Source organism: Natrononativus sp. DTA114 (assembly GCF_059736515.1).
Map to the genome: position 1 here is coordinate 702,880 of NZ_JCASSN010000003.1, position 54,363 is coordinate 757,242.

Annotated in this window: 55 protein-coding genes (2 of these 55 cut by a window edge); 32 read left to right on the forward strand and 23 right to left on the reverse strand. The window is 65.4% G+C overall.

Annotated elements, in window-relative coordinates; translation table 11 throughout:
- The 4 genes from AC6I6S_RS13745 to metG form a co-directional block, all read left to right on the forward strand.
- Nucleotides 1-216: the 3' portion of a DUF7315 family membrane protein gene (locus AC6I6S_RS13745; protein WP_497950877.1), read on the forward strand. 114 nt of this gene lie to the left of the window's left edge; the window shows 216 of its 330 coding nt (coding positions 115-330); the start codon falls outside the window, past its left edge; the stop codon is at nt 214-216.
- The gene (locus tag AC6I6S_RS13750; RefSeq protein ID WP_497950878.1) at nt 209-478 is read left to right on the forward strand and encodes a DUF7314 family protein; all 270 of its coding nucleotides are present in this window, start codon (nt 209-211) and stop codon (nt 476-478) included. Before AC6I6S_RS13745 ends, AC6I6S_RS13750 begins: the two co-directional genes overlap by 8 nt.
- Nucleotides 479-801: 323 nt before the next feature.
- Nucleotides 802-2,103: a succinylglutamate desuccinylase/aspartoacylase family protein gene (locus AC6I6S_RS13755; protein ID WP_497950879.1), complete on the forward strand. Its 1,302-nt coding sequence runs from the start codon at nt 802-804 to the stop codon at nt 2,101-2,103.
- Nucleotides 2,104-2,381: 278 nt separating this feature from the next.
- Nucleotides 2,382-4,469, forward strand: a complete 2,088-nt coding sequence (gene metG / locus AC6I6S_RS13760; protein WP_497950880.1) for a methionine--tRNA ligase — start codon at nt 2,382-2,384, stop codon at nt 4,467-4,469.
- A 39-nt stretch (nt 4,470-4,508) separates the two neighbouring features.
- On the opposite strand, the gene AC6I6S_RS13765 is transcribed toward metG, so the two are convergent.
- Together AC6I6S_RS13765 and AC6I6S_RS13770 are read right to left on the reverse strand one after the other, a co-directional pair.
- On the reverse strand, nt 4,509-4,733 hold the full coding sequence (locus AC6I6S_RS13765; RefSeq protein ID WP_497950882.1) for a hypothetical protein: 225 nt from the start codon (nt 4,731-4,733) through the stop codon (nt 4,509-4,511).
- A 280-nt stretch (nt 4,734-5,013) separates the two neighbouring features.
- Nucleotides 5,014-5,298 carry a GYD domain-containing protein gene (locus AC6I6S_RS13770; RefSeq protein WP_497950883.1) on the reverse strand — a complete coding sequence of 95 codons (285 nt, stop codon included), beginning with the start codon at nt 5,296-5,298 and terminating at the stop codon, nt 5,014-5,016.
- Between the two features lie 120 nt (nt 5,299-5,418).
- Here AC6I6S_RS13770 and pyk point away from each other — a divergent pair, with 120 nt between their 5' ends.
- From pyk to AC6I6S_RS13795, 5 genes are all read left to right on the forward strand, one after another.
- On the forward strand, nt 5,419-7,170 hold the full coding sequence (pyk, locus tag AC6I6S_RS13775) for a pyruvate kinase (protein WP_497950884.1): 1,752 nt from the start codon (nt 5,419-5,421) through the stop codon (nt 7,168-7,170).
- Nucleotides 7,171-7,215: 45 nt separating this feature from the next.
- On the forward strand, nt 7,216-7,557 hold the full coding sequence (locus AC6I6S_RS13780) for a DUF7312 domain-containing protein (protein ID WP_497950885.1): 342 nt from the start codon (nt 7,216-7,218) through the stop codon (nt 7,555-7,557).
- A 59-nt stretch (nt 7,558-7,616) separates the two neighbouring features.
- Complete coding sequence (locus AC6I6S_RS13785; protein WP_497950887.1) at nt 7,617-8,189, forward strand: NfeD family protein; 573 nt, start codon at nt 7,617-7,619, stop codon at nt 8,187-8,189.
- Between the two features lie 65 nt (nt 8,190-8,254).
- Nucleotides 8,255-9,397, forward strand: coding sequence for an SPFH domain-containing protein (locus tag AC6I6S_RS13790; protein ID WP_497950889.1), 1,143 nt, complete (start codon nt 8,255-8,257; stop codon nt 9,395-9,397).
- Between the two features lie 115 nt (nt 9,398-9,512).
- Nucleotides 9,513-10,130: a winged helix-turn-helix transcriptional regulator gene (locus AC6I6S_RS13795; RefSeq protein WP_497950891.1), complete on the forward strand. Its 618-nt coding sequence runs from the start codon at nt 9,513-9,515 to the stop codon at nt 10,128-10,130.
- A 41-nt stretch (nt 10,131-10,171) separates the two neighbouring features.
- Here the strand turns inward: AC6I6S_RS13795 and AC6I6S_RS13800 are convergent, their stop codons facing one another.
- Both AC6I6S_RS13800 and AC6I6S_RS13805 read right to left on the reverse strand, forming a co-directional pair.
- Nucleotides 10,172-10,393: a DUF7123 family protein gene (locus AC6I6S_RS13800; protein WP_497951484.1), complete on the reverse strand. Its 222-nt coding sequence runs from the start codon at nt 10,391-10,393 to the stop codon at nt 10,172-10,174.
- A 170-nt stretch (nt 10,394-10,563) separates the two neighbouring features.
- Nucleotides 10,564-11,097 carry a DUF84 family protein gene (locus AC6I6S_RS13805; RefSeq protein WP_497950893.1) on the reverse strand — a complete coding sequence of 178 codons (534 nt, stop codon included), beginning with the start codon at nt 11,095-11,097 and terminating at the stop codon, nt 10,564-10,566.
- A 213-nt stretch (nt 11,098-11,310) separates the two neighbouring features.
- Between AC6I6S_RS13805 and AC6I6S_RS13810 the strand changes: the two genes are divergently transcribed.
- A complete protein-coding gene (locus AC6I6S_RS13810) occupies nt 11,311-12,291 on the forward strand; it encodes a transcription initiation factor IIB (RefSeq protein WP_497950895.1) in 981 nt (326 codons plus the stop codon).
- Nucleotides 12,292-12,339: 48 nt separating this feature from the next.
- Nucleotides 12,340-13,017: a type I 3-dehydroquinate dehydratase gene (locus AC6I6S_RS13815; RefSeq protein ID WP_497950897.1), complete on the forward strand. Its 678-nt coding sequence runs from the start codon at nt 12,340-12,342 to the stop codon at nt 13,015-13,017.
- 149 nt (nt 13,018-13,166) lie between these two features.
- On the opposite strand, the gene AC6I6S_RS13820 is transcribed toward AC6I6S_RS13815, so the two are convergent.
- The 3 genes from AC6I6S_RS13820 to AC6I6S_RS13830 form a co-directional block, all read right to left on the reverse strand.
- On the reverse strand, nt 13,167-13,814 hold the full coding sequence (locus tag AC6I6S_RS13820; RefSeq protein WP_497950899.1) for a hypothetical protein: 648 nt from the start codon (nt 13,812-13,814) through the stop codon (nt 13,167-13,169).
- Nucleotides 13,815-14,279: 465 nt separating this feature from the next.
- Nucleotides 14,280-15,350 carry a DUF5305 family protein gene (locus tag AC6I6S_RS13825; protein ID WP_497950901.1) on the reverse strand — a complete coding sequence of 357 codons (1,071 nt, stop codon included), beginning with the start codon at nt 15,348-15,350 and terminating at the stop codon, nt 14,280-14,282.
- Nucleotides 15,351-15,399: 49 nt separating this feature from the next.
- The gene (locus AC6I6S_RS13830; protein WP_497950903.1) at nt 15,400-16,563 is read right to left on the reverse strand and encodes a signal peptidase I; all 1,164 of its coding nucleotides are present in this window, start codon (nt 16,561-16,563) and stop codon (nt 15,400-15,402) included.
- A gap of 381 nt (nt 16,564-16,944) precedes the next feature.
- Between AC6I6S_RS13830 and AC6I6S_RS13835 the strand changes: the two genes are divergently transcribed.
- The 3 genes from AC6I6S_RS13835 to AC6I6S_RS13845 are packed head-to-tail and all read left to right on the forward strand — an operon-like array spanning nt 16,945 to nt 18,409.
- Nucleotides 16,945-17,511: a DUF7344 domain-containing protein gene (locus tag AC6I6S_RS13835; protein WP_497950905.1), complete on the forward strand. Its 567-nt coding sequence runs from the start codon at nt 16,945-16,947 to the stop codon at nt 17,509-17,511.
- A complete protein-coding gene (locus tag AC6I6S_RS13840) occupies nt 17,508-17,948 on the forward strand; it encodes a hypothetical protein (protein WP_497950906.1) in 441 nt (146 codons plus the stop codon). The genes AC6I6S_RS13835 and AC6I6S_RS13840 overlap by 4 nt, the downstream gene beginning before the upstream one ends.
- Before the next feature lie 50 nt (nt 17,949-17,998).
- Nucleotides 17,999-18,409, forward strand: coding sequence for a DUF7575 domain-containing protein (locus AC6I6S_RS13845; RefSeq protein WP_497950908.1), 411 nt, complete (start codon nt 17,999-18,001; stop codon nt 18,407-18,409).
- A 33-nt stretch (nt 18,410-18,442) separates the two neighbouring features.
- Here AC6I6S_RS13845 and AC6I6S_RS13850 read toward each other — a convergent pair whose 3' ends face one another.
- Nucleotides 18,443-19,621 (reverse strand): 3-dehydroquinate synthase II, encoded by a 1,179-nt coding sequence (locus AC6I6S_RS13850; RefSeq protein WP_497950910.1) that lies wholly within the window; start codon nt 19,619-19,621, stop codon nt 18,443-18,445.
- Nucleotides 19,622-19,747: 126 nt separating this feature from the next.
- Between AC6I6S_RS13850 and AC6I6S_RS13855 the strand changes: the two genes are divergently transcribed.
- The 3 genes from AC6I6S_RS13855 (at nt 19,748) to AC6I6S_RS13865 (ending at nt 21,850) form a co-directional block, all read left to right on the forward strand.
- Nucleotides 19,748-20,038 carry a transcriptional regulator gene (locus AC6I6S_RS13855; protein ID WP_497950911.1) on the forward strand — a complete coding sequence of 97 codons (291 nt, stop codon included), beginning with the start codon at nt 19,748-19,750 and terminating at the stop codon, nt 20,036-20,038.
- Nucleotides 20,039-20,249: 211 nt separating this feature from the next.
- Nucleotides 20,250-20,612: a DUF7344 domain-containing protein gene (locus AC6I6S_RS13860; protein ID WP_497950912.1), complete on the forward strand. Its 363-nt coding sequence runs from the start codon at nt 20,250-20,252 to the stop codon at nt 20,610-20,612.
- Nucleotides 20,613-20,827: 215 nt separating this feature from the next.
- Entirely contained in the window at nt 20,828-21,850 is a 1,023-nt protein-coding gene (locus tag AC6I6S_RS13865) for a sensor histidine kinase (protein WP_497950913.1), read from the forward strand.
- 30 nt (nt 21,851-21,880) lie between these two features.
- On the opposite strand, the gene AC6I6S_RS13870 is transcribed toward AC6I6S_RS13865, so the two are convergent.
- Together AC6I6S_RS13870 and AC6I6S_RS13875 are read right to left on the reverse strand one after the other, a co-directional pair.
- Entirely contained in the window at nt 21,881-24,367 is a 2,487-nt protein-coding gene (locus tag AC6I6S_RS13870) for a DNA topoisomerase I (protein ID WP_497950915.1), read from the reverse strand.
- Between the two features lie 190 nt (nt 24,368-24,557).
- The gene (locus AC6I6S_RS13875; protein ID WP_497950916.1) at nt 24,558-25,922 is read right to left on the reverse strand and encodes a serine hydrolase; all 1,365 of its coding nucleotides are present in this window, start codon (nt 25,920-25,922) and stop codon (nt 24,558-24,560) included.
- 175 nt (nt 25,923-26,097) lie between these two features.
- Here AC6I6S_RS13875 and AC6I6S_RS13880 point away from each other — a divergent pair, with 175 nt between their 5' ends.
- A complete protein-coding gene (locus tag AC6I6S_RS13880; protein ID WP_497951485.1) occupies nt 26,098-27,549 on the forward strand; it encodes an MATE family efflux transporter in 1,452 nt (483 codons plus the stop codon).
- 24 nt (nt 27,550-27,573) lie between these two features.
- Here the strand turns inward: AC6I6S_RS13880 and AC6I6S_RS13885 are convergent, their stop codons facing one another.
- The 3 genes from AC6I6S_RS13885 to AC6I6S_RS13895 are packed head-to-tail and all read right to left on the reverse strand — an operon-like array spanning nt 27,574 to nt 28,783.
- Nucleotides 27,574-27,744 carry a hypothetical protein gene (locus AC6I6S_RS13885; RefSeq protein ID WP_497950917.1) on the reverse strand — a complete coding sequence of 57 codons (171 nt, stop codon included), beginning with the start codon at nt 27,742-27,744 and terminating at the stop codon, nt 27,574-27,576.
- On the reverse strand, nt 27,741-28,070 hold the full coding sequence (locus tag AC6I6S_RS13890; RefSeq protein WP_497950919.1) for a HalOD1 output domain-containing protein: 330 nt from the start codon (nt 28,068-28,070) through the stop codon (nt 27,741-27,743). The genes AC6I6S_RS13885 and AC6I6S_RS13890 overlap by 4 nt, the downstream gene beginning before the upstream one ends.
- Before the next feature lie 53 nt (nt 28,071-28,123).
- Complete coding sequence (locus AC6I6S_RS13895; protein WP_497950920.1) at nt 28,124-28,783, reverse strand: helix-turn-helix domain-containing protein; 660 nt, start codon at nt 28,781-28,783, stop codon at nt 28,124-28,126.
- A gap of 262 nt (nt 28,784-29,045) precedes the next feature.
- Between AC6I6S_RS13895 and AC6I6S_RS13900 the strand changes: the two genes are divergently transcribed.
- Together AC6I6S_RS13900 and AC6I6S_RS13905 are read left to right on the forward strand one after the other, a co-directional pair.
- Nucleotides 29,046-30,362: a helix-turn-helix domain-containing protein gene (locus AC6I6S_RS13900; RefSeq protein WP_497950922.1), complete on the forward strand. Its 1,317-nt coding sequence runs from the start codon at nt 29,046-29,048 to the stop codon at nt 30,360-30,362.
- A 68-nt stretch (nt 30,363-30,430) separates the two neighbouring features.
- Nucleotides 30,431-30,748 carry a HalOD1 output domain-containing protein gene (locus tag AC6I6S_RS13905; protein WP_497950923.1) on the forward strand — a complete coding sequence of 106 codons (318 nt, stop codon included), beginning with the start codon at nt 30,431-30,433 and terminating at the stop codon, nt 30,746-30,748.
- Between the two features lie 8 nt (nt 30,749-30,756).
- Here AC6I6S_RS13905 and gatB read toward each other — a convergent pair whose 3' ends face one another.
- The 3 genes from gatB to AC6I6S_RS13920 form a co-directional block, all read right to left on the reverse strand.
- A complete protein-coding gene (gene gatB, locus AC6I6S_RS13910) occupies nt 30,757-32,241 on the reverse strand; it encodes an Asp-tRNA(Asn)/Glu-tRNA(Gln) amidotransferase subunit GatB (RefSeq protein ID WP_497950924.1) in 1,485 nt (494 codons plus the stop codon).
- 106 nt (nt 32,242-32,347) lie between these two features.
- Nucleotides 32,348-32,944: a metal-dependent hydrolase gene (locus AC6I6S_RS13915; RefSeq protein WP_497950925.1), complete on the reverse strand. Its 597-nt coding sequence runs from the start codon at nt 32,942-32,944 to the stop codon at nt 32,348-32,350.
- Between the two features lie 108 nt (nt 32,945-33,052).
- Complete coding sequence (locus AC6I6S_RS13920) at nt 33,053-33,913, reverse strand: SDR family oxidoreductase (protein ID WP_497950927.1); 861 nt, start codon at nt 33,911-33,913, stop codon at nt 33,053-33,055.
- 151 nt (nt 33,914-34,064) lie between these two features.
- Here AC6I6S_RS13920 and AC6I6S_RS13925 point away from each other — a divergent pair, with 151 nt between their 5' ends.
- The 4 genes from AC6I6S_RS13925 to AC6I6S_RS13940 are packed head-to-tail and all read left to right on the forward strand — an operon-like array spanning nt 34,065 to nt 39,535.
- On the forward strand, nt 34,065-34,355 hold the full coding sequence (locus tag AC6I6S_RS13925) for a DUF7518 family protein (protein WP_497950928.1): 291 nt from the start codon (nt 34,065-34,067) through the stop codon (nt 34,353-34,355).
- A 41-nt stretch (nt 34,356-34,396) separates the two neighbouring features.
- Nucleotides 34,397-37,972 carry a chromosome segregation protein SMC gene (gene smc / locus AC6I6S_RS13930; protein WP_497950929.1) on the forward strand — a complete coding sequence of 1,192 codons (3,576 nt, stop codon included), beginning with the start codon at nt 34,397-34,399 and terminating at the stop codon, nt 37,970-37,972.
- Entirely contained in the window at nt 37,965-38,999 is a 1,035-nt protein-coding gene (locus AC6I6S_RS13935; RefSeq protein ID WP_497950930.1) for a segregation/condensation protein A, read from the forward strand. Before smc ends, AC6I6S_RS13935 begins: the two co-directional genes overlap by 8 nt.
- A 38-nt stretch (nt 39,000-39,037) precedes the next feature.
- Nucleotides 39,038-39,535 carry a DUF8108 domain-containing protein gene (locus AC6I6S_RS13940; protein WP_497950932.1) on the forward strand — a complete coding sequence of 166 codons (498 nt, stop codon included), beginning with the start codon at nt 39,038-39,040 and terminating at the stop codon, nt 39,533-39,535.
- A gap of 13 nt (nt 39,536-39,548) precedes the next feature.
- On the opposite strand, the gene AC6I6S_RS13945 is transcribed toward AC6I6S_RS13940, so the two are convergent.
- Both AC6I6S_RS13945 and mtnP read right to left on the reverse strand, forming a co-directional pair.
- Nucleotides 39,549-39,965: a DUF7344 domain-containing protein gene (locus tag AC6I6S_RS13945; RefSeq protein WP_497950933.1), complete on the reverse strand. Its 417-nt coding sequence runs from the start codon at nt 39,963-39,965 to the stop codon at nt 39,549-39,551.
- 159 nt (nt 39,966-40,124) lie between these two features.
- Nucleotides 40,125-41,027: an S-methyl-5'-thioadenosine phosphorylase gene (mtnP, locus tag AC6I6S_RS13950; protein ID WP_497950934.1), complete on the reverse strand. Its 903-nt coding sequence runs from the start codon at nt 41,025-41,027 to the stop codon at nt 40,125-40,127.
- Between the two features lie 151 nt (nt 41,028-41,178).
- Between mtnP and AC6I6S_RS13955 the strand changes: the two genes are divergently transcribed.
- Nucleotides 41,179-42,642, forward strand: coding sequence for an MATE family efflux transporter (locus AC6I6S_RS13955; protein WP_497950935.1), 1,464 nt, complete (start codon nt 41,179-41,181; stop codon nt 42,640-42,642).
- Nucleotides 42,643-42,761: 119 nt separating this feature from the next.
- Here the strand turns inward: AC6I6S_RS13955 and AC6I6S_RS13960 are convergent, their stop codons facing one another.
- Nucleotides 42,762-43,457: a phosphoribosyltransferase gene (locus AC6I6S_RS13960; protein WP_497950936.1), complete on the reverse strand. Its 696-nt coding sequence runs from the start codon at nt 43,455-43,457 to the stop codon at nt 42,762-42,764.
- Between the two features lie 144 nt (nt 43,458-43,601).
- Here AC6I6S_RS13960 and AC6I6S_RS13965 point away from each other — a divergent pair, with 144 nt between their 5' ends.
- On the forward strand, nt 43,602-44,978 hold the full coding sequence (locus tag AC6I6S_RS13965; protein WP_497950938.1) for a hypothetical protein: 1,377 nt from the start codon (nt 43,602-43,604) through the stop codon (nt 44,976-44,978).
- Nucleotides 44,979-44,986: 8 nt separating this feature from the next.
- On the opposite strand, the gene AC6I6S_RS13970 is transcribed toward AC6I6S_RS13965, so the two are convergent.
- Nucleotides 44,987-45,226 carry a hypothetical protein gene (locus tag AC6I6S_RS13970; protein WP_497950939.1) on the reverse strand — a complete coding sequence of 80 codons (240 nt, stop codon included), beginning with the start codon at nt 45,224-45,226 and terminating at the stop codon, nt 44,987-44,989.
- Between the two features lie 122 nt (nt 45,227-45,348).
- Between AC6I6S_RS13970 and AC6I6S_RS13975 the strand changes: the two genes are divergently transcribed.
- From AC6I6S_RS13975 to AC6I6S_RS13995, 5 genes are all read left to right on the forward strand, one after another.
- Nucleotides 45,349-46,245, forward strand: a complete 897-nt coding sequence (locus AC6I6S_RS13975; protein WP_497950940.1) for a PhzF family phenazine biosynthesis protein — start codon at nt 45,349-45,351, stop codon at nt 46,243-46,245.
- Between the two features lie 177 nt (nt 46,246-46,422).
- Complete coding sequence (ppsA, locus tag AC6I6S_RS13980; RefSeq protein ID WP_497950941.1) at nt 46,423-48,756, forward strand: phosphoenolpyruvate synthase; 2,334 nt, start codon at nt 46,423-46,425, stop codon at nt 48,754-48,756.
- Between the two features lie 121 nt (nt 48,757-48,877).
- Entirely contained in the window at nt 48,878-49,741 is an 864-nt protein-coding gene (locus tag AC6I6S_RS13985) for a lipase family protein (protein WP_497950943.1), read from the forward strand.
- Nucleotides 49,742-49,804: 63 nt separating this feature from the next.
- Nucleotides 49,805-50,902 (forward strand): tyrosine decarboxylase MfnA, encoded by a 1,098-nt coding sequence (gene mfnA / locus AC6I6S_RS13990; RefSeq protein WP_497950944.1) that lies wholly within the window; start codon nt 49,805-49,807, stop codon nt 50,900-50,902.
- A gap of 42 nt (nt 50,903-50,944) precedes the next feature.
- Complete coding sequence (locus tag AC6I6S_RS13995) at nt 50,945-51,271, forward strand: hypothetical protein (protein WP_497950945.1); 327 nt, start codon at nt 50,945-50,947, stop codon at nt 51,269-51,271.
- A 45-nt stretch (nt 51,272-51,316) separates the two neighbouring features.
- Here AC6I6S_RS13995 and AC6I6S_RS14000 read toward each other — a convergent pair whose 3' ends face one another.
- The 3 genes from AC6I6S_RS14000 to AC6I6S_RS14010 form a co-directional block, all read right to left on the reverse strand.
- Nucleotides 51,317-51,772, reverse strand: coding sequence for a DUF7313 family protein (locus AC6I6S_RS14000; protein WP_497950946.1), 456 nt, complete (start codon nt 51,770-51,772; stop codon nt 51,317-51,319).
- A 67-nt stretch (nt 51,773-51,839) separates the two neighbouring features.
- Nucleotides 51,840-52,610 (reverse strand): NAD(+)/NADH kinase, encoded by a 771-nt coding sequence (locus AC6I6S_RS14005; RefSeq protein WP_497950948.1) that lies wholly within the window; start codon nt 52,608-52,610, stop codon nt 51,840-51,842.
- Nucleotides 52,611-52,690: 80 nt separating this feature from the next.
- The gene (locus AC6I6S_RS14010) at nt 52,691-54,001 is read right to left on the reverse strand and encodes a M28 family peptidase (RefSeq protein ID WP_497950949.1); all 1,311 of its coding nucleotides are present in this window, start codon (nt 53,999-54,001) and stop codon (nt 52,691-52,693) included.
- Nucleotides 54,002-54,207: 206 nt separating this feature from the next.
- On the opposite strand from AC6I6S_RS14010, the gene pdhA reads away from it, so the two are divergent.
- Nucleotides 54,208-54,363 carry the start of a pyruvate dehydrogenase (acetyl-transferring) E1 component subunit alpha gene (gene pdhA / locus AC6I6S_RS14015; protein ID WP_497950951.1) on the forward strand. 909 nt of this gene lie beyond the right edge of the window, so only the first 156 of its 1,065 coding nucleotides appear in the window; the start codon lies at nt 54,208-54,210; its stop codon lies off the right edge, out of view.

The window sequence follows — 54,363 nt, forward strand, 5'->3', positions numbered from 1 at the left end:
ATCGCGATCGTCGGCGTTCTCGGCGGGTTCGTGTTGCTCGACGTCGCGACGAACCGGACGCAAGCCGAACTTTCGGAAGTCAACGTCCTCGTCGCCGTTCTCGGCGTGGCGATGATCGCCTTCGGGGCCGTGACGTACGCCTTCTCGACCCGGTTTCGAACCGCAGAAATGGGAAACGCTAAAGACGACACCGACGAAGGATCCAACAATGGCTGACGAATTCATGAAAGGGTTCGCCATCCTCACCGGTGGCCTGCTGGTGTGGATGACGTTCGCCGGGTGGTACAATACGCCTGACTTCTACGAGGCCCAGCTCATCGGGCCGAACCCGGAAGACCCTGGAACGTACACCGCGATCGCGCTCGTGCTCAAAGACGCCGCGCTCTACTTTGCGATCTTCGGCGCGCTCACCTTCTGGGTGATCCTTCCGGCGAGCCGCCGCGCACGCGCTCACTACGCGAACAGCTCGAACAACTGATCGACCGGACGCCTCGAGAGCCCTCCGTTTTCACCGGTGTCTGCGACCCGATTCGTGAGACGATGTTCACGGATCGAGCACGTTCAATGTACACGGAAAGTCATTGTTCATAAAGAGTACAGTAGTAAATACTGTATGTTATCCTGAAAGGGTGATAGCAACAAAACGTAATGGAGACCCCAACACCAGACCGACGCACGGTTCTTGCGGCGACGGGCGGGCTTGCTCTGCTCGGGGCGGCGAGTACCGGTTCGGTCAGCGCATCGAGTTCGGCCACGCAGCAACGAGCAGACGCCCTTCCCTCCCCCTACGACTATCCGGTAATGGGGACAAATTCGCGTAACCCGACGGTTACTCTCTACGGAAACTTCGCCTCCTCGGGCAGCCAGCGATTCGCGCAGAACGGGCTTCACGACGTTATCGAGCAGTTGGTCCTCCCCGGCGACCTCAACCTCGAGTTCCGCCACCTCTCTGCCGTTCCCGGGAGTTCTGATCCGGGGCTGATGTGGACGAACGTCGAGGACGAACAGTACATGACGGAGGTCGTCCAGACGATCTGGCACTACGAACCCGAGAACTTCTGGTCGTTCTTCCAGTACATGATGGAGAACCCACCGAACGGTTCGTTCTCCAACGGCGACGCTCGAGCAGCCCTCGAGGCAGCGGGTCTTCGAAACACCGCCCGGATCCCCAACGAGGCGGAGCGAGGGTGGTTCACCCACCACGTCGATCGCATCACCGCGACCGCGGACGCGGACGACGTTTCCGAGATACCCCAGTTGGTGGTCAACGGCGAGAGTCGACTCGGAAACGATGGGAACCTCCTCTCGTGGCTCGAGAGCCACGCCTCCGCCTGGAGCGAGCCGGCGCATACGTCGGCATCGGTCGGCGGCTCGAGCGGCGGCTCCACCCCATCGGAGCCGTCCGAACCCGAACCGCAGCTCACACGCGAGGAGTGGAAGATCATGACCGGCACGAAGTACGAGACGCCGGTGTACGAGATCGACAGCGGCGAACCGGGTCCGGTCGGCTTCGTCGTCGGCGGCCAGCACGGGATCGAGCCCGCCGGCTGGGAGGCGGCACACAACCTGCGACGGATGACGCCCGAGAGCGGGAAACTCGTCGTGGTCCCCGAGGCCGATCGAACGGCGATCAGGGCCAACACGTACAGCGGCGACGGTGGCAACCTGAACCGCCACTGGCCGTCCGGTTCGCGACCGAGTTCGCAGATCGCCCGCGAGATCTGGGCTGAGATCGAGGCCGCGGACCCCGACGTGATCCTCGACCTGCACAGCTCTCGAGGCATCTACGGCGGCTCGCCCTCCGGTGTCGGGCAGGCGATTTTCCCGACGCCGAACGCCCGCAGCGGGGCGAACGACGTCATCGACGAGATGAACGAGCGCCACGTCAAGCCTGACGGCTTCGGCGGCGATCACCTGTTCACCCGCGGGAACGACCAGAGCGGCTACAATCCGCTGCTCTCGCACAAGGTCGGCGGCGACACCGACGCCCTCGGATTCCTCTTCGAGACGACCCGTTCCGGCGTTCCCCTCGACACCCGAATCGACTGGACGACGATCGCGTCCGTGAAAATGCTGCGCCGCGGCGGTCTGGTCCTGAAGTAACGACGCCTCCGCCTTTCCTGTAGTCGGATGTCGATGTGACGATACCTTTTTGAGCAGTAACGCCCTACGTGGCGGTAGATCGATGACGGCACGTGCTGCATTCGACGATATTCTGATGCGCTGTTAGTGCCGTCTTCGGGTGGACCTTCACGATCATCGCCGGTCATACGGTTTCCGCGTGGGGTGAAACCCGACGACTCCTTTTCCGCGAAGCGGCAGGTATTGCGCACGAACCGAAATCGGCGGGGTTTAACGCCCGCCATCGACTCACCATACACATGAGCCACGACGAGTTTCCGACGGACCGCCCCGCGGTCGTGACCTGCGGGTTGCCCTACGCCAACGGCGACCTGCACATCGGTCACCTCCGCGGCTACATCGGGGCAGACGCGTTCACCCGATCGTTACAGACCCTCGGTCAAGAGACGGCCTACGTCTCCGGATCCGACATGCACGGCACACCGGTCGCGGTCAACGCCGAGAAGGAGGGCGTCGACCCCGAGGAGTTCGCGCTGCGCTGGCACGAACAGTACGAGGAGACGTTTCCGAAGTTCGGCGTCGAGTTCGACAACTACGGACACACCCACGACGAGACGAACACCGAACTGACCCAGGAGATCGTCCGCACCCTGGACGAAGAGGGGTACGTCTACGAGGACGAGGTGTTGGTCGCCTACGACCCCGAGGCCGACCAGTACCTCCCCGACCGTTACGTCGAGGGGACCTGTCCCTACTGCGGAGCGAAGGCCCGCGGCGACGAGTGCGACGAGGGCTGCCAGCGTCACTTAGAGCCCGGCGAGGTCGAAGACCCCCACAGCGTCCGCACCGGCAACCCGGCGGAGTACCGAGAGCGCACCCACAAGTTCTTCCGCGTCTCGGAGTTCGCCGACTACCTCACCGAATTCTTAGACGGCCTCGAGGGCACCTCGAACGCGCGCAATCAGCCCCGCCAGTGGATCGAGGACGGGCTCCAGGACTGGTGTCTCACCCGCGACATGGAGTGGGGGATCGACTATCCCGGTGCTGAGGACGACGACATCGTTCTGTACGTCTGGGTCGACGCGCCGATCGAGTACATCGCCTCGACGAAACAGTACTCCGAACGCGTTGGCGCCGACGAGTACGACTGGGAACAGGTCTGGAAGGACGATGGCGAGATCGTTCACATCATCGGCCGGGACATCATTCAACACCACACGATCTTCTGGCCGGCGATGCTCGAGGCCGCGGACTACAACGCCCCGCGGGCGGTCGCGGCGACCGGGTTCATCACGATCGGCGGCAAGGGACTCTCGACGAGCCGAAACCGGGCGATCTGGGCCAGGGAGTACCTCGAGGAGGGCTTTCACCCGGACCTGCTGCGGTACTACCTGACGACGACCGGCGGCCTTCAGCAGGACGTCGACTTCACCTGGCAGGCGTTCCAGGAGAAGGTCAACGGCGAACTCGTGGGAACCGTCGGCAACTTCTGGTACCGCTCGCTGCTCTTCGCCTACCGGAACTACGAGGGGACGCCGGAGGGCGAGGTTTCGGCGGAGGTCGAAGAGCGCATCGAGGGCGCCATCGGCGAGTTCCGCGAGGCCGTCAACGACTACTCGCTGCGCGGCGTCGGCCAGGCCGCCACGCGGCTTGCCCAGTTCGGAAACGAGTACATCCAGCGCAACGAGCCCTGGAAGCTCACGGACGAAGAGCCCGAGCGCGCACGGCAAGTGATCCGCGACTGCGTCCAGATCGCGAAGGCCGTCGCCGTTCTGCTCGAGCCGATCGCCCCCGGCAAGGCCCAGGCGCTCTGGGAGCAGATCGGCGAGGACGGCGCCGTCGGCGACGTTCACCTCGAGGACACCCTCGAGGCGCCACCCCGCAACTTCGACGAACCGGGCGAACTGTTCGAGAAGATCGAGGACGACCGCGTCGACGAACTCGAGGCGGCACTCGCCGGCCGGATCGCGGAGGCAGAAACCGACGGGAAAACCGAAAGCGACGACACCGGGGCGGACGAAGACCCAGCTATGGCAGACGACACCAGCGAACTCGAGGCGCTGCTCGAGGATCGGATCAGCTTCGACGAGTTCCAGGACCTCGACATCCGCGTCGGCCGCATCGAGAGCGCCGAGGGGATCGAGGGCGCGGACGACCTCGCCAAACTCGAGGTCGACATCGGCTTCGAGACCCGCCAGGTCGTCGCGGGGATCAAACAGCTCCACGATCTCGACGCCCTGCCCGGCGAGAAGGTCGTCCTGCTCGCGAACATGGAGCCCGCCGAACTGTTCGGCGTCGAGTCCAACGGAATGGTTCTCGCGGCCGGCGAGCAGGCCGACCTGCTGACGACCCACGGCGATAGCGAGGTCGGCGCGAAGGTGCGGTAAGCCCGCCTCTCCGGTCACGTTCTCTGGTTCTTCGATCGGTTACTCTTCTACGGACGCCGAGTACGCGTCGCCGAACACGTGGTGTTCGGTGACTGCCGCCCGACGAACCCCGCCACGGACCCGCACCTCGAGCCGATAGCCGGTGTCGACGAGGTCGTCGGTGCAGGCACCGAACCCCCAGTAGTCGTTGGCCGCAACGACCAGCAGGTCGAGTCGGTCCTGTGAGTTCTCGTACTCTGCATGGCCAGTTCGACGGACCCACACCGACTCGAGCCGTACTGGACGGTGCCGCGGGCGGTAACGGTGTCGCCCTCCAGTTCGACCTCCGGAGGGTCGTCGTAGGCGAGTTCCGGGGCGACGAGTTCGAAGTCGGTCGAGAGGCGAAGGCGGTCGAGACAGCCCGCGGTTGCGACGACCCCGGTTCCGACGACCGCACCGAGATACGCGCGTCGATGCATGACGTATCGGTCACGGCGGTTCGCCGAATAGATATCGGAAAATTGAGCTGTTCCGGTAGCCGCTCGAGCGCGTTCGGTCCGTCGAGCTAGATCTCGTCGACCAGGTGAGAGAAGTCGTCGGTGTTGACGATCTCCATGGTCTGTGCGGAGAGGCCGTGGCGGCGAAGCGTCAGCGCCGATTTGAACGCCGCCTCCCGGTCGGTGGCCTCGAATGTGACGAGGAAATCGTGTTCGCCCAGAATCGCGTACGACTCGAGGAGTTCGGCGTCGTGTTCCTCGAGTTCACCCCTGATCTCCCCCCAGATCGAGGCCAGTTCCTGGGCGTTCTGGACGTCACGTTCTGCGGTTACCAGCGACGCGTACTTTGGCATACCCGCCGGTACTCTGTTGAGTGTGAAAACCCTTGGCCTGGCGGAGAACTCTCGAGAAGGAACAACTCACGGGCGAGTAAGTCGCGTACCTTTTTGCCGCGCTCGCGTGTAGCCACGCGCATGAGAAACGCGAAAATCGTCTGCACGCTCGGGCCGGCCTCCGCCAGCAGGTCGATGATCCGGGACCTTGCGGAGGCGGGAATGTCAGTCGCCCGGTTGAACGCGAGCCACGGTAGCCCCGAGGATCGGGCCGAACTGATCGAACGGGTCAAGAGCGTCGACGAGGAGACGGCGTTCCCGGTCGCGACCATGCTCGACATGCAAGGTCCGGAGATCCGAACCGCACCGCTCCCCGACGGCGAAACGATCACGCTCGAGACCGACTCGGAGGTCACCTTCCGCGAGGGCCGGGAGGCGACGCCGGAGCGGGTCGGCCTCTCGCTGTCGGTCGAAGGCGTCGAACCCGATGACCGCATCCTTCTCGACGACGGCCTGATCGAGACGACGGTGCTCGAGGTCGACGGCGGGACGATCCGCGCACGAGTCGACACTGGGGGAGAACTCGGCGGCCGAAAAGGAGTCAACATTCCGGGGGTCGACCTCGACCTGGACGTCGTTACCGAGAAAGACCGTCGCGACCTCGAACTCGCCGCGGAAGCCGAGGTCGACTTCGTCGCGGCGAGTTTCGTCCGCGACGCCGCGGACGTCTACGAGGTCAGCGAGGTGCTCGAGGCGTTCGGCGCCGATATTCCGATCGTCTCGAAGATCGAACGGGCGGGTGCCGTCGAGAATCTAGACGAGATCATCGACGCCTCCCACGGAATCATGGTCGCCCGCGGCGACCTCGGCGTCGAGTGTCCGATGGAAGACGTCCCGATGATCCAGAAACGGATCATCCGGAAGTGCCAGAACGCGGGCCGGCCGGTGATCACCGCGACGGAGATGCTCGATTCGATGGTTCACGCCCGGCGGCCGACCCGTGCGGAAGCCTCCGACGTCGCGAACGCCGTCCTCGACGGGACCGACGCCGTGATGCTCTCGGCGGAGACGGCCGTCGGCGACCACCCCGTCGCCGTCGTCGAGGCGATGGACAGCATCGTCCGCGAGGTCGAGAACTCCGCGGAGTACGACGAGGTGCTCGAGCAGCGGGTTCCCACCGCGGGCGAGGCACGCACCGACGCACTCGCTCGATCCGCTCGCTATCTGGCCCGCGACATCGGTGCCGACGCCATCGTCGCCGCGACGGAGTCCGGCTACACGGCGCTGAAGACCGCGAAGTACCGTCCCGGCGTCCCCGTGGTCGCCTCGACGCCGAGCCACCGCGTGCGCCGCCAGCTATCCCTCGCGTGGGGGGTAAACCCACTGTACGCCCAGATCTCCGACCAGGGAGCAGACGCCGTCGTCGAAAAGGCCGTTCAGGCGGCGCTCGAGGCCGGCGTGGCCGAGAGCGGGGATACGGTGGTCGTCCTCTGTGGAATGATGACCGAACTCGAGGGGGCGAACACGACGAACATGCTCAAAGTCCACGTCGCGGCGGACGCCCTCGCGACGGGGCGCGTCGTGGTCGGCGGGCGGACGTCGGGGCCGGTCGCCAGACTCTCCGACGGCGACCTCTCGAGCGTTCCCGAGGGTGCGATTCTCGCTCTCGACGCGACGTTCGACGACGAGTTCGAGGGTGGTCTGGAACGAATCGGCGGAATCGTCGACGCTCGGCCCGGGATGACCGGCTACCCGGCGCTCGTCGCCCGCGAGATCGACGTCCCGATGGTGAGCGGGGCGGACCTCTCCGAACTCGAGTCCGGCCGCGTCGTCACGATCGACGGCGAACGCGGGGTCGTCTACGGCGGCGACACGGGCGCCCGCAGCCGGTGATCCGATGACCGCGGCTTTTTGTCCGCGGCGACAGTACTGAGACACATGGCAGAGCAACCGTCCGGCGACCGTCCGGGCGACGACGATCGACGGACGGATTCAATCGAATCAGAGGGTGGCTTCGAGTTCGGTACCGTCGACGAGCCGTCGGAGGACGACGGCTGGGAACGAGTTCCGATCACACCCGATGACGACCAGGACGCGCGAACGACCGCCGGCGCCTCCGCTGACGCCCCCTCCGAGACCGCCGATCCGTACGGACCCGAGCCACGGTCGACCCCGGTGCTCGCGGGGGACCCCTCCCTCGAGAACGCCGTGTTCGTTCTCATCGGCGCCGTCGCGATGATTCTGGTGATCCTCAGGGTGGTTTCGATCACCTTCGCCTGAGTCGCCGATGCGTGCTCTCGCGATAAACACTTAATCGGAACGAGATCTTAGTTACACGTATGCTCGAACTTCTCTTCGCGAACATGCCCCTCGCGCTGTTGGCGGCCGGACTCGTGTTGATGGCGCTCGAGGCGCTCTCTCCCGGCGCGCACCTGATCGTCGTCGGCATCGCGCTCGTCGGCGCGGGCCTGATCGGGGTGCTGTTCCCGCCGGCGGCCGCCCCGCTCGTCCTCGCCGCGTTAACGCTCGTTATCGGCGGGGCGGCTGCGTACGTCTACCGCGAGTTCGACTTCTACGGCGGGAAGGGAACCGCCCAGACGAAAGACTCGAGTGCGCTCTCGGGGGCGACCGGCTACGTTACCGAGGCGGTGACGACACGCGGGGGCGAGGTCAAACTCGACAAGGGTGGGTTCGCTCCCTACTACAGTGCGCGAACGACCAGCGGCACCATCGAGGAAGGTGAGGAGGTCATCGTGCTCGATCCCGGCGGTGGAAACGTCCTGACAGTCGAGGCGATGGGCGCGATCGAATCGGACGAGATCGATCGGGCGCTCGCACGCGGGGCGGCGGACGAATCGGCCACCGATTCGCAGTCGGACGAGTCGGCGAAAGAAACCGAAAAGTCGAGCTAACACACAGTCCGATATGTTGTTCAAATAAGGGAACGCTTTTCACGTCACCACCGTAAGACGGCAGTATGGTACCCGATCTGATAATCATGCAGGCAACGACCGGCATCGGGCTGTTCGTCGGTGCCCTCGTGCTCATCGTCGTCCTTGCGGCGCTGCTGAGCGCGGTCGAGATCGTCAACGCGTACGAAAAGCGTGCACTGACGGTCTTCGGGGAGTACCGCTATCTGCTCGAGCCCGGCATCAACCTGGTGCCGCCGTTCGTCTCGAAGACGTACAAGTTCGATATGCGAACGCAGACGCTCGACGTGCCGCGCCAGGAAGCAATCACGCGAGACAACTCGCCTGTCACGGCCGACGCCGTCGTCTACATCAAAGTGATGGACGCCAAGAAGGCGTTCCTCGAGGTCGACGACTACAAGCGCGCCGTCTCGAACCTCGCCCAGACCACGCTGCGTGCCGTCATCGGTGACATGGAACTCGACGACACGCTTTCCAAGCGCGAGGAGATCAACGCGCGCATCCGCACCGAACTCGACGAACCCACAGACGAGTGGGGAATCCGTGTCGAGAGCGTGGAGGTCCGCGAGGTCAACCCCTCGAAGGACGTCCAGCGCGCGATGGAGCAACAGACCTCCGCAGAGCGCAAACGCCGTGCCATGATTCTCGAGGCACAGGGTGAACGCCGCAGCGCCGTCGAGACGGCGGAGGGTGACAAGCAGTCGAACATCATTCGCGCACAGGGTGAAAAGCAGAGTCAGATCCTCGAGGCGCAGGGTGACGCGATTTCGACGGTCCTGCGCGCCCGCTCCGCCGAGTCGATGGGCGAACGCGCGATCATCGACATGGGGATGGACACGCTCGCCGAAATCGGCCAGAGCGAGTCGACGACGTTCGTCCTGCCACAGGAGCTGTCCTCGATGCTCGGGCGCTACGGTAAACACCTCTCGGGCAGCGACATCAAGGAGGACGGCCAGGTGCTCGACAGTCTCGAGTTCGACGACGAAACCCGCGAACTCATCGGGCTCGACGACATCAGCGAGATGATCGGCGAGATCGACGAGGAAGCCGACATGGACGTCGAAGCGATGGAACAGGAGGCACAGGCGATCAAGGAGGGGAAGGATCCGAAGGAGATCAAGGACCCCGACGAGGTTATCGAGGAGATGAGTCAGGACTTCGAGAGCGCATCCGACTCGTCGAAGAACTGAACACGCGGCCCTCGGTCGCTGTCCCCTTCGATTTCGATCGTACAACTGTTAGCAATTTCTGGGGCGGAGCGAAACCTGTTTTAGCCTCCGTCTCGTTACGGGCCGTAGGCATAGCATGACTGCTCCTGACGGGGTCGACGAACAGAAACGGGCGACCCTCCGTCGGTTCGCCGCCGTTGGTGCCGCTGCCCCGCTTGCACGGTTTTCCGAGTCGGCAGCCGCCAATACCGGCGAGAGCGACGCTCGAGACGCCATTATCGGCTACCTGTCGGCCACGCCGGGAGCTCACTTCTCGAAGATTCGTGACGACCTCCAGCTTGGCACCGGGGAAACCCAGCACCATCTCCGGCGGCTCGAGGAACTCGGAGCGCTCGAGCGCTACCGCGACGGAGATTACAAACGCTTCGTCATCGCGGATCGCTTCGACGGGTTCGAGCAGACGACGCTCGGCTACCTCCGCCGGGATACGCCGCGCGGAATGCTTATCGAGTTACTCCGTACGCCCGATGCCACCGGCGGCGATCTCGCGACGGCCCTCGAAGTGTCGGCGCCGACGGTGAGCAAGTACGCCGGCCAGCTCGAGGACGCGGGTGTCCTCTCCCGGGGGGACGGCTACACCGTCGAGCGACCGGAGACGGTGCTCTTGCTGTTGGTTCGATACGCCGACTCATTTGGAGAACGAGCGACGACGCTCGCGAGCGAGGCGGACGGGTTGCTCCGGTACGACGGCTAACCGGTGAGAGCCGGAGAGAACGGTATCGCAGTGTAGAAGCGCTAGAGGCTAACCTTCCAGGTCGTACTCGAGGAGTAGCCCCACTTCTCGATGTCGATATCGTGACTTCCCTCCTGGAGGGCAGTGATGTTCGAGCCGACCTCTTTGGCCGTCATCCCGAGCTCCTCGCCGATGAGTCGCGACTTGAAGTACGTCTTCGTCGCCGCGTGCTCCCGGAGGTAGCCGAGAATCTGGCGTTGTTTGGTCGTGAGGTCGGGGGCCATTGCAGTGCTCATACCCGTATGCAAGCCCGGCAGTATAATAGTGGGTTTGGTACGTGCGGCTAATGCGGCGCCTGCGTGCGGTTTTCTCCGCGAGTAACGGCGAACTAACCGACTGGAAACAGCGTCTTGGTACGAGCGGTTAACACGTGTTTTCGACGGATATTCACGCGTCAGTGGGAGTCGCCGCGACCGTCGTAGTGAGCGGTAACGAACGGGCCGAACGCAGCCGCGACGGCGTCGGTTAGTGCCGTCGTCCGGTCGGTCAAGCCGTCGGTGAGAGCCCCGGCAGCGCCCTCCGTCACCGCGATTTCCGTCGTCCCGAGGTAACTGTTCATTATCGGCCCGAGTTCGCCGCCTCCCTCGAGCCGGGTCGCGATCTCGGGTGGCAGTTCGAAACTCGGACCGCCGCCCCGTCCCATCTGCTCGCCGTCGGTGACCGCAGCCCACATGATCAGATACAACCCCGGCGCTCCCTCGAGCGACGCGACACCCCCCTCGAGTCCGACGCCGTACGCCCCGCCTCCGATTTCGAGCGCTCGGCGGGCACGGGTTTCTGCACCCCGAATCGTCTCCGCGATCGATCGTGGTTGTTCGGATACTCCGGAGTCGACGTCGACGACGGATACGGTGGGTTCGTACCGCTCGAGTGCACGTTCGACCGCTGCGACTTTGACCGGGTTCGTACTACCGACCGTGATCTCCATGCAGGGTCGTATCGATGGAGGGGCTTGTGCCCGCCGGTTCAGTCGATCACCTTCATTAATGTTTTGATTATTCATGCTACTACCGACGAATATCCGCGTTTCGAGCGTCGTTGAATGGTGATTCCGAAATGTTTATATCTGGGCTGTCAGAACCAGGTAGGTAACGACCCCGTCCGGACCGTTCTCAGCTCCGGCCGGTATTTCCCACACGGTATGACTAACGCACCACCTACCACCAGAGTCCGACGTAGCGATCAAGCGGAGACCGAAGAGACGAGCGAATCAACCGACAGCAGCGTCTCCTGTCCGGAGTGTACGGGCCACCTCGTTGTCGACGACGAACACGGCGAAACCGTCTGTGAAGACTGTGGGCTCGTCGTCGACGAGAAGTCAGTCGACCGCGGCCCCGAGTGGCGAGCGTTCGACGCCGCCGAGAAGAACAAGAAGAGCCGCGTCGGCGCCCCCACGACGAACACCATGCACGACAAGGGGCTGTCGACCAACATCGACTGGCGCAACAAGGACGCCTACGGTAACTCCCTTGGCTCCCGACAGCGCGAGAAGATGCAGCGCCTGCGCAAGTGGAACGAGCGCTTCCGGACCCGCGACTCCAAGGAGCGAAACCTCAAACAGGCCCTCGGCGAGATCGACCGGATGGCTTCCGCACTGGGGCTGCCGACGAACGTCCGCGAGACGGCGTCGGTGATCTACCGCCGGGCGCTCAACGAGGACCTCTTGCCGGGGCGCTCCATCGAGGGCGTCTCGACTTCCTGCGTGTACGCCGCCGCCCGCCAGGCCGGCGTTCCGCGCAGCCTCGACGAGATCGCCGAGGTTTCCCGCGTCGAGAAAAACGAGATCGCCCGCACCTACCGCTACGTCGTCCGCGAACTCGGCCTCGAGGTCCAGCCGGCCGACCCCGAGAGCTACGTCCCCCGCTTCGCGTCCGGGCTCGAACTCTCCGACGAGGCCGAACACCGCGCCCGCTCGTTGCTCCAGAACGCAAAGGAGAAGGGCGTCCACTCGGGTAAATCGCCCGTCGGCCTCGCCGCGGCAGCCGTCTACGCCGCCGCCTTGCTCACCAACGAGAAGACCACGCAAGCGGCCGTCTCCGACGTCGCCGACATCTCCGAGGTCACGATCCGCAACCGGTACCACGAGTTGCTCGAGGCCGAAGAAACCATCGGGATGGCGTAACTCGCCGCAAGCGCCCCGTTTTTAGTTGCCGCCAGTCCTCCTCGAGCCATGGACTTCGACTCGTTTCGGCTGGCCGCCTCGACCGCCGATCTCGACGAGGAACCGGCCGCCCGTGAGCACGCGGACTGTCTCGAGTTCCGGATGGACCTTGCCGGCGAGCCGCTCGAGGCGCTGGCGGAGTACGACGGCGAGTTACCGATCCTCGCGACGAACCGCGCCGCGTGGGAGGGGGGCAACTGGTCGGGCTGTGACGACGACCGGATCGAGACGCTCGCCGAGGCGGCTCGCATCGGCGCCGTCGGTGCGGTCGACGTCGAACTCGAGTCAATTCGGAGGGGGGAGGCCGACGCGGTCCTCGAGACCGCTCGAGAACGCGACGTCGCTGTCGTCGCCTCTGCCCACGACTTCGACGAGACGCCGCCGCGAGCCGAACTGGTCCGTACGCTCACCCAGGCCAGCACGCACGGGGACGTCGCGAAGCTGGCGGTCACGGCGGCGTCGAACGCGGATACCCTGGCGGTGCTCTCGGCGACCGAACAGCTTACGAGCGACGGCGAGACGGTGGCGACGATGGCGATGGGAGCAATCGGCAGCCACACTCGAGCCGTGGCGCCCGTCTACGGGTCGAAAATCGGTTACGCACCGGTGAGATCGGAGCGGGCGACGGCTCCCGGCCAATACGACCTCGAGATGCTGGCAATGGTGACCGACGCGCTTCTCCGGTAACACCTCCGCCGAGGCCGCTTCGCTATAGTAACAACTGAAACGATGTACACACTGATCGCAGGACGGCTGTGCGATCAGGTGTGCAGTGACTGTCAGTGGCTACTATCGTTCCCGGCCGGATCGCAGAAAAAACCGCTTGTTGGGGCGCCCTAGTCGCGTCTCGCCTGTGCCTCGAGCGTGAGTCGGGCCTCGATGTCCTCGTTGTTCGGGTTCGGTCCCGACTCGACGATCATGATGACGTCGAACTGGTGGCCGGGGCTGAGGTTGAACTGACTGGCGCTGTCCGAGTCGCCCGGGTTGCTCACCTCGAGCACCGTCGCCTGTTCGACCCCCGAGTACTGCCAGCCGAGGGCGGTGCACTTGGTCCCGGGCGGCGCATCGTCGAGTTCCAGGGTAAACGTCACGCGGCGGTCGACGGTCGTCTGGTTTCGGACGGAGAACAGCGGCCGGTCGAACAGGTTCTCCGAGAGTTCGTCCTTCGGAATGCCCTCGTCGTGGCTGGGGAACGTGTCGTCGGATTTCCCGCCCAGGTAGTACGTGGAGTTAGGGTTCATCCCCTCGGCACCGGAGCCGAGGCCCCGCGAGAGATCGATCTCGAGTTCGCCATCATCGTTGATGAACGCGACCTCAGTGTCGCCTGGAATCAGGCCGATACCACCGTGTTCGTCACTGTCGGCGACCTGCACCGTAATCTGTCTGTCCGGCACTGTCGCCTGGGAGAACGCTCCGGTTCCGATGAGTGCGCTTGCGCCGATTGCTGTCCCGCCAACGCCGAGCATGAATTTGCGTCGTTCCATGAGTTATCACGTCTGCGTCGACCCCCCAGCCCTCCGACCGCCTGCTGAGTCCGACGCGACGAATCTGTAGTGGTGACGCCCCCTCTTTTGTATCCACTGCCAGTCGTTCGACACGGCTAACCTGCGGTGAATCGCCGAAGCTGCAGGAACGACACGCGGCGGCGGCCGGCACGACCTGCCAACCCACATCCCGGCCCTGCACCGTCTGCAGTGGCACCCTGTCGGCACGACAGGGTACGATCGAGGTCAGGCAACGGCCGCTAGCCGCCGGCAGACTGTCCCGTCGGAAACGAAAACGGGTTCGCGAGTGTTTCCGTCTCGTCGACGTCGAGCGTGGACAGAGCCAATCGTCGATCCGCTCGAGCCAGCAAACCGGCGAGTGCTGTTCGCGTCTTTGCCCGACCACTCTCCGCTCGGAATGAGGGTACAAAACACCGGCTGTGCTCCGGAGCAAAAAATCGCGTGTTAGCGGTCACCGTCGGTATCCATGCGCTCCTGGTCCTCGACGGCGTACCGGTAACAGATCTCGCCGTCTGCGACGTAATAGCCATCGACGTCCTCGATCACCCGGCGGTCCGAGTCGATCGCGACGTCGACGATATCCGAGAGCGAATCGACCTCGATGGTCGGACGGTCGCGCAGTTCCGCCGGCACCGTTCCGCGAGATACCCAGTCATCGAACTGGGCTCGCTCGGCGTCCGTCGGGCTCGAGCTGTCGGCTGGTGGCGGTGTGAGCGTTCCGCGAGCCTTGCTGACGCTGACGACACCGAGTGCGGCGACCGACCCCACGAGCACGGCGAGTGGACCGAACGGTATCGGGTCGTCCGTCTCGGTCGCCGTGGTCTGCGTTTCGGTTTCTGTCATCTGCTCGCCGCTTTCGTCGACCTTCACGGTGTAGGTGTCACCGTTGGGGGCGATCTGGAGCACGTACCGGTCGGTTCGATCGATCGTCGTCTCACCGACAGTTCCCGTCGTCGTCACCGTCGCTACCACAGCCGTCTCTGTCGTGCCCGGCGTGTTCCCGAGGCTCTCTTCCATCCGATCTGCCTGAGCGAACAGTTCGGCGGCGTCGACGGCAAACGTGGCATCCTGGGTTGTGCCGGGTTCGAGGTCCGTCTCAACCGACTCGAGTTCGTCCTCGACCGCCCAGTACTCGTCGCCGTCGTTGACGGCGCGGATAACCCGCTCGAGTTGGATCTCGACCGCGAGATCGTCGGTGTCGGCCCCATACTGGTATGTGAACGTCCCGTGTAACGTCGGTGTGACGCGGGTGAAGTAGTGGGTGCGGTTCTCGAGTTCGGTTCCGACCTCGTAGACCTCGTTCTCTTCGGTGACGACGGCGCCGTGTTCGAACTCGCCGGTGGCGGACCAGATTTCGACCGTTCGGTGTTCGACCTGCTCTTCGTCGGTGGCAACGCCGGTGTAGGTAGCCCAGCCACCCAGTGCGGCCAGGATCAGCAGTATCGTCACCGCGAGCACGAACCGCTCGTCGAGCGCGCGTCGCGCCCTGGTAGCCACGCCGATGGTGGCGGTCATCGTCGATTCCCCCCGTCGAATCGGTAGTGGTTTGAATACATGTGTGCGTTCAGTTGAACGGCCGTGATGGCCGCTGACGCGAGTGGTCGCGCGTTCTGATCGATCCCGAGCCAACGGCGAGCGCGAAGGGTACCGAGAACGCGCCGCCGATGACGGCCGTCGTTGCGCCCATCGCGACCCACGGGTGGACCGCGTGCAGCGACGTGATCACCGACGGCGGCAACACCGTGAAGTAGCGGTATTCGGCGTACGATCGCAGGTAGTACCCCGTCTCCGGGGGCGCTGTGATCGCGATCGTGGCGGTCGCCGACCCGCCGCGATACAGCGTCGTCTCTCCGCCCTCGACGGCCACCCCGTCGCTCGCGGGTTCTACGACGGCGACGACCGGTAGCAGCCCCCCGTTGGTCAGCTCGTGCGGTTGCACGTCTGTCTCTCCCGCCGGAATGATGTCCGGGCGCTCGGCGTCGAATTCCGCGCTGATGATTCCGACTTCGGTCGTCCCGGACATGGCGAGCATCGTCGCGAACGTAACGAAACAGACGACTCCCACTGTGGCGACGACGACGGTTCGCCCGTCGTACACCCCCTGGCGTCGGCGTGACCGGGACCGTTCTCGCGTCGGGTGCTGGTCGCCCCTGGGAACCGCTGAGAGGCCGATCGCGACGACGCCGGTGACCAGCAGCAACGTCGCGAACCCATCGGTTCCGACGACGACGGTCGTACCGAGCAGGGAGGCGAGACGCCACTGCGCCGACTCGAGTCCGTCCTCGAAACCCATGATCGCCGTTCCCAGGTGCGGGATCACGACGACTTCGCCGTTGATCTGGAGTGCCTTCGCTTTCACCTGGCCGTCGGTGACCGCCGGCTCGCCATCGTCCTGGTCGGTCGCAGCGTTCGCGTCCCCGAGCGTGACATACCCGTGTGCGGTTTCGTCGACCACGCGATGGGTGGTGAGCCCGCCCCCTTCGATGACCTGCGCATCGAAGACGACGACGTCACCGGGTTCGACGGAACCGGTCGCGGCCGTCGGAATCGCGACGAAGCCGTCGCCGGTGCGGATCGTCGGCTCCATGCTTCCGGTCTCGACGTAGCTGAGCAGTATCGGGATTCCGAGGAGGTGGCCCACGACCAGTGCGACCAGGAGCGTCACAACCGCGGCTGTCAGTGCGAATTTCGCGGCCCGTCGCCCCATCCCCTGCTGCTGTGTGCTCATCTCCCCGTACACGGCGTTCCCTGCGTGTCAGCACGCGCGACCGTGTTCGTTGGGAGAACATCCAGATTTCTCCTTACTATGAACTTGCTTATCGACCTGCAGGCACCCTCTGTGGGGCGACAAGCGTACCTTGTCATGCGATAACTATGGCCAATGTGTTGGCAGGCAGTGCCAGTACTCGCAAAACCACTCAGTTATTCTATGTATCGAGTATGAGGTCTTATCGGGTCACGGTAGCACGATTCTAATTCGGTGTGGGGAAAATTATCTGAAAAGCAATGTATAGCCACATGATAATAAATATCTCTGCGAAACATGAGGATCTTGTACTCGAACCCGTTTGGGGGGCCAACGGGCGGGGGTACGGAGAGCGGACAATCAATGAGTGTACGCAAACTAGGGGAGACAGAGTTAGAAGCGGCTGAAATCGATCGAGACCAGATCTTCGCGATGTTGAGTAACCAGCGTCGACGCTGGGTCCTTCACCATCTCAAACAGCACGACGACGAGCGAGTCGATCTTCGAACGCTCGTCGATTCGGTTTCGTCCTGGGAGTACGAAACCCCCGCAGACGAGATTCCGTGGAAAAAGCGCAAGCGTATCTACACCTCACTTCGCCAGTCTCACCTCCCGAGACTCGCGGAGTCGGGGGTCATCGAGTACGATCAGACTCGAGGCGAGATCGCACTCACCGAGGGTGCACAGAAACTCCAGATGTATCTCGAGTACGTGCCCGAGGACGATATCCCGTGGAGTCACTGTTACCTCGGCCTGGCAGGCGTCAGTGCCACGATGACGGCGCTCGCGTGGTATCCGGTCTATCCACTCGGTGAGCTCTCGGCCGCTGCGATTGCGACACTGATCACCGCGATGTTCGCCGTGTCAGCAGTCGCACACACCTACTACCTGCAGCGCAACCGACTCGGCCACGAGGGGCCGCCGCGATGAGCAGGGGTGTCGGGATCGTGCTCGTCGTCGGTGCAGTTGCACTTCTCGTCACCGCGACCGGTGGCGGGAGTGTCGTCTCGTTGGATCGACCGGTCACCGTCCAGGTGGCCGGCGACGACCGGTCGGGCGTCGCCGTCGAAGCCGCGGACGCCGCTCAGACGGCGGTCGACGGCGAGACGGCGCTGGTGACCGTCACCAACCGACTCGACGAACCGCTCACGATCAGCCGAATCGAGGTATCTCCCGGAATCGCAGTCTCCGGGGGACCGATCGTCGTCGGTCCCGGTGAGACCGCAACGGTGGCCGGAACGGTGTCGTGTGATCAGGTCGGACCCGCTCCGACGGCGACCCTCCGGTTGTCCTCGAGCAGTGCCACGCTCGAACGAACCGTCGATCTCGAGGAGGTGTGTTCGACTTCCGGAACAGTCTCGGGCTGACGAGAAATCGGAATGTTAAGGGAGCCGGTCACCTACGACCACCCATAGACATGACCTGGATTCGCGCGCTGGCCGCCGCCGGCCTCTCCGTAGTGCTTCCCGGCGCGGGCCACGCCCTGCTCCGTGACTGGGTCCGCGCGCTGCTGTTCGCCGGCTTATTCGTCTCTGCAGTTGCGATCTTTCTTCCGACCGGAGACATCGCGGACGCGAGTTCGATGAGCGCCGCGTTCGACGTGACCATGGAAGACACGGGGACGATGGACCGCTTCGTCCTCTCGTTTATCATGTTGTTCGCCGCGATCGACGCGAGCATCCGAGCGATCGGGTTCCCCCCAAACGGCGGTAGCGGCGACGGTGGCCCCTCCTGTCCCCACTGTGGGCGCGAACTGGACGAGGACCTCGAGTTCTGTCACTGGTGTACAACCCGACTCGAGCCCAAGCCGGAGCCCGACGAGGTCTGAACCCCGCTCGCGCTCGAGGCGGCCGACCGCCAGTTACTTCTCGATGATGCTCTCCTCTACTGCCTCGCCGAAGTGACGCGCCGTGTCCTCGTAGTAGAGCGCGAGTTCGTCGCCGACTGCGAGATCGGTCACCGCTCGCCGCCCCTCGCTCGTGGCGACCTTGATCGTCTCGGCGTTCTGGAGCAGCGTTTCGACGCGGTCGCCGCCCGCCGTCTCGAGGGCGACCCGGAACATCGGCCGTTTTTCTATCTTGACGCGGCCGACGATCGCCTCCCGGGTGTGGCCGTCGGTGTCGACCACCTGGACCTCGTCGCCGCTTCGAAGTTCCGAGAGGTATTTGGTGCCGCCGTCGGGGGTGCGAACGTAGGCGTGGACCGCGCCGGCGTTGACACGGAAGGGGCGGGAAGCGACGTACGGCGATTCGGCGGTTTCGGCGTGGACGAAGACCAGCCCGCGGGCCATCGAGCCGACGAGCATCCCCTCGTCGTGTTCGAACAGGCTCCCCGTATCCACGCAGACCCGGTCCGCGCTGCCGACCGGTTCGATGTCGACGACCTCGGCGTACTCGAGGTCGAGGCGCTCGCGGTCGGCGGCGTCGCGGACGTCGACGGTCCGGCGAATCTCGTCGGGGTCGTCCGAGTCGAGGAGAACGGCGTCGGCGCCGGTCTCGAGCGTTTCGAACGCGGTTCTGGCCTCTTCGGCCGTCGTCACGCCGGCGACGAGCGTCGTCTCCTCGCCGATACGAGCGATCAGGTTCTCAAGCGGGATGATGGTCCAGTCCTCGCCGATGACGATGGTGTACTCGGCCTCGGTGGCGGCGGCTTCGGCGAACGTTTCGTACTCGGTTCCGAGGATTCGAACGTAGGCACCGCCGTCGATCTCGGCGTCCCGGCGGAGCGTCGAGAGATCCGCCGACCCGGAGAAGTCGTTCGGGAGGTCGATCGTCCCGTCGCCTTCGCCTTCCTTCCCGACGACGAACGCGTCGGGGGTGGCCGCCTCTGGTTCGTCCTCGGCGCTGTCGATCAGCGTCACGTCGCCGCCGGTGCGGAAGGCGGCGACCGAGATGTCGCCGAGTTCTCGGACGCGCTCGACGTCGTTCTCGTCGACCAGCACCCAGTCGGCACCGGCCTCGAGGGCGGCCGTGATTCGGTTTCGTCGGTCCTCCCAGTCGCCGACGGTGTCGTCGGCTTTGACCCAGACTGCTCTCGTCATGGCTCGACCGTCGAACGGAACCGGCTTGAACGTGGCGAATCTGCCAGTCACCACTATCGTCGCGATCCCGGCGCCGGTTTCGGGCAGGCCAAACACGTATACGAGATGCGACAGTACCTCTCGGGTATGCGCGAGGCCGACGAGACGACCCGGAAACGCCTAGCCGATGCGCTCCGCGAGGAGCCCGCGACGCCGAGTGCGCTCGCGGCACGGTTCGATCTGACTCCCGGTTCGGTGATCCGCCACGTCGAACACGTCTCCCGATCGGTCGAGGGAACCGGCGAACAGTTTCTGGTCGCGCCGCCCGCGTGCCGGGAGTGTGGGTTCGACGGGTTCGACGACCTGTTGAATCGTCCCTCACGCTGTCCTTCCTGTAAGAGCGAGTCGATCGCCGAACCGACGTTCACTATCGAGTGAACCACAGCCGTGGGATCGTTCCCGACGGAAAGACAGTGTTCGGACGTGGAACGACGTGAAACGAAGTCGATACTAATATCTGTGACGCGGGCTAGTAATCCGATAGAACCGCTGAACGTCCAGCCACCGAATTCGCCGGCGCGAGCTCCCGTTGTTTCATCACTCGCGTCCCCGCGGGTGCTGGCTTCGATGGGTTCATCGAGAAACACAGATGACTGTCCCGACTCACTCCGGATTCGGCTGTACCGAATTCGTACTGGCGCTGTTCGACTGGCTCGAGACCCGCGAGGAACAGCCGGCGACGGTCGACGAGGCGTTTCGCCTCCTCGCGAACCACCGGCGGCGGCTGTTCATCCAGGTGATGTGTGAGTTCCGGGAGGAACTCACCCTCCCTGATGTCGCAGAGGAAGTCGCAAGCCGTGAGACCCGCCGACCGATCGTGGACATCTCCGCCGAGCGGATCGCCGACGTCTACATCTCGCTGTATCACGATCACCTGCCACGACTCGTCGATGCGGGGCTGCTCGAGTACGATCAAGAGCGGGACCTGGTCGCACCGGCGGCTCTCATCTGACCCCGGGCACCCAGTCGGCACCGAGTGTGTGCCACCATCCAGTCGAAGGGTCGGTATCGTGTCATACTGATCGCACCGGGAACTCCGTTTCCGTAGTAATTCCTCGCTTGCACCCCACAGACCGCCGATCCCGTGGATTGATAACAACCGAGGGGAAATCACTCGGGTACAAACCTACCCGAGACAGTATGCCCGATCCCTCACACAATCCTCCCGTGAGAGTCGTTGCTGTCGCGTTCGGCAGCGTCTGTGCCGTCCTGAGTTGGTACCATATCCAACACGCACTCCTGATGGGCGGCTCCTGGGATATCGTTCCACAGGCGCTGTTTCCGCTCGTTTTGACTGCAGTGTTGCTCGTCGTCGGGGCGTACACCCTCGCCAGACTCCCGGACCGAAGCGTGCTCCGGGTTGCCGGGTGGATCGTCGTCGGGATGACGCTGCTCGCTCTGGTCGCCGTCTGGATCATCTCCCACCAGCTCGGCCACGGTGACGACTTCACGCACAAGGAGTACGTCGTCGCAAACGCCATCACCGTCGGCGCACTCGGCGGGCTAGCGGTCGGCTGGTACAGCGCCCAGCGCCGGATCGCCACCCGCAAACTCCGCACGCAGAACGAACGTCTGGAGGCGTTCGCCGGGATCCTGAGCCACGACCTGCGCAACCCGCTCGCGGTTGCTACCAGCCACCTGTCGCTGGCGCGAGACGCCGACGATCCCCAGAGACACTACGCGGAACTCGAGAACGCCCACGGACGGATAGACGAGATCATCGAGGAACTGCTCGAACTCGCCAAAAGCGGCGACGAGATAACCGACACCGACCGGCTCGATCTCGAGAGCGTTGCCGTTGACGCCTGGGAGAGCGTCTCGACCGAGGAGGCCTCGCTGTCGGTGCCGGAGACGAGATCGGTGATGGCCGACCGGAGGCGGCTGCTCCGGGTCTTCGAGAACCTCTATCGGAACGCCGTCGAACACGTCGGGGACGACGTCTGCGTGCGCGTCGAAGCCACCGCCGACGGGTTCGCCGTCGAGGACGACGGCCCCGGCTATCCGACCGGCGTCGTCACCGCACTCGAGGGCGGGAAACACGACATCGAGAACCCCGCCGGGGCGGGACTCGGACTCACGATCGTGACCCGGATCGTCGACGCCCACGGCTGGACGCTGTCGGTTTCGACGGCAAACGACGGCGGTGCGCGGATCGAAATTGGGGGCGTCGATCGGGCGACCGGGCCGTAACCGGCTCCGCCGGCAACGGGACTGGAGCGCTCAGGCCTTTGCCTGCCAGCCGCGCACCCGGTCCGCACTCACGCCCTCGACGTCGTCCGCGAGCGCGTCCGGATCCGCGTTCGAGAGATCGTCGACGCTGTCGATCCCTGCGGCGGCCAGTTTCTCCGCGGTCTTGGCGCCGATCCCCTCGAGACTTTCGAGCTCCGAACCGCTCTCCGCTTCGCGGGCCTGGAACTCCCGGTAGTTGCAGATCGGACAGCCCAGCTCCCAGGGCTCGTCGCCGCTGTGGATCAGGAGTTCAGGGAGGTCGTGTTCCTCACAGCGCTCTTCGGTGACCTCGATCTCCCCGCGACGGGGCAGCGGCAGCGAGTACTCGCAGTCGGGGTAGCGCATACAGCCCACGAGCCGGGAGCCGCTCTGGAGGGTTTTGACGGCGAGTTCCCCCCCGTCTTCCTCACCGCAGTCGGGACACTCGCCCAGGATCGGCCCCTCGCCGGCCTCCTCGGCCTTGCAGAGCGGACAGCCATGGACGAACGTCTGGCGGCCGGCGAGCATCTTCACCTCGTGGAGTTCGTGGTCCTCGCAGGTTTCCTCTAAGATGAACGGTTTCCCCGTCGACGGCAGCGGGATGGTGTTCTCGCAGTCGGGGTAGCCGTCGCAGCCGACGAAGTACGAGCCGTACCGGCTGCGCCGGACCAGCAGGTCCTCGCCGCACTCCGGACACGGACCCAGGCGCTTGTCGTCCTTGAGCGACTTGCGGAGGTGATCGCCGATCTCCTCGCGCGAATCGGCCAGCTCGGCGAAGATCTTCGCGAGCATCTCGCGGGACTCGTCGGTGACGTCCTCGAGGCCCGTCTCGCCGGCCGCGATGGCGTCCATGTCGGCCTCGAGCTGGGCGGTCATCCCCTCGCTCACGACGCGGTCGGCGTAGCTCTCCGCGGCATCCACGACCGCCATCGCCAGTTGCGTGGGCCGCGGCGGATCGCTCTCGATGTAGCCGCGGTCGTACAGTTTCTCGAGGGTGTTATGGCGGGTCGACTTCGTCCCGATCCCCAGATCCTCCATGGTTTCGATGAGCCGCGACTGGCCGTAGCGGCGCGGCGGCTGGGTCTGTTTCGCCTCGAGTTCGGCGTCGGTGATCTCGAGGGCTTCGCCCTCCGCGACGTCGGGAACGTAGTTCTCGCTGGTGTTGAAGTACGGGTAGACGTCGTGGTAGCCCGCCTCGACGAGGCGCTTGCCGTTGGCCTTCAGTCGGCAGTCCTCGACCTCCGAAACCACCTTGAGGTGCTCCCAGACGGCCGGCTCGGCGACCGTTGCGTAGTAGCGCCGGACGACGAGTTCGTACACCTCCCACTCGTCGTCGTCGACGTCGCCCCCGCGCGTTGGGATTTCGCCGGTCGGGTGGATCGGCGGGTGGTCGGTCGTCTCCTCGTCGCCCTCCGTCGGCGTGATCTCGTCGGCCTCGAGTAGCGACTCGGCGCTCTCGCCTAAGACGGGGTGGCCGACGAATTCCTCGAGCAGTTCGTCGGGCTCTAAGTCGTCCGGGTAGACGGTGTTGTCGGTGCGGGGGTAGGTGATGTAGCCCGCGGTGTAGAGGTCCTCGGCGATCGACATCGCCCGCTTTGCGGAGTAGCCGAGCGCGCTCGCGGCCCGGATGAACTGCGTGGTGTTAAAGGGCGTGGGCGGCTTGTCCGTTCGCGTGCGTCGGTTGACGTCGACGACCGTGGCCTCGTCGGCGCTCGAGAGCGTCTCGAAGACCTCTTCGGCGACGGCCTCCTCCCAGACGCGCTCGGCCTCGTTGTCGTCCTCGTCGCGGTAGAAGTACTGCGACTCGAAGGCGTCAGCGTTGGCGTTCTGGAGGTCAGCAAACAGCTCCCAGTAGTCCTCGGGGTCGAACGCCTGTATCTCGCGCTCGCGATCCACGATCAGCTTGAGGGTGGGCGACTGGACCCGGCCGACGGAGATGAAGTCGTTGCCGAGTTGGCCCGCAGAGAGGGAGAGAAATCGGGTGAGCGCGGCGCCCCAGATCAGGTCGATGATCTGGCGAGCCTCGCCCGCAGCGGCCAGATCGAAGTCGAGATCGTCGGGTTCGTTGAACGCGTTCTGGACCTCGTTTTCGGTGATCGAGGAGAACCGAACCCGTCGAATGGGAACGTCCTCGTTCGCCTCGCGGACGATCTCGTAGGCCTCCTTCCCGATGAGTTCGCCCTCCCGATCGTAGTCGGTCGCGATTGTGGCGACCTCGGCCTTCCGAGAGAGGAGTCGGAGGGTGGCGACGATGTTCTCTTTCGTCGCGGTCTTCTCGATCTCGGCGTCGATCAGTTCGACGGGTTCGACGTCCCGCCAGTCGGAGTATTCGGGCGGGAAGTCGACGCCGACGACGTGGCCCGACAGCCCGACGCAGCGTTTGCCGCCCCACTCGTAGACGTTGACGCCGTTCTCCCGGCTCGACTCCATCGAGCCGCCGCTGAGAATGTCGGCGATTCGCCGCGCAGCGTTGTCCTTTTCGGTGATAATCAGCTCCACGGCAGTTCACCCCACGGTACGCGCGTATGGATCATCGAGATGCGCTACGACCGAGTCCCGGATAACCCTTTCGCCCGAAATCGACCGGCAGCGCGGGTGTGCGTGCGATACGCGGGCGCTCGCGTAGCGCGTACAGGAGAACCGGATGCGGGGCTCGATACCGAAGACGTGACTCGAGCCCTGCCTCGAGTCAGCGCTGGTGGAGCCGCCAGCGGTCGATGTACAGACTGCGGTCGTCGCCGTCGCGCTCGAAGCGAACCGGCTGGCGGTTCCCCGCGGCTGTCAGCGCGTAGAACTCACCCGCCGCGACGTCTTCGGGAATCAGCGTCGTCCACGACCCCTCGCCGATGGGGCCGCCGATCCGGAGCCGGAGGGTGCCGCCCTCGGTCTCGACTTCGGCCTCTTTGATCCCGCGGTAGGACTCGTACTCGCCGGCGAGTTCGTCGAACCGCCGCTTTCGCTCGAAGAACGGAAGCTCGTGGGGGTCTTCACCGACGAGAGCGGCGAAGACGCCCGTCCCGAGCTCCGCCAGCCCGTACCCCGGCGAACTGTTCGCGAGCAGCGCGACTCCCAGGTCGTGCTCGAGGCTGAACCCCACGTACGCGGTCGAGACCGCGATCGAGCCGCCGTGGCCGATCAGTTCGTGACCGGCGACGTCGCGGGTGCGCCAGCCGTAGCCGTACGGTCCTGCGGGAGTGTCGGCGTAGGCCCCGTACTGGGCCTCGAGCGCCTCCCGGCTCACCAGCCGCTGACCGCCGAACTCGCCGCCCTGGAGGTGAAACTGGACGTAGTTCGCCAGGTCGGCAACGGGGGCGAGCAGGCCGCCGGCGGCGGCGCTTCGCTCGCGAACCGGCAGAGTGGATTCTGCCGGCTCGCCGTCCTCGAGGGTGTACGGCGTCATCCGATCCTCGAAGCTCTCGAGGGTCTCCTCGTCGTACGTGGACCGACTCATTCCGAGTGGGGTCAGGATCTCGCGCTCGACGTACTCCGCGAAGGCGGAGCCCGAAACGGCTTCGACGACGTCGCCGAGCATGGTGTAGCCGGAGTTGCAGTAGGCCCACCGCTCGCCGGGGTCGGCCGCGATCTCCTCGCGGGCACCCTCGACGTGGGCGTAGAAGTCCGCCCGACTCCCCAGGGGAACCCCGGCCTCGCCGGCGCCCATCTGCCGGGCGATCAGCGCCTCGCTGGTCGCGAGCGAGGGGTAGCCGGAGGTGTGGGTCAGCAGGTGGTGGAGCGTGATCTCCTCGGGAACGTCGGCCGCGAGATACTCGGTAACCGACTCCTCGAGGGCGAGTTCGCCCGCGTCAGCCAGTTGCATCACCGCGAGGGCGGCGAACGATTTCGAAACCGAACCGATGCCGTAGACGGTTTCGGGGGTCGCGGGTTCGTTCGACTCGAGGTCGCGCGAGCCGTAACCGGCGGCGTAGGCGATCCCTGACTCGGTCGAACCGTCGACGACGACGAGGCTCAGCCCCGGAATCGTGTCCTCAAGCATCCGCTCGCGAAGGAGGTCGTCGATCGTCCGTTTCGTCTCTGCCTCGAGTGGCGATGACATGGTCCGACCTGTCGGCACGGCCCCATCAATGTTCAGGTGCCGTACGAGTTAGCCGGTTACTGCGATCGAAGCGACTCGAGTCGGAAGCCGGCAACCGCGAACGGGAGGAGGAGTGCTTTTCCCTCACCCGTGTGAGTTGCAGGGAGTGGCCGACACCGAGCGAAAGCGGATCGATATGACGACGGGCGCCATCCCGACGAAGCTGTTACACCTGGCGTGGCCGCTCGTGCTCGGCAATCTGTTGCAGACGTTCTACAACCTCGCGGACATGTTCTGGGTGGGGCGCGTCAGTTCGGACGCCGTCGCGGCCGTCTCGCTCATGTTTCCGCTCTCGTGGATGTTCGTCTCGACGGCGATGGGGATCACGGCGGCGACGATCGCCCTCGTCTCCCAGTACGTCGGCGCCGACGACGACCGGATGGCCGACCGGGTGGTTGCCCAGACCATCCTGCTCACGCTCGTGGTCTCGAGCGTCCTTGCCGCCGTCGGTCTCGTCTTTCGTGCACCGCTGCTCACCCTGATCGGCGCCCGCGGTCAGGTGTACGTCGAGGCGATGGCCTACATCGAGATCATCTTTCTCGCGCTGCCGTTCACCTTCCTCTTCTTCGCCTTTCGCGCTTCGCTCCAGGGCGCCGGCGACACGAAGACGGCGATGTGGCTGATGGTGCTTTCGGCCGGACTCAACGTCGTGCTCGACCCCTTCTTCATCCTCGGCTGGGGACCGTTTCCGGAGATGGGCACCCAGGGAGCGGCCGTCGCGACGTTCATCTCTCGCGGGTTCGCGACGGCGGCGGGGATCTACATCTTGCTTGCAGGCGGGTTCGGCGTCCGCCTGCGGATCGGCGACCTGACCCCCGATATCTCGATCCAGAAGCAGCTCGTCGACATCGGCTACCCCGCCACGATCGACGGCTGGGCGCGCAGTTTCGCCGCGGTTGCGATGGCAGGCTTCGTCGCCCGCTTCGGGGCCGCACCCACCGCAGCCTACGGGATCGGGGTTCGACTGATGTCGGTCACCTGGTCGGTCTCCGGCGCGGTCGGCCAGGCGACGGCGACCGGCGTCGGCCAGAACCTCGGTGCGCGGACCCCCGATCGAGCAACGTCGGTCGCCAAGACGGCAACCGCCGGCACTATGGCGCTCATTTTCGTCGCCGCCGGACTGGTGCTCGCGTTTCCCGCCCAGGCGATGGGGATCTTCGTCGACGACACGGCCGTGATCGCAGAGGGCGTCGTCTTCCTGCGGATAATCGCCCCCTTCTGGGCGCTGTTCGCCGGCGTCATGGTGATCCAGGGGGCGTTCCGCGGCGCCGGCAACACCCGCGAAGCGATGGTCCTCTCCTTTCTCTCGCGGTGGATCTTCCGGATCCCCGTGGCGCTCGTGCTGGCGTTCGCCTGGAGTGTGACGATTCCGGTCGTCGGGATCACGGTGACGGCTCTCGACTGGGGCGTCTCCGGGATCTGGTGGGCGTTCGCCGCCGGCATGGGCCTCTCCTTCGTCGTCGCCGTCGCCTGGTTCGCCCGCGGCACCTGGAAGGAGGGCGTCATCGACGACTCGAGCGATGCGGGCACGGACCGGTCACCAGCCGAAGACGACGGCGACAGCGACACCGAGGCGATGAGCGACTGAGCGGCGGTCGAGGCGGCCCTGACTCTACCGATCGAGGGGCCAGACTTCGACCGTGTACGCACCGTCGGTCGTCTCGACGTCCCAGGCGCCGGTGACGTCGACGCCGTCCGCCGAGGCCTTCGCGAGCAGCGACTCGAGGGCGTCCTCGAACGGCGCCTCGGGCGGGAGCGGCCGTTCGTCCCCGTCGTCGATCATCGGTCCCCTCGGAGGCGGATCAGTCCGATCTCGTCGACGGCGATACGATACCCGGCGTACCGGAAGGTGACGGTTACGCCCCCCTCCGCCGTGGTCGGATCGCCGGTCTTCGACCGAACGAGCGCGTCGAGGCCTTCCGGCTCGAGCACCTCGTACAGCGGCGGGAGTTCGAGCGGATCCGTGTTGCTGGTCGATGCGACGGCGTGGACGACCGCTTCGGTCGGCGTCTCGCCCGGACTGACGGCGAACACGCCGTACTCGTCGCGAGAACGGGACGGCGCTCCGTTATCGGGACGGTTTTCGTTCAGGTGTCGATCGTCGTTCATACGACCAAGTAGTCGCGGACGCGGGAGAATTCGCGTCTTGGATAGCTGTGATTTTAAGTCCCCTCCGGACCGGCCAGGACGGTCATCTCGAGAACCGTTGCCATCCCCCGTCGAATACGACCCCCGGCGGCGGTCGCGGAAACGCCCAGAACGTCACCGAGTTCGTTCAGCGACGTCCGGCGGGGCTCTTCGAAGTAGCCGTGTTCGTAGGCCGTCACGAGCGCCTCCCGCTGGGCCGCCGTCAGACCGTACCCGGCCCCGTCGGCCGTCGGCGCCGACTGGTAGAGTTGTCGAAGATCGAACGCGACATCGTGTTCCTCGCAGTACGATTTGAACGACGCGAGCGCCTCCCGGTCGGGCAACCACGCCCTGATCAGCCAGCCGTCCTCGCTGGCTCGGCCGTGGAAGAACGCGCCGCCGGCGTCGATCAGTCGCGGCACGACGAGCAGCGGCTCGTCCGACAGCGAGACGCGAAAGACGTACCCATCCTCGAGACGCTCGACCACTGTCGCGTCGACGACGGACGGATCGTCGTCGAGCGCGGCTTCCACCGCCTCGAGGCCGTCGCCCCGGAGGACGTAGAACAGGTAGGGCGTAGACGGCGTCGTAGCCGCGTGGTACGTCGTTTCGACGTCGACCGACGGGAGGCTCTGGAGCGTCCGCGCGAGCATCAGATCGGGGCTCGAGAGCCGAATGTCGACGATAAAGCTCATCTCTCTCCCTCACTGTTAGCCATTACCATTCGAACTGTGTTGAATGATTTCCATGCTCCGGTCTAGTGTCCGCCGTCGTACCCCCTGGCGCGTTCGCCGTCCCGCTGCTCGACCGTGACGCCCGGTTACGGCACATCCGCTCTGCGCTGACGCTCGACGAAACTCCTACTTCGAGGGACTGTCTGCCCAGAGACCGGTGTCCTATCATCGGTCAGGCCAGCCTGAAGAAACGGCTATCCACCCTCCGGCCGTTAGTCCACACATGCGGCAGCCGACCTCGATCGGTGCGGACGAGGTACTCGGCGTCTTCGGCCGCCTCGAAAACCCGTGCGAACCGCTTCGCGCGGCGGAAGTCGAAGAGGCCCTCGGAGCCGACGCTGAACCGATCGACGACGTTCTCTCCGATCTCGCCGCCCAGGGCCGTCTCGAAACGAAACAGTTCGGCGACGACGACCGCGTCTGGTGGCGACCGCGGAGGGTTCGTGAGGACGAGCGATCGATCCAATCGCTGACGGGCACCCTCGTCAACCGCGTTCTCGAGGTCAGCCCCATCGGTATAGTCGTCGTCGATTCCTCAGGGGAGATGCGGTTCGCGAACGAGCGTGCGGTCGAGACGCTCGGTCTCACGCGCGAGGAGATCACGGAGCGCACGTTCGATCATCCCGACTGGAACCTCTACTACGACGACGGGACGCCGGTCCCCATCGAGGAGAACCCCGTCGCCCGCGTTCTGGAGACGAACGCACCCGTCTTCGGGTTCGAACACTGGATCGCGCTCCCGGACGGAACCGAGCGGTGGCTCTCGAGTAACTCGGCGCCCGTGTTCGACGATGACGGTGAGGTTGACCTCGTCGTCGTCGGATTCGAAGACGCAACGAGCCTGAAGCGGCGCGAGGAGAAACTGACCAGCGATCACGTCCGCCTGCTCGAACTCCGCGCCGACCGGTTGGCAGTCCCGCCCTCGCTGCGGGATTCGTCGGGCGGCGAGATCCGAATCGACGTCGCATCTATCGTCACCCTTCCGGAGGGGCGGACGGTTCAGTACATGTCGACCAAGGACCTTTCGGCGAGCGAGTTCGTCACCGCGGTAGCGGAGGTTCCCCACTATTTTAACGTGCGTTTGCTCAGCACCAGTGACGGACGCACTCGAGTCGAAGCCCACGCGGAACCGACGACGGTCTCCGAGGTGTTCCAGTCGTTCGGCGGTCGCGCTCGCGCCGTGATTATCGGCGCCGAGGAAGTCCGGTTTCTCGGCGAAGTCCCCGGCGACGTCGAACAGCGAGCGGTCCTCGAGGGCGTCCGTCACTTCCATTCCGAGGTCGAACTACTGAGCCAGGAACTGGTCTACTCGCCGCGTATCCTCCAGCACGTGGTCGAGGAGGCGCTTACTGACCGGCAGTTCGCCGCGCTCGAGACGGCCTACTACGGTGGTTACTTCGAGTCGCCGCGGACGAGCACCGGCGGCGAACTCGCCGACCACTTCGACGTGACCCGCCAGACGTTCAACCAGCACCTCCGCAAGGCGGAGCGAGTCGTCTTCCAGCACCTGTTCGAGAAGTCCGGCGAGGCCGCACGCTGACTGGTCAGTGCAACGGCTTACCAATAGCGAAAGTGTAGCACGTATCGATGTGTGCGAGTTCACCAGAGATGCCCGCTGATCCACCACCGGCGTTCGAGTCGGAGTACGTCGGATACGACGCCACCTCCGAGACGTATCACGCCGCGTTCGACGGCGACCGTGGGCCCGATTCGGTCGTCGTCGCAGTCGTCGAAATCATCGCCGCGATCACCGGCCGCGAGCCGACGGAGATTCCACCGCTGTACCGAACCATCGATCCGAGCGCGCTCGGCGATCTCATCAGTTCGCCGCGAAAGAAAGCGGTCGACGTGACCTTCGCGCACGATGGCGTCTCGGTCCGGGTCTCGAGCCGAGGCACCATCGTCGCCCGCCCTGTCCACGACTGAGGCGTCTCCTATTCGAGCTCCGCTCTCAGTAACCCGTTGACGTCGCCGGGATCGGCGCTCCCGCCGGTCTTTTGCATCACCTGTCCGACCAGAAAGTTGATCGCACCGTCGTCGCCGGCCTCGTAGTCCGCGACTGCGTCGGGGTTCTCCTCGATCGCTTCGAGTACGGCCTGCTGGACCTCGTCTTCGCCGGTCTTGCCGAGCCCCTCTCGCTCGACGATGGCGTCCGGCTCGTCGCCGTCGTCGAGCATTCCACGCAGCACGACCTCCTTCGCGTTCTTCGCGGTGATCTCCTCGTCTGCGACGAGTTCGACGAGTCGATGGACCTCCTCGAGTCGGCCCTCGAGGTCCGTGATCGCCATCTCGCGGTAGTTGAGTTCGCCGAGCAGTTCGTCGGCGACCCACGTGGCGGCGAGGTCGGGATCGTACTCGAGGGCGACCTCCTCGTAGAAGTCCGCGACCTGCTTCGTGGAGGTGAGCTTCGAGGCCGCTTCCTCACTCAAGTCGTACTCCGCGCGGAACCGCTCGCGGCGGGCCGTCGGCAGTTCCGGAATCGCGATCTCCTCCTTCCAACCGGCGACCCGCAGCGGCGGGAGGTCGGCCTCCGCGAAGTAGCGGTAGTCCTTCTCTTCTTCCTTCGAGCGCATCGAGACCGTGATGCCGCGGGACTCGTCCCAGTGGCGCGTCTCCTGTTCGACCGCACGGCCCCGGCGGATGGCGTTCTTCTGGCGGGTTTCCTCGTAGGCCAGCGCCTTCTCCGCACCCTTGTGACTCGAGATGTTCTTTACCTCGGTCCGGTTCGCGGCCTCGAGCACCTCGAGGCCGATCGAGCCGTCGTCGTCGGCCTCCTCGGCGGGGATGATCGAGAGGTTCGCGTCGATCCGCAGGCTGCCGTCGCGGCCGGCGTCGAAGACGCCGAGGTACTCGAGGACCTCCTCGAGTTCGGCCAGGAACGCCCGCACCTCCGAGGGCGAGCGGAAGTCGGGGGCCGTGACGATTTCCATCAGCGGAACGCCCGCGCGGTTGTAGTTGACCAGAGTGTACTCGGCGCTGTCGATGCCGCCGCCGCCGACGTGCTGGAGGCTGCCGGGGTCCTCCTCCAGGTGAGCGCGCTCGATCGTCACCGTCCGGCGGTTTCCTTCGACGGAAATCTCGAGTTCGCCGCGCTGGCAGATCGGCTGGTCGTACTGGGTGATCTGGAAGTTCTTCGGCAGATCGGGGTAGTAGTAGTTCTTCCGGTGGAAGCGGGTCTCCTCGGGGATGTCGGCGTCGATCGCCTTCCCGATCTTCACAGCCGATTCGACGGCTGCCTCGTTGAGCACGGGCAGCGCGCCCGGAAGGCCCAGACAGACCGGACAGACGTGTTCGTTGGGTTCGTCGGTCGGCTCGGTGGGGCAGCCACAGAAGATCTTCGTCTCGGTTTCCAGCTGGACGTGGACCTCGAGGCCGATGACGGTGACGAGGTCGCCCTGCTGGACGGTTTGGGCGGTCATTGGGGGTCGCTTCGGCCCGGGGGCGGTAAAGAATAACGGAGTGCGTCCGGCGAAGGCGGCGGCTACACGGAGGGTAACTACACGGGGCGATTACGCGAGACAGCGGTCACTCGTCGCTCGACTCGAGCAACCCGTACAGGAACTCGAGACACTCCCGAAGAACGGGTGCGCCGTCGTACAGCCAGAGGCCGACGGCGCCGACCGCGATCAGGATCTGAAACCACAGGTATCGCGACAGTTCGCCGGCGAGGAGTTCAGTCCGGTATATTGCGAGGAAGTGTGAGACCTGCTCGAAGAAGTCCGGATCGTGCGTGTGGTGACTGACGTCGACGGTCTCGACCGGCCAGAGCATGAGTTCGGGCTGGACTCGCCTCCCCCTGACGAAGCTATCGAGGACGTCCGCCGGCAGGTGGAGCAGGTAGCCCAGCGCGAACGCAAGCCCCGCTCGCGGACGGTCGACGGATCGGGCGTAGGCGCCGATGACGATCGAGAGCGGGATCGCGACGAAGATCGAGTGGCCGATGCCGTAGCCGCCCTCGAACAGGGCGAAGTGCCAGGAGAGCGGCTTGTCGATGAGATCCGGCAGCACCGAGGCGAAGACGACCACGAACGCCTCGAGGCCGCCCGGCGACTCCCGATAGACGAGGTGGCTGAACAGCGAGTAGACGAGATACCCCATGATCGCGTGCTCCCATGGCCACATCAGTGCGTCGGGGTTACTCGAGTGGATTCATTACTCTTCTCTATTGGGCTGTGGGACGGGGGCACGGCACCCTGGACGACCGGTCCGCCGGTGGCCGGAGGGCGGCGGTCACTCGTAAGTCAGCGTCATCCCGCCGTCGAACAGCAGGTCGCCGCCGTTGAGGTGGCGGGCGTGCTTCGAAAAGCCGAACACGAAGAGGTTCGCCACGTCGATCGGATCCATCATCTCCGTGTTTCGGGCCTGGCCGAGCATCACGTCAGAGATCACCTCGTCGACGCTGAGCCCGCGACTCTCGGCCGTCTCCGGGATCTGTTCGGTTACGAGCGGCGTCTTCACGTAGCCCGTACTCACGGAGAACGATCGGATGTCTCCACCTCCCTCGGCCGCGATGGACTGGGTGAGCCCGCGGAGCCCGAACTTCGAGACGTTGTAGGCGACCTTCTCGGCGGTGACGTAGTGGCCGTGAACGGAGGCCATGTTGCCGACGCAGCCGCGTCCGTCCCCGGTGTTCCTGAAGTGGGGAAGACACAGCTTCGAGAGGTACAGCGGTGCGCGGAGCATGACGTCGTGGACCCGATCGTAGATCTCCATCGGAAACTCCTCGATGCTGTCGATGTGCTGGAGGCCGGCGACGTTCGCGAGGTACGTGATCTCACCGTGGTCGGCCGCGTCGTCGACGATCCGCTCGAGATCCTCGTCGACGGTGAGATCTGCGGTCACCGTCTCGATTCGACCCTCGATGCCGAGTGTCCGGCCGCGTTCGACCGTCTCCGAGAGCCCCTCCTCGTCGACGTCCGTCGCAACGACGGTGAGTCCGTTGGCTCCCGCAGCGAGTGCAATCGCCCGTCCGATCCCCGACCCACCGCCGGTGACGATACAGCACCGGTCCTCGGTAAACGAGTCGTCGTCGACCGTGAGAACGTCGTCGTGGGTGATCGGTGGAACGCGGATTCGTTCTGCAGACTCCATCGAGAAGTCGTTCCAGACACTCGCCTAAAAGCCCGTGCGTTGGTATGCGAACTCGGTGACGCTGACCGACTCTCTGCGCGATCGTCCAATGACAGAAACGTGATGGGTGTCTGACGTACGTTTAAGTGCCGAGACACGGTCTGTTGCAGGTATGTCGAAAAACCGCGTCGAGGAACTCGAGGCGACCGTTGCGGAACTGCAGTCGACGGTGCAGGGGCTGACGGAGGAACTCGTCGAAGCCAAGGAGCGGATTCGCGTTCTCGAGGCCGAACTCGATACCGACTCGCCCACTCGCGTCCCGGAACGCCGTGGCGACGCGCAGCCGACGGACGAGGAGGTCGACGCCGATCCGGACGAGGTCGAGGAGGCCGCAGCGACCGTCGACGAGCAGGTTGAGGGCGAACCAGAAGACTCAGGTGTCGACGACATTATCGTAGCGTAACACGCGCGACTCGCGTCGGGTACGGAGGTTTCCACTCACAGATGCATATCAAGGCGCTCGTTCTGGACAACTTCAAGAGCTTCGGCCGCAAGACGAAGATTCCGTTCTACGAGGACTTCACCGTCGTCACCGGACCGAACGGCTCGGGGAAGTCGAACATCATCGACGCCGTGCTCTTCGCGCTCGGCCTCGCACGAACCCGCGGCATCCGCGCCGAGAAGCTGACCGACCTCATCTACAACCCCGGCCACGAGGACGGGAGCGCCTCGGGCGGCCCCCGGGAAGCGATCGTCGAGGTCGTCCTCGACAACACTGACGGCACCCTCGAGCGCTCCCAGGTTGTCAACGCCGCGGGCAGCGACGACGTCGGCGACTGCGAGGAGATCCGGATCCGCCGGCGAGTAAAGGAGACCGAGGACAACTACTACTCCTACTACTATCTCAACGACCGGGCGACGAACCTCTCTGACATTCAGGACTTGCTCGCCCAGGCAGGCGTCACCCCCGAAGGCTACAACGTCGTCATGCAGGGCGACGTCACCGAGATCATCAATATGACGCCGTACAACCGGCGGGGGATCATCGACGAGATCGCGGGCGTCGCGGAGTTCGACGCCAAGAAGGAAGACGCCTTCGAGGAACTCGAGGTCGTCTCCGAGCGGATCGACGAGGCCGAGCTCCGGATCGAAGAGAAGCGAACCCGCCTCGCCCAGCTCGAAGACGAGCGACGGGCCGCCCTCCGGTACCGTCGACTCCGCGACGAAAAGGAGGAGTACGAGGGCTACCGCAAGGCCAGCGAGCTCGAGGAGAAACGCGACGAGCTGGCGACGGTCACCGATCGAATCGAGACGCTCGAGGGCGAACTCGCGGAGCTCCAGCGCACCCTCGACGAACGCCAGGGGGCGGTCGTCCGACTGCAGGAGGATCTCGAGGACCTGAACGCCGAAATCGAGCACAAGGGCGAGGACGAACAGCTCCGGATCAAACGCGAGATCGAGGAGCTCAAGGGCGACGTCTCCCGGCTCGAGGACCGCATCGAGTCGAGCGAAGAACAGATCGAGGAAGCCGAGTCGGCCCGGCGGGAAGCGTTCGTCCAGATCGACCGCAAACAGGAGCGCGTCGAGGAGCTCACCGACGAGATGCGCGAGCACAAACTCGAGAAGGCCTCGATCAAAGCCGAGATCGCCGAGCGCGAGGGAACCCTCGAGGAGCTACGGGCGGAGATCGACGCCGTCGACACCGAGTACGACGAGGTGAAAGCCGACCTGGCCGACCGAAAGGAGGCGCTCGAGGCCGCCAAAACCGAGAAGAACGACCTCCAGCGCGAGCAGGACCGCCTGCTCGACGAGGCCCGACGGCGCTCGAACGCCATCGCGGAAACCGAAACGGAGATCGAGGAGACCCGCGAGACACTGCCAGAGATCGAGAGCGAGACAGCGGACCTCGAGCGCGAACTCGAGAAGGCGGAGCGAAACCGCGAGAACATCGCGGGCGTCGTCGAGGACCTTCGTGCGGAAAAGCGAGAGCTCCAGTCGACGCTCGAGGAGGTCGACGACGAGCTCCAGGCGAAACAGCAGGAGTACGCCGAACTCGAGGCCAACGCCGGCGAGAGCGGCGACTCCTCGTTCGGTCGATCGGTGACGACGATTCTGAACTCGGGGATCGACGGCGTCCACGGCGCGGTCGCCCAACTGGGCGGCGTCTCCGGGGAGTACGCCGTCGCCTGTGAGACGGCGGCCGGTAACCGGCTGGCGAACGTCGTCGTCGACGACGACGTGATCGGCCAGCAGTGTATCGAGTACCTCAAATCGCGTAATGCCGGCCGGGCGACGTTCCTGCCGATCACGAAGATGCACGAGCGGAACCTGCCGAAGGCGCCGTCGGATCCGGGCGTGGTCGGGTTTGCGTACAACCTGGTCGACTTCGACTCCCAGTACGCCGGGATCTTCTCGTACGTGCTCGGGGATACGCTAGTCGTCGAGGACATCGAAACCGCCCGCGCCTACATGGGCGACTACCGGATGGTCACCCTCGACGGCGACTTGGTCGAGAAGTCGGGTGCGATGACCGGCGGCTCCCGCAAGGGCTCGCGGTACTCCTTCTCCGCCGGCGGCAAGGGCCAGATCGAACGTGTCGCCACCCAGATCACGGACCTCCAGGACCGCCGGGAGTCCGTCCGGAGCGACCTCCGCAGCGTCGAGGAGCGACTCGACGACGCCCGTGACCGCCAGACGGCCGCGGCCGACGAGGTCCGGTCGATCGAGTCCGAGATCGAAAAGCTCGCGGAGCGCCGGGAGCGCCTCGAGGGCGAGATCGACGACCTCGAGGGCGAGATCGACGACCTCGAGGACGAACGCGACTCCGTCGACGAACGGATGACCGAGATCTCTGGCGAGATCGAAACCAAGCAGGGAGAGATCGAGGGGATCGAGGCCGACATCGACGAACTGGAGAGCGAACTCGCCGACTCGAAGATACCCGAGCTAACCGCCCGGATCGAGGAGGTCGAAGCCGAGATTGCAGAGCGCGAGGACCGCATCGACGACATCGACTCGAAGCTCAACGAACTCGGCCTCGAGAAGCAGTACGCAGACGACGCGATCGAGGACCTCCACGACGACATCGAGAGCGCCCAGAACCGCAAGGCGGAGTACGAAGAGCGGATCGCGGAGTGCGAGGCGGAGATCGAGGACAGACGCGAGACGCTCGCGGCAAAACGCGACGCCGTCGCGGAACTCGAGGAGGAACTGACGGACCTCAAGGCCGAGCGCACGACGCTGAAAGAGGAGCTATCGGAGGCACGGACGGCTCGCGACCAGCAACAGGATCGGGTGAACACCGTCGAGAGCAAACTCGAGAACGTACGCGAGCGCAAAGAGGCCCTCGAGTGGGAGATCGACTCCCTCGAGGCCGACGTCGGCGACTACGACCCAGCGGACGTGCCGGATCACGACACCGTCCTCGAGATGATCGAGCTTCTCACGGCGGACATGGAGACGATGGAGCCGGTGAACATGCTCGCCATCGACGAGTACGACGAGGTGAGAGACGATCTCGAGACGCTCGAGGAGGGCAAAGCGACGCTCGTCGAGGAGGCCGACGGCATCCGCGAGCGGATCGAGCAGTACGAAACCCAGAAGAAGCAGACGTTCATGGACGCGTACGACGCGATCGCCGCCCATTTCACCGAAATCTTCGAGAAGCTCTCGGAGGGGACGGGAACGCTTCACCTGGAGGACGAGGAGGACCCCTTCGAGGGCGGGCTGACGATGAAGGCCCAGCCGGGGAACAAGCCGATCCAGCGCCTCGACGCGATGTCCGGCGGCGAGAAGTCACTGACGGCGCTGGCGTTCATCTTCGCTATCCAGCGCCACAACCCGGCCCCGTTCTACGCGTTAGATGAGGTCGACGCCTTCCTCGACGCCGTCAACGCCGAACGAGTCGGCCAGATGGTCGACGAACTCGCCGGGCGCGCCCAGTTCGTCGTCGTCTCCCACCGCTCGGCGATGCTCGATCGCTCCGAGCGGGCGATCGGGGTGACGATGCAACAGGACAACGTGAGCGCGGTGACCGGAATCGACCTGAGCGGGGAGCACGAGGTGCCTGCTGATGACTAGGGAGGGGCCCGAGAAACCGAAGGTGGCGAGGGACTCCTCCGATAATACGAGCGGAAAGCGAAGCGACCCGCGAGGGGAGGAGTCGCGCAGCAAGGCCGACGACTCCGACGGCGAGGACGACATTCCGCTTCAGATCGCCGGTCACGAGGATCGCGAGCGTCCAGAGAAGTCGGGATCGACCCTCGAGTTCGTCGACGACACCGCCGACGCCGACTCGGAGGCGGACTCCGACGAGGAGGAGGTCGAACCCGTCGAGTTGCTGGTCCAGCTCGCCAAGGACGGCGAGATCGATCCGTGGGATATCGACATCGTCGCGGTCACTGACAAGTTCCTCTCAGCGCTCGACGAGGCCGACCTCCGCACGTCGGGGCGCGCGCTGTTCTACGCGAGCGTGCTGTTGCGGATGAAAAGCGACGAGCTGTTCGCCCCCGACGAACCTGAAGAAGAGGAGATCCCACCGTGGGAGGCGCCGTTCGCGGACGACCCGCCCGAAGACGACGCATACGAGGGGTTCGATCCCGTCGCGAGCCTGGAGTCCGAGATGGACCGTCGTCTCAAGCGGAAACAGGCCCGCGGCAAGCCCGAAACGCTGGACGAACTGGTTCGCGAGCTTCGTGATGCGGAACGGGGTACCTGGTGGAAGTCCTCTCGGAGCTACGATACGAGTGACTCTCCGCAGGGATACAGCCGCGGAGTCCAGGAACTCAGCTACCACAGCGCCGACGACCTTCGGGTCGACGACGAGCCGACGGCCGACGACGTCACCCACACCGCCCACGAGGAGGACATCGAGGCGGTGATCGACGACGTCGATGCGGCCCTCGAGAGCCAGTACGAGCGGGGCCGCGAGGAGGTGCTGTACGCCGAAATCGACGAGGTGGGCGGCTCGCGGGTGATGACATACCTCGCGCTGCTGTTTCTCGCCCACCGCGGTCGGCTGGTCCTCGAGCAGGACGACTTGTTCGGAGATCTCTGGATCCAGCGGCCGACGCTCGAGGCCGAGCCGGAGGAAGCGATCGCCGACTAACCGACGGAGTTTTATCTGTCGTCTGACTGGTCACGGCTATGACCGGGTTGGATCGGCCCCGGAGCACCGACCGCGGGGTTCGACGAGTCGCCGACTGGGCCGGATTCGCGGCGCTGTGGGGGTGGATCCTTCTCTCGTTGCTCCTCGCCCCGGGACTGGCCGGCTACTGGTGGCTCGGATTCGGACTCGCACTCGTCGGCGCCGTCGTCTGCTGGGAGGCCGCGAAGGCGTCGACGCACCCGGTGACGACCATCGGCACGCGACGAGAGGTCCGGACGGAACCGATTCGCGAGTCCGGTCACGACTGTAGCGTCTGCGACCGGTCCGCTGGCGGCGGCGAGCGCCGTCGCTACGCGACCCACCGCGTCGTGTTCGGCTCGACCGTCGCGGTCCCCGAGTGGGGCGTCAACGACTACTGCCCGGACTGCGCCGGCACGGTAGAGCGGGAACGGACCGACCGACCGCCGGCCGACGCCGGGGGTGAGCGGGCACACGGAAGAAAACGTTCCCTCGAGACGGAGGACGAAGCCGCGTGAGTCGTCCGCCGGTTCAGGCGTCTTCGAGGACGAACGGCTCCTCGGGTGGCTTGCTGTAGAGCGCCGACAGCAGCGAGCGACTGGGAACGTCGTCGGTGTGTTCGCTCACGTAGGCGTCCTCGAGAAACGGTCGGAGTCGGTCGAACCCCGGACCCACCACGACGTCACCGTTTCGGGAGTCGTACTCGAGGACGTCCTCGTCGGCCAGTCGGGGCATGTGAACGTGAACGAGCGAAACCGCAACCCGCCGACGGTCGTCGTCGCTGACCTGTCGCAGCGAGCCGTCCTGTTCCCACGCGACGATTTTCGTCGCCAGGTTCTCGACGGTGTCGTACTCGTTCTCCAGGAGGAGGTAGAGCAGCGAGCGGCGACGGGAGTGTGAGAGAAGGTCGAATACAACGTCCAGTTCTGGTGGCTGCGTCCCCGGCATGGGGTGGATTGCTCTTGGAGCAGTACAAAGGTCTCGCCAAACTGATTTGGTTTTTCGTCCAACCTGACTCTCAGGCTTTCGGAGTGCTCGAGGGCGGTATCGAGGGATCGGCGAGGGGTATTCCGTCCACGTCAGTGGGATCGCGAGCGACTGTCGACGTTACTCGAGGTACTCGCCGGCAAACAGGTCGATTCGCTCACGCGTTTCCTTCGGGATCGCGTCCGTGGGGGTGTTGATGGTTCCCTCGAGCGCCGACCAGGCGTGGCTCTCGAAGTCCTCGGGCATCGTTCGGATCGCGTGTTCGATGACCTCGTTGATCGACTCCTGGTTGGCGGCGGCGTTCTCGAGGACCTCCTCGAGAGTGACCTCGCTGTCCGCTTTCCAGACGTCGTAGTCGGTGACGCCCGCGACGGTGGCGTAGCTCAGCTCGGCCTCGCGGGCGAGTTTCGCCTCGGGGATCGCGGTCATGCCGACGACGTCCCACCCCTGGGCGCGGTAGAACTCGCTCTCGGCTTTCGTCGAGTACTGCGGTCCCTCGATGCAGACGTAGGTGCCGTTCTCCGAGACCTCGGCGTCGGTCGCTTCGCGGCTCGCGGTTTCACCGCTCGCACTGTCCGATGTGCGTAGCACCTCGCGGGCGGCGCCGGCGAGATGGGACACCATCTCCGGGCAGTAGGGTTCCGCGAAACCCATGTGGACGACCATGCCGTCGCCGAAGAACGTCGGCGTGCGGTGTTTGGTGCGATCGAAAATCTGGTCCGGGACGACGAGCGTCTGGGGGGGGAGCTCCTCGCGGAGGCTGCCGACGGCGTTCGTCGCGATGACGCGGTCGACGCCGGCCTGCTTGAGCGCGTAGATGTTCGCCCGGTAGCTCGCGTCGGTCGGCGTGTGCTGGTGGTCCTCACCGTGACGCGGGAGGAAGACGACCTCCTCGCCGCCGAGTTCGCCGACCGTCAGGTCGTCGCTCGGTTCGCCGTAGGGCGTCGAAACCGATTTCCTCGACACGTTCTCGAGTGGCAGTGCCTCGTAGATTCCGCTGCCGCCGATGACGCCGATGGTCATGCTCGCTACTGGATCCGGGAGGGACGTAAACCGTGTGGGTTCGGCGGCTCGCGGGGTGACAGGAAATCGAATCGTTTCCTCGAGTCAGCGCACGGGCCGTGTTATCAGGTGCTACGAGCGTTCAAATAGGTGGAGAGCTATTTCGGTTCGTATGTCCCCCGAGCGAGAACCGAACTCCGAACACCAGTCGTCGGCCTCGAGCGAGCTCACCGAGGGGTCGCTCCTCCGGCCGATGTTCGTGCTGGCGTGGCCGCTCGTGGTCATCCAGCTGCTGCAGGTCGCCTACAACGTCGGCGACACGTTCTGGCTCGGCGCGCTCTCGCCCGACGCCGTCGGGGCACTCTCGCTCGCCTTTCCGCTGATCTTCTTTCTGATCTCGATCGGCGGCGGCTTCACCGCCGCGGGGGCGATCCTGATCGCCCAGCACACCGGTGCGGACAGCGGCAAGGGTGGGCTGATCGCCGGCCAGACGCTCTCGTTCATCACGATCGTCGCGATCGTGCTCGGTATCCTGGGGTACTTCGTCACCGATCCGATGCTCGCGCTGCTGCCCGCCGACGCCGAGACGCAGGCCCGGATCATCCCACTGGCGGCCGACTACATGCGGGTGTTCTTCCTGGGGATGCCGTTCCTGTTCGGCTTCTTCATCTTCGTCTCGCTCATGCGGGGCTACGGCAACACCCGCGCACCGATGCGCGTGATGATCGTCAGCGTCGTGATCAATCTCGCGATCGACCCGCTGTTGATCTTCGGCGTCGGCCCGTTCCCGCGCCTCGAGATCCAGGGCGCTGCCGTCGCCACGGTGCTCTCGAGAGCCGTGGCGACGGGCATCGGGTTCTACGTCCTGTTCTACACGGACGTCGGCCCCGAGATCGAACCCGACCACCTGATTCCGCGCTGGGAGTACGTCTCGAAGATCAGCCGCCTGGGCGTGCCGACGGCGCTCGAGCAGTCGATGAGTTCGCTCGCGATGATCACGCTGACGGCCATGGTGGCGACGTTCCCCCCCGCGGTCGTCGCCGCCTACGGACTGGGCAACCGGCTGATCTCGCTGGCGTTCCTGCCGGCGATGGGGATGGGCCAGGCGACGGACACGATCGTCGGCCAGAACCTGGGCGCGGGTAAGCCCGACCGGGCGGAAACGGCGACGTGGATCGCCTCGGGTGCCATCGCGGCGATCATGCTCGGGGCCGGACTGCTCGCGTTTCTGTTTCCCGAGCCGATCGTGGCGGTCTTCCTCACCGCGGACGTCGAGGGGCGGGCCGAAACGCTCGCCCACGGGACGACCTACCTGCAGATCGCGGCGGCGATGTTCGTCTTCATGGGCGTCCTGCAGGTGATCCTGGGGGCGTTCCGCGGCGCGGGCAACACGAAGACGGCGCTCGTCTTCTCCGTGGTCACGCTCTGGATCGCTCGCGTGCCGGTCACCTACTACCTGGTGTTCGTCGAGGGCTGGGGAACGACGGGGATCTGGCTGGGCGTGGTCGTCGGGGATATCGTCGGCGCGATCGCCGCCGTCGCCTACTTCACCCGCGGCACCTGGAAGGAGTCGATCGTCGACGACACGAACGCGGAGGACGGAGAAACGGCCGCATCCGCGTCGACCGACGACTGAGGGGCGGTGCTATCGTGGGAACTCGAGGCTCTCGCTCGATTCGTACGGACTACTAACAGCACCTGCGCAACCGCGAGCCGCCCTATAATTGGTCTCGCAAATCGGTACAGCGGACCGTTTCAGTCCGTGAGCACCCACTCGCCGGGAGCGGTCATCTCGACGACCTCGCGGCGTTCCATCTCGGTCAGCACTTCGGTGAGTCGGTTGGGCTGGGCGATCTCCATCTCGATGCGCTCGACGTTGTGAAAGTCGTTCAGGTAGTGGCGGATCTCGTCCTTCGAGAACGCGTCCTGGTCGGCCTGCTCCATCACGCCGGAGATGAGATCGATCATGTCCTCGATGAAGTTCCAGGGGTAGACGACCCACGCCCACTCCTCGAGTCGCTCGCCGATGTAATCGGGTTCGAACTCGCTCGTCTGGAGGAGCTGGAGAGTCGCGGTGCGGACTTCCCCCGCGTTTCGCTCTTCGACGTACTCGTGAGCGCGCTTGATCGAGCCGCCGGTATCGGCGATGTCGTCAATGATGAGGACGTCCTTGCCCTCGACGCTCCCCTCCGGCATCGGATACCTGACCGTGGGCTCGCCGGATTTCTCGGCGGTGCCGACGTAGTGTTCCATCTTCAGACTCGCCAGATCGTCCATCCCGAGGAAGTCACAGACACAGCGACCGGCGAACCAGCCGCCGCGGGCCAGTGCCACGATGACGTCCGGCTCGAAGTCGTCCCGGCGAACGTCGTCACTGACGTCGCGACAGAGGCTGTAAATGTACTCCCAGTTGGTAATCGTGCAGTTGAAGTCGTCCGGTAGGTCGGACATTGCTGGTAGCCACCTACCTCAGGCGAGGCGGGCGTCCCTCTTAAGTGGGGTGAAACGCGGGACTGGCCATTCGTTCCGGGCAATAGCCCCATAGACCTATCGACCGTCGGCTATTACCTGTACCTATTCAGGTGAGTCACCACGATGCCAACGACAGAAGACTACGAGTATCTCCTCGAGTGTGCGAACGTGATCGGCGTCGACTACGACGAGGGTCGCAACCGGGTGCGAGTGTTCGTCTCCCAGAAGGTGCCGCCCGAAACGCTCACCGACGAGGATAACGTCGAAAAGCGCGTCCAGGAAACCGACGCCGACGTAGCCGTCGACGTCGTCGATGCGGGCTACGACGACGAACGCGAGGGGTTCGAGCCGCTGTCGACCCTCGAGCCGATGCCCGAGGCGCTCGAGGGACGCGGCGACCGCCACCGCCCGGTTCCCGCGGGGGTCAGCGAGATCAACGCGAACTCGACGGCGGGAACCGGCGGACCATACCCCGCTCGCGTCACGGAAGAGACGTCGACGACCCGCGCTGGTGCCACCGGCGACACGGATACCGGTGATGGAGCCGACGGTGCGAGCGGGTCCGTCTGGAGCGAATCCGTCGCCGCCGGCGACCTCGTTCGACTGTCGAACAACCACGTCTACGCTCGATCGAACGAGGCGGATCTCGGCGAGCCGATCCTGCAGCCCTCGCCACACGACGGCGGCGACCACGAGGACGAAGTCGGCGACCTGGCCGGATACGTCCCCATCGAGGACGGCGTCCGGGTCGACGCCGCCGCCCGCTCGGTCGACCGCGAGCAGGAGACGGCGCAGTACTACGAACTCGAGGGGGAGTGGCCGACCGGAATTCGTCGCGACGAATACGAGGAACTCCGCGACGAGGCGGTCACCAAAACCGGCCGAACGACGGGCGTGACGAGCGCGACGGTCGAGGCGACCGGCGCGAGCGTCAACGTGGACTTCGGGGCGCAGGGAACGATCACCCTCCGAGAGCAACTGATCACCGGCCACATGTCCGAACCGGGCGACAGCGGCTCGGCGGTCTTCCTCGAGGATGGCGAACTCGTCGGCCTGCTGTTCGCCGGCTCCGCCGAGCAGACGATCTGCAACCGGATCGCGAACGTCGAAGCGGCGCTCGGCGTCGAAATTCTTTCCGACGAGCCGAACGGGAACGGTGGGGACGATGACGAGGAGGCCCCAGTCTACACGACCACATTCGAGACGGATCTCGAGGTCGACCTCGAGGGTCCGGAACTCGCCCTCGAGTCGGTCACGTTCCTCGAGCAGCCGAAACCGGGGACGGACGTGACGACGAGAATCGCCGTCATCGCATCCGAGCCGGGCCGGTACTGGCTCGCGGTCGACGGCGAGCGGGAGACGTTCGACATCGGCGCGGCTGAATCCGACGCGACGGAGCCTGAAAACGGCCTCCAGCACACGGTCGAGGTTTCGGTGTCAATCCCAGAGGACTCGGGGGACTCCCTCACCGTGAGAGTCGCCGGCGGGCGGGTCGAGTAGTCGCTCGCTTACTCCTCGAGGGTTCGCGCCAGCGCGACGTAAGCCAGCCCCACGGCGAAGCTCAACAGTGCTGCTACCAGGACGATCAGCGCGGCGAGCGAGCCCTCGAAGAACAGGGAGGCCGCACCGTACACCAGAAGGGCGATCAACGGCGAGGCGCCGAACCCGAGGAACAGTCCGCCCGCGAACCACGCCTGTCCGGCGGTGCGCTCGATTTCGGCGTCGGTCGGTTCGCCGCTTTGTTGCACGACTCGAGGTTAGTCTGTGCGGGTAAAGCGGTTCCCGTCGCGCGCGGAGGGGGTTCAGTCCGACGGTTGCGACTCGAGAGGCTGACGGTGGATTGATACGCACACCCGAGAATACCGACGGCATGGAGACGATTCGCGTCCTGCAGGTCGACGCCTTCACGGACGAGCCGCTGTCCGGCAACGCCGCCGGCGTCGTTCCTGGGGCCGACGACCTCTCGCCCGCACAGATGCAGTCGATCGCTCGCGAACTCGCGGTGAGCGAGACGGCGTTTCTCCGCTCGAGTCCGGACGCCGACTACCGGCTCCGGTACTTCACGCCGACCCAGGAGGTCGACCTCTGTGGACACGCGACGATCGGCTCGTTCTCTCACCTTCACGATGAGTGCCTCGAGCCCGGAACGACGACCCTCGAGACGAACGTCGGGGTGCTCGAGATCGACGTCGAGTCCGACGGAACCGTCTGGATGACCCAGGACAATCCCGACATTCGGGAGGTCGCTCTCGACTACGACGAGGTGGCGGACGCCCTGGGCGTCGAGGTGACGGGCCTCGAGGGCGCCCGGGAGGACCTGCCGCTCGCGGTCGCGTCGACCGGACTACCGTTCCTGATGGTGCCGATCACGTACCTCCAGGACGTCGGCAACGCGGCTCCGGATCTGGCGGCGATCGAGGCGCTCACCGACGAGGTCGACGCGACCGGCCTCTACCTGTTCACCTTCGACACGCTCGCCGCCGAGTCGACGCTGCACGGCCGGATGTTCGCTCCCGGGGCGGGCGTTCCGGAGGATCCCGTCACCGGAACCGCGAGCGGCGCGGTCGGCGCCTACCTCGAGCGCTACGGCGCGTTCGATCCGTTCCCCGAGGAACTTCGACTCGAGCAGGGCCACTACCTCGACCGGCCCGGAACCGTGCGCGTTCGGGTCGGCGATTCGGTTCGCGTTGGGGGTCGTGGGGTGACCGCCCTCGACGGCTCGCTGATCGTCCCCGAGGACGAGGACGACGGCATTCTCGAGGCCTAATCCGGGGAGGGGAGACACTCGAGGTGGGGTTCTCGATCACCGATAGTGCGACCCCTAACAGCGGCCGTTTCGCCGATAGGGCGGTTGCTAACCGAGAAACTCACTCGCCTACGAGTCACGAATTGTCTGCATTGTTCGCAAGGTTCTTTATTCGCTCCGGTGTCCCTGCTGGTACAGATGGCTGTACTCTGGCTGGACGAGATCAGCGCCGACGACCTCGAGACGGTCGGCGGCAAAGGTGCTTCTCTGGGTGAACTCACCGGTGCGGGGTTGCCGGTCCCGCCCGGATTCGTGGTTACGGCGGGCACCTACCGAACGTTCATCGAGGAAGCCGGCATCGACGAGGAGCTGTTCGAGGCCGTCGACGTCGACGCCGACGACTCGAGCGCGCTGGCCGGGGCGGCCGACCGAGCACAGGAGCTCATTCGGGAGACGCCGTTTCCCGAGGAGCTACGCGAGGAGATCATCGCGGCCTACCGCGAGGTCGGTGACGGGGAGGCGTTCGTCGCCGTCCGTTCGTCGGCGACCGCCGAAGACCTCCCCGACGCCTCCTTCGCCGGCCAACAGGAGACCTTCCTCAACATCACCGAGGAGGATCTGCTCGACCGCGTCCGCCGATGCTGGGCCTCCCTCTTCACGCAGCGGGCGATCTACTACCGCCAGGAGCAGGGCTTCGACCACTCGGCGGTGAACATCGCCGTCGTCGTCCAGCAGATGGTCGACGCCGAGAAGTCGGGCGTGATGTTCACGAGTCACCCCTCGACCGGCGATCCGACCATGATCATCGAGGCCGCCTGGGGGCTCGGCGAGGCCGTCGTCTCCGGGGCCGTCTCCCCGGATAACTACGTCGTCTCCCGGGAAGACGGCTCGGTGGACGTCACCATCGCCGAGAAGAAGGTGCTCCACGAGAAGGACGAGCGGACGGGCGAAACCGTCGAACGCGAGGTTCCCGAAGAGATGCGCAAGGAGCGAGTCCTCTCCGACGCTGATATCGAGCGACTCGTCGAACTCGGTGAACACGTCGAAGACCACTACGACACGCCCCAGGACGTCGAGTGGGCGATGATCGGTGAGGAGGACTACATGCTCCAGTCCCGCCCCATCACGACGATCAACGAGGGGAGCGGTGCGGACGCCGAAATGCAGGCCTCGAAGGCGGCGGGAGCCGCGGACGAGGGCGTCACCGACGGCAGCGGCACCCGTGCCGTCGAAGCCGGATCGACCGACTCCGGAAGCAGCGGTGACGTGCTGGTCGACGGCCTCGGCTCGAGTCCGGGGAAGGCGACGGGCGCGGCCAAGATCGTCCGCAAGCTCGACGAACTCGACAAGGTGGGCGAAGGCGACATCATCGTCACCGAGATGACCACGCCGGACATGGTGCCGGCGATGAAACGCGCCGCCGGAATCGTCACCGACGAGGGCGGCATGACCAGCCACGCCGCCATCGTCTCCCGGGAGCTGGGCGTCCCCGCCGTCGTCGGCACGACCAACGCGACGACCGTGCTCGAGGACGGCCAGTTCATCACCATCGACGGCGACAAGGGAACGATCCTCGAGGGCGAGGCGGACGTCGAGGAGGAGCGCAAACCCGTCGAGGAAGTCCGTCCGCAGTCGCCGGTGAAACCGATGACCGCCACCGAGGTCAAGGTCAACGTCTCGATTCCGGAGGCGGCCCAGCGGGCCGCGGCGACGGGTGCTGACGGCGTTGGCCTGCTGCGCGTCGAGCACATGATTCTCTCGCTGGGGAAGACACCCGAGCGATACATCGACGACAACGGGGAGGACGCCTACGTTGGCGAACTCATCGACGGCATCCGCGCCGTCGCCGACGAGTTCTATCCGCGACCGGTGCGAGTGCGCACCCTCGACGCCCCCACGGACGAGTTCCGACAGCTCCAGGGCGGCGAGAACGAGCCCAACGAGCACAACCCGATGCTCGGCTACCGTGGCATCCGCCGCAGCCTCGACAAACCTGAGCTGTTCGCCCACGAACTCGAGGCGTTCCGCCGGCTGTACGACATGGGCTACGACAACGTCGAGCTCATGCTCCCGCTGGTCAACGACGCCGAGGACGTCCACCGGGCGAAGCGGCTTATGCGCGACGCCGGCATCGACCCCGAGAAGCGGACCTGGGGCGTGATGATCGAGACGCCAGCCTCCGCGCTCGGCGTCGAGGAGATGGCCGATGCAGGGATCGACTTTGCATCGTTCGGCACCAACGACCTCACCCAGTACACGCTGGCGGTCGACCGGAACAACGAGAACGTCGCCGACCGGTTCGACGAACTCCACCCCGCCGTGCTCCGCCTGATCGGCGACGTGATCGAAACCTGTCGGGAACACGGCGTCGAGACGAGCATCTGTGGCCAGGCCGGCTCCAAGCCCGAGATGGTCCAGTTCCTCGTCAACGAGGGCGTGAGTTCGATTTCGGCGAACATCGACGCGGTTCGGGACGTCCAGCACGAGGTCAAGCGCGTCGAGCAGAAGCTGCTGCTCGACTCGGTTCGCTAGCGAGCGTACAGAACCCAGTTTTTTCCGTTTCAGCCGTGTCCGAACGCACGGGATGTGGCCGAATAATTTCCATTGGTCATAAACTATTTGTTCACCGAGCGTGAGGTTCACACGAGATACAATGTCACGCACGAACCGACGGCGGTTCCTCTCGCGAACGGCGGCTGCGGCGGCTGCGACGCTGGGCATAGCGACGACGACGGCGACGGCCGAGGAGTGGCCTACGGGCTACGTCTCGACCCGGAACCACTTCGATTGCGACGGGAACGCGCTCGAAGACCTGGACCACTACGAGACGACGGACGTCCCCTGCTTCGACCGGGGTTGTGCGGACGAGTTGCTGGTTCACGTCCACGGTTGGAAGAACAAGGGCGAGGACGACGCGAAGGGGGCGTTCGAGAACGCCGCGAGCTACCTCGACGCGGGCGGCTACGACGGCGAGGTGGTCGGCTGGTGGTGGGACTCGGACTGCGGCTGGGACACCTCGAAGGACATCGCCTGGTGGAACGGCAAGAAGCTGGCGCAGTTCGTCAGGGACTACCGGTTCCTCCACGGTGGCGACCCCACGGTTCGGATCATGGGGCACTCGCTGGGCACGCGGGTCGCGCTCACCGTCCCCTACTACTTCGAGGACGCGGGCGTCGACTGGGAGGCGGTCCGGAGCATGCACCTGCTCGGCGGGGCCGTGCCGAACGACTGGCCGGACCACGAGAACCTCCAGCCGGGGCTTCGGGACGGCTTCGGCGCGACTTACAATTACGTCAATCAGGAGGACGACGTTCTGGGCTGGTACGCATACAACTGGGCCGAGTGGAACGACGCGCTCGGCAAACACGGGTCGGCCGAAGGCGGCACCTGTAACTTCCAGGACTGGGACGTGACCGACTGGTGGGGGAACGATCACGACTTCGAGACGTACATCGAACACTGCAACGACCTCGTCGTCGCGGACATGCACCGCGTCGAGGAGTACAACGACTGCTGAGGGGGCGTTCACGAAGTCGTCGTGGAACGCAATCCATAACACTCCGCTGACGGATGTAGCTGTATGGACGCCGTTCGCGAGGCCGAGCCACAGGATTTCGATCGGGTGCTCTCCTCGATGTGTACCGAACCACACCCGGTCGCCCGCGAGGCGGCCGAACGATTTCTCGCGACGAACCCCGGCGACCCCGGCACCTACCAGCGGATCGCCGCCCTCGAGCGTCGGGCCGTCTCGCTGCTCGGTGACGTCGCCGACCTCGAGGATCCTGCGGGCTACGTCACGAGCGGCGGAACCGAAGCCAACATTCAGGCGGTTCGGATCGCCCGCGACCGCGCCGACTCGCGAACGCCGAACGTGGTCATGCCCGAATCGGGTCACTTCAGCTTTCGGAAGGCCGCGGATCTGCTCGGCGTCGAACTCCGCGTCGTCCCGCTCGCAGACGACCGCCGGGCCGATCTCGCGGCGGTCCGCGAGAGCGTCGACGCCGACACCGCCCTCGTGGTCGCTGTCGCGGGCTCGACGGAGTACGGGCGCGTCGATCCGATCCCCGACATGGCCGAACTCGCCCACGAACACGGGGCGCTCTGTCACGTCGACGCGGCCTGGGGCGGGTTCGTGCTTCCGTTTACGGATTATGCGTGGAGCTTCGCGGACGCCCCCGTCGACACGATGGCGATCGATCCCCACAAGATGGGGCAGGCGGCGGTTCCCGCCGGCGGGTTGCTCGTCCGCGAGGCCGCGCTGCTCGACGAACTCGCAGTCGACACGCCCTACCTCGAGTCGACCTCCCAGGCGACCCTGACCGGCACCCGGTCGGGAGCGGGCGTTGCGAGTACGGTCGCCGCCCTCGAGGAGCTGTGGCCGGGCGGCTACGCGGCCCAGTACGAACGGTCGATGGCGAACGCGCGCTGGCTAGCCGAGGCGCTTGCGGATCGCGACTACGATGTGGTCAAGCCGACGCTGCCGCTGATCGCCGCCGACGTACCGACGCCGTTGTTCGAGGCGCTTCGGGAGAGGGGGTGGCGGCTCTCGCGGACGGGCGCCGACGAGCTACGGATCGTCTGCATGCCCCACGTCAACCGGAAGATGCTCGAGTCGTTCGTCGCCGATCTCGATCGACTCGCGGGGCGGCCGGAGATCCCGCTTGCGGGCGGCAGCTGAGTTTCGATACCGGTATCAGTCGGCCGGACGAGGAGGGGACCGATGGATCGGTTCGATACGGTGGCACTGTTCGGGTTTCTGGGGCTCGTGGCCCTCTCGGCGGTGACTGACATCGACGCGCTGGTGCTGGCGGCCGCCCTCGGTGGGTTCGTTCTTTCGCTGTCGCTCTGGCAGTTCTACCTGGGACGCGTCTGGGAGGGGCTCGGCCTGCTCGTCTGGGTCGGCTCGGCCGTTCTCGCGGTCGTCGGCCTCGAGGGACGGCCTGCGCTCACCGTTGCGTTTCTCCTGACGCTGCTCCTCGGTATGGCGCTGCAGTTCGGCGGGCGTTACGGGGTACTCCCGGACGTCTGGCGACCCGACGAGGAGTAGGACGCTGGTGTCGAGACGACCGGACGGAGAATTCGGGTCGGCCGATCAGACGACCGCGTCCCACAGCGGCTGGATGATGAAGAACAGCGACTGGTAGGCGATGTACAGGAAGACGACCGACGAGGCGACGAGCGCGCCCTTCGGCCGCTCGAGTGGGATCTCGGTGCGGGCCTCGACCAGGCGAGCCTCGAACTCGAAGAAGTCCGTGATCAACAGCCCCAGGGCGAGCACCGTGAAGATGACGCCGCCGTGGAGGTGGACGGTGATGTAGAAGAACCCGCCGAGGACGATCAGCACGTTCGTGACCTCGAGGAACAGGCTTCGACTGACCGCGTCGACGCCGTCCTCGCGAGCGGTCCTAACGTAGGTTCGGTGAGCGATGGCGCGCGCGAACAGGTTGGCGACCACGAGGCCGAGCAGGACGAACTCGATGATCGTGACGCCGCCGACGACCTCCGTCCCGAGGACGTCGAGTGGGCCGAGTACCGCTGGTGTGATCATACCTGAACCACGGTGGTTCGACCATTAGAGTTTTTCCAATGACGGCGGCCGGCGCCCGGCCGGGGCGCTACGCAAACTCCTGCGTGCTCTCCGGGACGACGAGCGTCGACAGCGTCTCCCCGACGCCGATGATAACGCTCGAGCCAGGGTCGACGGTGCCGACGACCCGGTCGTCGATACAGAGGCTCACGTCGCCCTCGTCGCGTTCGACCGACAGCGAGAGGCGGTCGTCGGGCAGCACCCAGTGACTCGCCCCCATCACGAACGGAGCGATCGGCACGACGGCGACCGCGTCGACGTCCGCCGAGAGCTGTGGCCCGCCGGCCGCGTCCGCGTAGCCGTGGGTGCCCGCGGGCGTCGCGACCACGACGCCGTCGGCGCGAAACTGTGAGACGTCCGCCGCCGGCAGACGAACGCTGTACTCGGAGATCGTCGCCGGTTCGTCGGTGAGAAGCGTGACGTCGAACAGCGCCCGTTCGACGCTGCCGTCGCGCTCGGCGGCGAGCAGCGGGCGCCGACACTCCGTCGCGCCGACCGAGAGCAGCGAGGCCAGGGCCGCGGGGCCGTCTTCCGCGGGAACCGACCCGACTCCGCGAACCGGGCCGACCGGAAGCGACGGGACGTCCACGCCCGTGCGAACGATGCTCGTCAACGCCGACTCGCCGAGGGTCACCAGCACATCGGGGGTGGCATCCAGTACGGTTTCCGCGTCGCCCGCGACGCTCGAGCCCCCGTTTTCGGTGACGGCCGATTCGAGCGCCTCGAGATCGAGCGCCTCGAGTTCGTCGACGATGCCGACGACCGGGTCGTCGCCCGCCGACCACGCGCCACGTTCCATGCACTCGAGTTCCGCGGGTGCGACCAAAAACGTGCGGATGGGGGACGCGTGGACTCGGTCGCCGTCCGCGTTCGGATCGATCAGTCGTCGTAAGGCCAGTCGCCGATGATCCGCATCCCCTCGGCCAGATCCTGGGCCTCGAGATCCTCGATGAGGTCGTCGGGAGTGCGGGTGGGTATTTCGAGGTCCTCGCCGGCGAGTTCGACGGTGAGCTCCGTGAGCAAGATCGCCTGCTCGGGGAGGTCACGCCGGTCGAGTTTGTCGAGGGTGTCAGCGAAGGTGTGGCCCCAGCCGCGGCCGACCTCCTCGGAAGTGCTCATCACGTGGTAGCCGGGAACCCCCCACTGGACGAACGGCCAGTGGTCGCTGTGGGGGCCGAGGCGAGGGATCGTTTCGACGGGATGGTCGAAGCGATCGGCGACCGTTTCGGCGGCCTCTTCGAGCTCCGGAAAGCCGTGGGTGGTCATCGAGAGGGTGCGCCCGCGGACGACGCCGTCGTTGTTGACGATGGCCTTGATCGAGTCGTGATCGGTCGTCTCGGCGTGGTACGCAGAGCCGACGAGTCCGACCTCCTCGGCACCGTAGGCGACGAACTCGACGCGCGTCTCGAGGTCGTCTTCCCGCTTCGTCAGGGCGTTGGCGAGTTCGACGACCATCGCAGTGCCCGCACCGTTGTCGAGGGCACCCTCAGCGATGTCGTGGGCGTCGACGTGGCTCGTCACGAGCACGCGCTCGTCGGTGTCGGGGCCGAGTTCGGCGTGGACGTTCTGGCTCGTCGTTTCGTGGATGTCGGCGTCGACCGACACCGTGACCTCCTCGCCCTCGAACCGACGGGTCAGCCGGGCGCCGACCTCGCTCGAGACGCCGACGGCGGGCACGTCGCCGATCGGGTCGTCGGCGGTGCCGACGCTGCCGGTCGGCGGCAGACAGCCTTCGACGTGGTTGCGGTAGACGAAGGCGGCTGCACCGTTCGTGACCGCGTGGTAGTACTTCTCCCGGCGGTGGACGTAGCGGTCGTAGTAGGAGGGAATGTCGCTTCTGACCATGACGACCTTCCCCTCGAGATCCGCTTCCTCGTACTCCTCGGGCAGCCCGTAACCCAGGTCGACGAGTTCCGCGCTCGCGGTCCCCGAGGGACTGCGCGGGAGCGCGATGCAGTCGAGGTCGAGGTCGCCGGTGCTGACGGAACTATCGCCGCGTGCCCACCCCTGCAGGTCGAAGCTCTCGAGTCGGGCGTTTCGCGCGCCGGCGTCCTCGAGGGCGTCTCGCGTTAGCTCGGCCGCCTCCCGTTCGCCCTCGCTGCCGGCCATCCGGTTGCCGATATCGACCAGGTTCTCGAGGTGAGTCCACCCGACATCGCTCGTCACGGTTTCTCCGATCCAGGTTACCATGCGGCGAGGGTGTCGCCGTCGGAGCCTAACTGTTGGGGAACCGGTGACGGGTGAGGGATTGTCAGTTTCGCGTCCAGTTCGCCACGATGAGTTCACAATCTGTAGAACCCGTTCAAGTAACGTCTACGAATGATTGGCAATCCCTGTCTTGGGCGATCTTTTATTACTGATGGCGGCGTTTCTCCGATAGACCGTTGGTGAACTCGATGGCAAGTCAGGTAGACGATATCGTACGGGTGTTGCCGGGTAGCGACAACGATCACGAGACCAGAGTCGCTGATCTCTCCGAGGACGTTCTCTGTGAACTGTACGAGACGCAGGTACTCGCGCGCACGTTCGACGAAAAAGCGATTAGTCTCCAC

Excerpts from the sequence above, each read along its gene's own strand:
- AC6I6S_RS13750 (WP_497950878.1), top strand. The coding sequence starts at position 209 with ATGGCTGACGAATTCATGAAAGGGTTCGCCATCCTCACCGGTGGCCTG.
- AC6I6S_RS13755 (WP_497950879.1), top strand. The coding sequence starts at position 802 with ATGGGGACAAATTCGCGTAACCCGACGGTTACTCTCTACGGAAACTTC.
- metG (WP_497950880.1), top strand. The coding sequence starts at position 2,382 with ATGAGCCACGACGAGTTTCCGACGGACCGCCCCGCGGTCGTGACCTGC.
- AC6I6S_RS13770 (WP_497950883.1), bottom strand. The coding sequence starts at position 5,298 with ATGCCAAAGTACGCGTCGCTGGTAACCGCAGAACGTGACGTCCAGAAC.
- pyk (WP_497950884.1), top strand. The coding sequence starts at position 5,419 with ATGAGAAACGCGAAAATCGTCTGCACGCTCGGGCCGGCCTCCGCCAGC.
- AC6I6S_RS13780 (WP_497950885.1), top strand. The coding sequence starts at position 7,216 with ATGGCAGAGCAACCGTCCGGCGACCGTCCGGGCGACGACGATCGACGG.
- AC6I6S_RS13785 (WP_497950887.1), top strand. The coding sequence starts at position 7,617 with ATGCTCGAACTTCTCTTCGCGAACATGCCCCTCGCGCTGTTGGCGGCC.
- AC6I6S_RS13790 (WP_497950889.1), top strand. The coding sequence starts at position 8,255 with ATGGTACCCGATCTGATAATCATGCAGGCAACGACCGGCATCGGGCTG.
- AC6I6S_RS13795 (WP_497950891.1), top strand. The coding sequence starts at position 9,513 with ATGACTGCTCCTGACGGGGTCGACGAACAGAAACGGGCGACCCTCCGT.
- AC6I6S_RS13800 (WP_497951484.1), bottom strand. The coding sequence starts at position 10,393 with ATGGCCCCCGACCTCACGACCAAACAACGCCAGATTCTCGGCTACCTC.
- AC6I6S_RS13805 (WP_497950893.1), bottom strand. The coding sequence starts at position 11,097 with ATGGAGATCACGGTCGGTAGTACGAACCCGGTCAAAGTCGCAGCGGTC.
- AC6I6S_RS13810 (WP_497950895.1), top strand. The coding sequence starts at position 11,311 with ATGACTAACGCACCACCTACCACCAGAGTCCGACGTAGCGATCAAGCG.
- AC6I6S_RS13815 (WP_497950897.1), top strand. The coding sequence starts at position 12,340 with ATGGACTTCGACTCGTTTCGGCTGGCCGCCTCGACCGCCGATCTCGAC.
- AC6I6S_RS13820 (WP_497950899.1), bottom strand. The coding sequence starts at position 13,814 with ATGGAACGACGCAAATTCATGCTCGGCGTTGGCGGGACAGCAATCGGC.
- AC6I6S_RS13825 (WP_497950901.1), bottom strand. The coding sequence starts at position 15,350 with ATGACCGCCACCATCGGCGTGGCTACCAGGGCGCGACGCGCGCTCGAC.
- AC6I6S_RS13830 (WP_497950903.1), bottom strand. The coding sequence starts at position 16,563 with ATGAGCACACAGCAGCAGGGGATGGGGCGACGGGCCGCGAAATTCGCA.
- AC6I6S_RS13835 (WP_497950905.1), top strand. The coding sequence starts at position 16,945 with ATGAGTGTACGCAAACTAGGGGAGACAGAGTTAGAAGCGGCTGAAATC.
- AC6I6S_RS13840 (WP_497950906.1), top strand. The coding sequence starts at position 17,508 with ATGAGCAGGGGTGTCGGGATCGTGCTCGTCGTCGGTGCAGTTGCACTT.
- AC6I6S_RS13845 (WP_497950908.1), top strand. The coding sequence starts at position 17,999 with ATGACCTGGATTCGCGCGCTGGCCGCCGCCGGCCTCTCCGTAGTGCTT.
- AC6I6S_RS13850 (WP_497950910.1), bottom strand. The coding sequence starts at position 19,621 with ATGACGAGAGCAGTCTGGGTCAAAGCCGACGACACCGTCGGCGACTGG.
- AC6I6S_RS13855 (WP_497950911.1), top strand. The coding sequence starts at position 19,748 with ATGCGCGAGGCCGACGAGACGACCCGGAAACGCCTAGCCGATGCGCTC.
- AC6I6S_RS13860 (WP_497950912.1), top strand. The coding sequence starts at position 20,250 with ATGACTGTCCCGACTCACTCCGGATTCGGCTGTACCGAATTCGTACTG.
- AC6I6S_RS13875 (WP_497950916.1), bottom strand. The coding sequence starts at position 25,922 with ATGTCATCGCCACTCGAGGCAGAGACGAAACGGACGATCGACGACCTC.
- AC6I6S_RS13880 (WP_497951485.1), top strand. The coding sequence starts at position 26,098 with ATGACGACGGGCGCCATCCCGACGAAGCTGTTACACCTGGCGTGGCCG.
- AC6I6S_RS13885 (WP_497950917.1), bottom strand. The coding sequence starts at position 27,744 with ATGATCGACGACGGGGACGAACGGCCGCTCCCGCCCGAGGCGCCGTTC.
- AC6I6S_RS13890 (WP_497950919.1), bottom strand. The coding sequence starts at position 28,070 with ATGAACGACGATCGACACCTGAACGAAAACCGTCCCGATAACGGAGCG.
- AC6I6S_RS13895 (WP_497950920.1), bottom strand. The coding sequence starts at position 28,783 with ATGAGCTTTATCGTCGACATTCGGCTCTCGAGCCCCGATCTGATGCTC.
- AC6I6S_RS13900 (WP_497950922.1), top strand. The coding sequence starts at position 29,046 with ATGCGGCAGCCGACCTCGATCGGTGCGGACGAGGTACTCGGCGTCTTC.
- AC6I6S_RS13905 (WP_497950923.1), top strand. The coding sequence starts at position 30,431 with ATGCCCGCTGATCCACCACCGGCGTTCGAGTCGGAGTACGTCGGATAC.
- gatB (WP_497950924.1), bottom strand. The coding sequence starts at position 32,241 with ATGACCGCCCAAACCGTCCAGCAGGGCGACCTCGTCACCGTCATCGGC.
- AC6I6S_RS13915 (WP_497950925.1), bottom strand. The coding sequence starts at position 32,944 with ATGTGGCCATGGGAGCACGCGATCATGGGGTATCTCGTCTACTCGCTG.
- AC6I6S_RS13920 (WP_497950927.1), bottom strand. The coding sequence starts at position 33,913 with ATGGAGTCTGCAGAACGAATCCGCGTTCCACCGATCACCCACGACGAC.
- AC6I6S_RS13925 (WP_497950928.1), top strand. The coding sequence starts at position 34,065 with ATGTCGAAAAACCGCGTCGAGGAACTCGAGGCGACCGTTGCGGAACTG.
- smc (WP_497950929.1), top strand. The coding sequence starts at position 34,397 with ATGCATATCAAGGCGCTCGTTCTGGACAACTTCAAGAGCTTCGGCCGC.
- AC6I6S_RS13935 (WP_497950930.1), top strand. The coding sequence starts at position 37,965 with ATGACTAGGGAGGGGCCCGAGAAACCGAAGGTGGCGAGGGACTCCTCC.
- AC6I6S_RS13940 (WP_497950932.1), top strand. The coding sequence starts at position 39,038 with ATGACCGGGTTGGATCGGCCCCGGAGCACCGACCGCGGGGTTCGACGA.
- AC6I6S_RS13945 (WP_497950933.1), bottom strand. The coding sequence starts at position 39,965 with ATGCCGGGGACGCAGCCACCAGAACTGGACGTTGTATTCGACCTTCTC.
- mtnP (WP_497950934.1), bottom strand. The coding sequence starts at position 41,027 with ATGACCATCGGCGTCATCGGCGGCAGCGGAATCTACGAGGCACTGCCA.
- AC6I6S_RS13955 (WP_497950935.1), top strand. The coding sequence starts at position 41,179 with ATGTCCCCCGAGCGAGAACCGAACTCCGAACACCAGTCGTCGGCCTCG.
- AC6I6S_RS13960 (WP_497950936.1), bottom strand. The coding sequence starts at position 43,457 with ATGTCCGACCTACCGGACGACTTCAACTGCACGATTACCAACTGGGAG.
- AC6I6S_RS13965 (WP_497950938.1), top strand. The coding sequence starts at position 43,602 with ATGCCAACGACAGAAGACTACGAGTATCTCCTCGAGTGTGCGAACGTG.
- AC6I6S_RS13975 (WP_497950940.1), top strand. The coding sequence starts at position 45,349 with ATGGAGACGATTCGCGTCCTGCAGGTCGACGCCTTCACGGACGAGCCG.
- ppsA (WP_497950941.1), top strand. The coding sequence starts at position 46,423 with ATGGCTGTACTCTGGCTGGACGAGATCAGCGCCGACGACCTCGAGACG.
- AC6I6S_RS13985 (WP_497950943.1), top strand. The coding sequence starts at position 48,878 with ATGTCACGCACGAACCGACGGCGGTTCCTCTCGCGAACGGCGGCTGCG.
- mfnA (WP_497950944.1), top strand. The coding sequence starts at position 49,805 with ATGGACGCCGTTCGCGAGGCCGAGCCACAGGATTTCGATCGGGTGCTC.
- AC6I6S_RS13995 (WP_497950945.1), top strand. The coding sequence starts at position 50,945 with ATGGATCGGTTCGATACGGTGGCACTGTTCGGGTTTCTGGGGCTCGTG.
- AC6I6S_RS14000 (WP_497950946.1), bottom strand. The coding sequence starts at position 51,772 with ATGATCACACCAGCGGTACTCGGCCCACTCGACGTCCTCGGGACGGAG.
- AC6I6S_RS14005 (WP_497950948.1), bottom strand. The coding sequence starts at position 52,610 with ATGGAACGTGGCGCGTGGTCGGCGGGCGACGACCCGGTCGTCGGCATC.
- AC6I6S_RS14010 (WP_497950949.1), bottom strand. The coding sequence starts at position 54,001 with ATGGTAACCTGGATCGGAGAAACCGTGACGAGCGATGTCGGGTGGACT.